This is a genomic window from Marinibactrum halimedae, assembly GCF_021234875.1.
Lineage (GTDB): Bacteria > Pseudomonadota > Gammaproteobacteria > Pseudomonadales > Cellvibrionaceae > Marinibactrum > Marinibactrum halimedae.
Window position 1 is genome coordinate 57,672 of record NZ_JAJQVM010000018.1, and the last position, 54,886, is coordinate 112,557.

Genomic DNA, 54,886 nt, shown 5'->3' on the forward strand with positions numbered 1-54,886 from the left:
CCGGGCGGCAATGGCGGCATCGTTAGAGATCACATCGGCCAGTTGGTCCAGGTTGGCTTCAGGGTCTTCTGCGACTTCTCGAACGCGCAACGCCACCTCCGGCAGGGTTGGTAAGACGAGTTCATCATTACGGATGGCGTTGAGAATGTCTTGGCGTACTTTATCAATGATTTGACTCATTCGTATCCCCGGTTGGGTTTATTCGACGGTTATAGTTCATACGTTGTTTATAGTATAGGGAAGAGATCCTAGTGTGAGCGGCGTATTTGGTAAGTCTTGCAGTGAAAATTGAACGTCATGTGTAGGTTGGTTCATTTTATGAACGCTATCTGAGTGAATGCTTGCCAATAAGTCGATGGAGCCATCGGGCAGAGAGGCGCTATTGATAACCACACCCACGTTTTTATTGTGCTGATCTTCGGTAGCGAAAACGGGGGTATTGACCGGAATGTGATTTGCGGGCGATGCTAAAGCCGCTGGGTATTCTGACAGTATGAATCGAAAGAGTCTCTTTTTTTGCTTGCCTTTGTAGTTCATTCTGGCAACCACCTCTTGTCCTGTATAGCAACCTTTGGTGAAACTAACGGCTTCGATGAGGTCAAAATTCAGCACTTCGGGTGTGAATAATCCAGAGGTCTCTTCTTCAACCTGTGCGTGCCCCTGTTGAATAAAAAAGCGTTGCCACTGTGAGGTCACACCCGGTAAAGCGCCAGCACCTTTCAGTGTGTTCCAAATTACCTCTGCGATATCTTCAGTCACCCAAACTTCAGCGGCACAGTCGTTCAGTGCCACAACCATTGCCTTTTCATGAGGGTGGTACACCGCCAAGGATTGCCATTGCTCAATCCCAAAAGCGGCTTTGACAAGATTGACGGTGTCTTTGCCAATAAGCCCAACCCCAATAAAACCGGAGTTTATGGAGGACTCTGCTTTTGAAAAAATCATGTATTTCTTAAGCGAAGACATCAGAAGCGACTGTGTACTGTGGTGCGTTCTTAACAGGATGCGTTGCTCAGTACTTTCGTTGGTTTGTTCGATGGCAAGAAAGTCACTGATAATTTTTCCTTGGTGTGTGCAATGGCAACCACGTAGGGCGCGATCCGGTGACAGGTTTTGTATATCGCAAGTCACTTGTCCTTGTAGAAATGTTTTCGTATCCGGCCCCTCTATGACAGAAAGTGTGAGATGTGTAAGGGGAATGAGATAAGTAAGGTGACTATCAGTGGCAGGTTTATTCACTGGCTGTGGCAGGCCGGCATAATCTATGGCCTCTTGGCCCGACCAGACGATTGACTCTTGCTCAGTAAGAAAGGATTTCCATTGGCTCATGGTGATTCTTTAGGGGTAGTGGTGGTATTAATATTAACGGATTGTTTTGTATTTACCGTTACGCCAAATGCGAAATGTGGGTATGTCTTTGGCGATATTCAACTGCAAATACCTAAATTTCGTTAACGTATGAGTGCATGACTTGATGAGATGATACGGCTGATTCGGTAGAGAAGGTTAAACAAAAAAACCTCCAGATCATGTGGAGGCTTTTTTGTTCTTCATAGCGATAAGGGCAAGCGATACGATATTAAGTATTAACCTTAAATCAACTGCTAGCCGGTTGAGCCTGATTAAGCCCTAAATCGTTTTTTTTAGACGTTTTTGTTTCAGATTCGCCTTTCTCGATAAGAGCCGATGCGGCTCGAATGGCTTCGGCGCGAGTGGGCTGACACTGCTCAGGCTTGAGACCATTGAGCACCCCCAGACCTGTCAGTACTTCTATGATCTCTTCGTTCATGCCGGAGAGAAAGACCGTGCGACCACTGGCGCTGGCGTCGTGGGCAATGGTTTCTACTGCTCGCGCGGCAGATACATCCACAAATGGAACACGCTCGAAGTTTAAAATGACCGCAGATGTACCATTTTTGACTTGCTCTCGTACATGATGACCAAGGTCCGCCGCTGCACCGAAACTTAAAGGTCCGCCAAAGTCAAATAGACGAACTCTTGGGCCTAAGTGATCCAATGTGGTTTTTTCTTCTTCGGAAAGGGGCAAGTCGGGCAGATTTTTGATGGCTTCCAACTGCAGAGTTGCTACTTGTTTTACATAGGCTAAAGCGGCAAGCACTACACCAATCGCCACTGCGGTAATCAGGTCAACGAATACGGTAAAACCGAGTACCAATGCCATGAGCGCTAAATCCCAGCGTGGGCCACGATGCGCTTTGGATAGGTAGTTCCAATCGACAATATCCAAACCCACTTTCACTAAGATACCTGCCAGCACGGCATGAGGAATCTGTGCGGCTAAGGGGCTCAAGCCCAAGACAACCGCTAAGAGTAACAATGCGTGAACCATGCCTGAAATACGCTCACGACCGCCGGAGCGAATGTTAACCACAGTACGCATGGTTGCGCCTGCACCAGCAATACCACCGATTAACCCCGAGACAGTATTACCAATGCCTTGACCGATTAATTCTCGGTTGCTGTCATGACGGGTGCGCGTCATGTTATCGGCCACTAACGAGGTTAACAGGCTATCAATGGAGCCTAATACAGCCAAGATGACGGCAGCTTCCAAAACCAACCAAATGGTTTCTTGATTAAACACTGGCATGTGCAAATCAGGTAAGCCAGTAGGAATTTCACCTAACTTGGGAAGCCCCTCCAGCGTTAAGCCCACCAGTGTTCCGATAATTAAAGCAGCTAAAGCACCTGGAACATATTTGCCAAGGTTGGATGGCCATTTGTATGCAATAACTAAAGTACCGATACCGAGAATTAACGCGGTGAAGTTGATGCTGGCCAATGCGGTAGGAAGGTAGCCTAAAGCGCCTAGAGTGCCACCGGGAGGTTCATGACCCAGTAGGCGTCCCAGTTGCAGGATGATAATGATGACCCCAATCCCTGTCATGAAACCGGATACCACTGGGTAAGGGACAAGGCGGATATACTGGCCAACACCCAACACACCAAAAGCAACCTGGATTAAGCCCGCCAATATTACTGCCGTGAAAACCAGTTCTGCACTTCCGGAGAGACTAGCGAATAAGCCGGCCAGTACCACGACCATCGGCCCGGTTGGACCAGATATTTGAGAGGGAGTACCGCCAAATAAAGCGGCAAAAAATCCTACTGCGATGGCCCCGTAAAGCCCAGCAATGGGGCCAAGACCAGAGGCAACGCCAAGGGCCAAAGCCAAGGGTAGGGCGACGACACCTGCGGTAATACCACCGGTGATGTCTCCACGAAGATTAGAGGTGTCCAATTTGAACATAATAGACCTTTTGAGGTGAAAAACGTCGGATAAATAAGCCCTGAAATCGACACCGAGGCGGTTGCGTAGAATAACCTCGGGGTTTTCTCAGCGCCGTGCTGGCCAATCTCAGACAAGAACCGCCGTTGTTTAGGCAATGATTTGGTTAATATGAATGATTTAAGTAATACACATCGCCCATTTTTCTGTCATTTGGCCAGCGGTGGAGCGCGATTTCTTTTGAATTGGCTGAGATCGATTTGCCAGCGTTACGACAGGTGAACAATTTGCCCAATGATGTTGGTGTGGATAAGTAAGAAATAACACATCAGGGCTTGGCCCGGTTCTTAATACCTTGAACGTTACTTGGGGCTGTGGAAGAGCTTCTCTTTGAAACTTGTCGACGTCTTGAGTGACGTTATCCATAACCAATCCTCGTAAATATCAAGTGGTTTATCAATGATTGAATGTTTTTATTGCACTTAGGAAAATCAATACTGATATAACCGGTACTTTTGAGTCTAATGATAGAAAATATAGAAAAACACACCAATTCCATATAGTTTTTATCTATCAGTTGCCTTTCTCTGTACACACCCTATACACTTACTGTTCGTGCGGGCAAAAATACCGGATAAATTGAATACAGACTCCATAAAGGTCAGCTTTAGCCATGACTCAGAAGCGCCCCTCTTTAAAGCAGTTGATGTATTTTGTGGAACTCGCCAATACCCTGAATTTTCGCAAAGCGGCTGAAAAGCTAGGTGTGAGCCAGCCCACGTTAACGGCGCAAATTTCGGCGTTGGAAGAAACCGTCTCATTGAGCTTGTTTGAGCGATCTCGTACGGGAACCTTTTTATCACCTCAAGGCCGAGCTGTATTGGCGTCCGCTAAACAGCTGGTGACGTCGATGAATCATTTTGAAGAGACAGCGAAAGCACTGGCTGAGGGGCCTGCAACCACCTTTCGAATGGGAGTTCCACCCACATTGGGGCCTTATTTATTGCCCTTTGTATTACCAGATATGCATGCGCGATACGAAAGCTTGAAGTTGTATGTGCGTGAAGAGGCGCCGAGGTCATTAAGCCAAAGCTTGTTGGCTGGTGAGTATGACTTGATCATTTCACCCCTTTCAGCAGATTCTCCTGAGTTATCATCCGTTCCTTTGTTTACAGAGCCCTTAAAGTTTGTCGTACCCACGGACCATCGTTTATCGGGTGAGGATTGGGTTTCCCCGCAAGATATTCGAGGTGAGTCGGTCCTGATCTTAGAAGAGCATCATCACTTTCATGGTCAAGTGCGGGATATCTGTGCGTCGTTAGGCGCGAACGTATTGAGAGATTTTGAAGGCACCAGTTTGGATACCTTACGGCAAATGGTCGTTATGGGTATCGGGGTGACTTTCTTGCCTGGGCTTTACATTCATTCAGAGTTGCACCGCCCAGAAGCGTTGCATGTGTGTGAATTGAAGGGGTTACCTATCATGCGACAACATTCATTAGTGTGGCGTCATGGTTCTCCAGCACGGGTACTGTTTCGAGAATTGGCCATGACCTTGAGGCAAATCATCAAACAACAATTAGGGGATGTGGTCTTGGTCAATTAGGGTGCCGAGACCACTTCATACTATCTATATACTATGCTATTAATTCCAAAAATTGATAATAAAAATGTTACTAAAAGCGTTTAATCGTATCGAATGTGATTGATTTTTATCGGAGCCATCTATTATCACAGGCTCCTTTTTGATTTGAAAACTATCACAACACTTAGTCGGCTTTTTAGTTTCTGTTAATTTCGTTTCTGTTGATGTGAAGACATTCAGTTCTTTTCATCGTCATTCGTATCTTTACGTATTTTCTCTCCCTGTTGCAATTGCTGAAGCAGCACTTGCGTTGGGTGGGGGAGTTGAACGTCGCTGAAGCGTTTCACTTGGCTTCGGCAAGAGTACCCACTGGCCATTAACGCTTGCCCGTGTTCGTCGTCGATGACTCCTTTCCAGCTAAGCTCGTAAATAGCTTTGGAGGTATCTTGATTTTGTGTTTCGTGTCCGTATGTGCCAGCCATACCACAGCAGCCCACAGCAATTTCTTCAAAGGTTTGTCCGAGGTCTTCAAATATCGATTTCCAATGCTTCATGGCCGGGGCTGCATTGGTCTTTTCTGTGCAGTGGCCCAGTAATTTGAAATGCCCTGGGGATAGTCGTGATGATTGTTGTGTTAGGTGGGATGAGTGTGTTGCGAGCCATTCTTGTAATAACGACACTTGTGGAATGGCTCTGTCTGGTAGGGCTTTCGTGTATTCAGATCGGTACGCCAAAGTCATAGAGGGTTCAAGGCCAACCAGTGGTACGCCAGTGGTTGCCAATTCACTTAGCATGTTAACGGTGTTATTGGCGACTTTACGAAATGCCTTTAAAAATCCATGTACGTGAAGAGGTTTTCCGTTGGGCACGTAAGGCGCTATGAGCGGCGTAAACCCGAGTTTTTTGAGTAATGTCAGTGTGTCGAGCACCAATTGAGTTTCGAAATAACTGGTGAAGGCGTCTTGAACAAGGATGACGGCTTTCTGCTTTTGCTCTGGGGTGAGTTTATGGATGTTCTCCGGCACGGCATATAGCACGCCAAGATCATCCAATGACTCTTCTAGAACCATCCCCGTTAAGAGTGGGCTGTCGGTGAGGCCGGTGTATCGAGCAAGCAGTTTTTGCGTCCATTTTGGCTTCATCAGGCCGTTATACAGCCAAGGTGCTTTCACTAAATGGGGCATTAAAAATTCTAAGCTGCCGACAAAGTAATCCTTTAATGGGCGTAGATAGCGACCGTAATACAATTCAAGGAACTTACTGCGAAATTCAGGGACGTCTACTTTGATTGGGCATTGTCCCACGCAGGACTTACAGGCGAGGCAGCCCATCATGGCTTCGTGGACTTCGTGGTTAAAATCATACTGCCCTCGACGTTTTTCTAGGGTATTTTTAATGCGTCTGGGCAAGGTTTTGAGAAAATAGCCCCGTTGCTGCTTCTCACTTTGCTCTATTGGGTCTACCCCTCGCTCTGATAATTGCTTCAGCCATTCGCGTATGAGAGATGCTCGGCCTTTAGGGGTATGGATACGTTGACGCGTGCCTTTCCAACTGGGGCACATGGCATCATTGGGGTTGTAGTTATGGCAGGCGCCGTTGCCATTACAGTACATACCTTCCTTGTAGCCTTCCCAGACGTGAACCGGGATTTTTCGATCTTGCTGCCCGCGAGTGGAAACTTCATCTATTTTGAGTAACGGTATATCTCCGCCTGGTGTGGCAATCTTACCCGGGTTGAGCTGGTTGCGAGGGTCAAAGTGCGCTTTGATGCGCTGTAGTTGAGGATAGAGGTCACCAAAAAATGTCGTGGCGTATTCAGAACGAACGCCTTTGCCATGCTCTCCCCACACTAAGCCGCCGTATTTTGCGGTTAATTGCACTACTTCATCGGTAATTGAGCGAATTAAGGTTTCTTGGTTTGGGTCTTTCATGTCGATGGCTGGCCGTACATGGAGAACGCCAGCATCTACATGTCCAAACATACCGTAAGAGAGTTTGTGAGAGTCCAACAGCGCACGAAATTCAGCAATATAATTGGCCAAGTGTTCCGGTGGAACCGCAGTGTCTTCTACAAATGGAATTGGGCGTGCTTCTCCTTTAGCATTGCCGAGCAAACCAACCGCTTTTTTTCTCATCGCCCAAATGGTTTGGACATCTTTACCCCAAGCCACCGTTTGGCTGTAACTGCGCGCCTCATTTTTTTCTCTTGCGGATGTCAAGGATTCAATCAGTTGGGCAATTTGTGCCTCTAGCTCGCCTTGGTCATCACCACAATATTCCACCAAGTTAATAGCCTCGAGTGCCCTGGTGGGGTCATCTGGGAAAAATTGGCCTACGGTATTCCAAATAATGTCGCTTTGCGCTAGCGCCATAACTTTAGAATCGACGGTTTCGATGGAGGTTGGGCCAGCTTTCATTAACTCGGTGGCATCACGTAAGGCGGCGTCGAAGCTGTCGTAGTTAAGATTAACCAAGGCTGTGTATTTGGGGATGCGTAATAGGTTAACTTTGGCGGTGGCGATAAAACCCAGAGTGCCTTCACTGCCACACAGTATGTTGTTTAGATTGAACCGACCTTGGTCGTCTCTGATATGGGCGAGGTCGTATCCGGTCAAGCAGCGGTTTAATTTTGGAAAAGTGTTCTCAATCGCGTCTTTGTGGTCTTGTTCAATGGCGGCAAGTGTACGATGAATACCACCAATACGACTGGGTTGTTGCGATACATCGTTGAGTTCTTCGTCTGATAAGGGTTTAGACGTCCATTCGGTGCCATCGAGTAAGACGGTGGTGAGTTCAAGAATATGATCTCGCGTTTTCCCGTACACACAGCTACCTTGGCCGGAGGCATCCGTATTGATCATGCCACCCAGTGTGGCGCGGTTACTGGTTGACAATTCAGGCGCAAAAAACAACCCAAAGGGTTTGACGGCGGCATTAAGCTGATCTTTGACGACGCCTGCTTCCACAATGGCCCAGCCTTCTTCTGCATTGATCTCAAGAATGCGGTTCATGTGCTTTGATAGGTCTACTACCAAGCCGTCCGTGAGCGATTGGCCATTGGTGCCGGTACCGCCACCCCGAGGGGAGAGAACGATATCGTGAAATTGTTTCATGCTGACCAGCTCGACCAAGCGAATGAGATCATCGATGCTTTTGGGGTAAATCACCCCTTGGGGTAACACCTGGTAAATAGAGTTGTCTGTGGCCAATACCGTACGATTGGCGTAGTCCGGATTCATGTCACCTTCAAACCCACATGCTTTTAGGGCTTCGATAAAAGCAAGGTAATGTTGTTGAACGGGAGAGGTATGACGAATACTCGGAATCATGGCGGTCTCTATAAAGCTGGATCGAAGAACGTGTATAGCAATCTTTAATACACATTTCGTCACAAAAGTTTGTCATGAACGATTGTTACAAAAATGTCACCGCATTGTACCCATAACGCTTATGAATACCACTGCTATGCTCTACTCCAAGCAACGGTCATTATGGGTGATAAGTATTGCAGTGGGTAACCGGAGTGTATACGTGAGCACGGAATCGGAAGATGTCTTTGATTTCGCCATTATTGGGGGAGGTATCTTGGGGGTATCAACCGCTTGGCAGTTTAAAAAACGTTACCCCAAGTCTCGTATTACCCTCATCGAAAAAGAACCTTCTTTGGCTTGTCACCAAACTGGTCACAATAGCGGCGTGATTCATGCGGGGGTGTACTACCAACCGGGGAGCTTCAAATCTCGCTTTTGCCTGGAGGGGAACCGCGCCACCCGAAACTTTTGCCAAACACAGCATCTGCCTTTTCGTGTGCCGGGTAAGTTGGTTGTGGCCACTGATGATGCCGAGGTGTTGCGCCTGAACCACCTTTTTCAAAACTGTCAGCGTAATGGCTTAGAAGTAGAGCGCTTGGGGGCTCGCGAGCTATCTGCGTTAGAGCCCAATATTCAAGGCGTGGGGGCCATACGAGTCTTTGACTCGGGCATTGCGGATTTCGTTGCTATCACAGGACGTTTGGCAGAATTGCTGCAAGCTATGGGCGGTCAAATTCGCCTTGGGCAACGGGTGGTGGAGGTCAGTGATTGCCTTTTTGGTGAGCACTGGGTGGGAAAACACTTGGTGTTGTGTGATGGGAAGAAGCGTTTTTCCCGGATTCAAGCCAAGTTTGTGGTGGTTTGTGGTGGTTTGGCGGCAGATCGGTTAGTGAAAATGGATGGTGCCAAACTCGATAATCTGAACGATGGTGTTGGCGTTACTTCCTTTCGCGTGGTGCCTTTCCGTGGTGAATATTTCATTTTGAGTGATCGCTGTTGCGAGTTGGTGAATCACTTAATTTACCCGGTGCCGAACCCCAAATTACCATTTCTTGGGGTGCATATTACCCCCCACGTTGATGGTTCGGTGTCGATTGGGCCAAATGCGGTTGTGGGTTGGAAGCGAGAAGGGTATGGCCGTTTTAATGTGAGTTTGCGAGACGCTTGGAGTTTACTGTCTTTTCCAGGTGCGTGGCGGTTGTTGAGTGCGTACCCACGTCCTGCTCTGGACGAATGGATGTCATCGTGGTTTAAGGATGTATTTTTAAGACGGGTGCGTCGCTATTGTCCTTCGCTAACCTTGTCTGATTTGGCGCGTCCACATGTTGGCGTTCGCGCTCAGGCCGTATTTTCCAATGGTCGAATCGTCAATGACTTCCTTTTTGCACGAACGGCTTCGTCTTTACATGTGTGTAATGCGCCATCGCCAGCCGCAACGGCAGCGATACCGATCGGCCAATATCTGGTTGAGGAGGCGGAGAAAATGCTGCGTGGGGTAATTGTGTAGTTGGATAATGGTGTAGTTGGATAATGGTGTGATGAGGTGATCGTGTCGTGGTGCGATTGTTAGCGTTGAGCCCCAATGATGAGCCTTAACATTGGGGTGTCGTGTTAAGGCTCATCTCATCGATTTATTAGGCGGGCTAGGGCGGCCCAGTATACAAAGGCTGTCGCCCTTGGTTGGCAGTTTAGTTGTCTTCAGACTCTTTTAAAAAGCCATTTTCTCTCAGTCGTTGATGCAGAAAGTCGCCTGCGGTGATGGGCTCATGTTTTGGGGGTTCTCCCTTCAAGCACTGAGGCAAGCTTACCAGCGAGGCACTGTTGTGGGGGTGTACAAAAAATGGCATGGAGTAACGAGCCTGTGACAAGTCTTTCGGATTGACTACCCGGTGTACCGTAGAAGGAAGTTGCTCGTTGGTGAGCCTTGCCATCATATCGCCGGTGTCCACGACGATTTCATCTGGAGCATTATTGATGGGTAACCATTCTCCGTTTTTATCCAATAGCTCTAAACCCTCAGAACTGGCACCGATGAGAAGGGTAATCAAGTTAATATCTGCATGGGGGGCGGCGCGCATGGCTCCAGTGGGGGCGCCATTTTCTACTGGAGGGTAGTGAATCAGGCGCATGACGGTATTGCCGTCGTGGGTAAGCTGTTTAAAAAAACCGTCTTCGACATTCAGTCCTTTGCCAATAGCGGCCAGTAAGATTTGAGAGACTCGATCCAATTCGGCATAAAGGGAAGACAGCGCAGGCTGAAAGCTGGGTAACGATGTTGGCCAAAAATTTTTCGGATATTCGTTCAAGTAGGGGCTGTCTTCTGAAAGCTCAGGACCAATATGCCAGTACTCTTTGAGGTCGCCAATGGGGTTGTCTTTGGCATGCTCGCGACCAAACGCGGTATAACCTCGTTGGCTGCTTTCAATGGAGTATTGGAGCTTTTCGGTTTCATCCAATTCGAATAAGGCTTTCGATTGTTGATAGGCCTTATCCAGCAAAGAGGGTTGAATGCCATGATTTTTAATGACCACAAAACCAAAGGTTTCAAGGCCTTTCATTAATGCTTGTATAAACGAAGATTGGCTTTCTGAACCCCATTGAGAAAGGTCAAGAGTAGGTACGCCGTAGGAGTCTGTCATGATGAAATTCAGCTTGCGGTAGTGTGTTAAGGGTTGTGTATTAAGGGTTTTTATCGATAACGCTCTGTAGTGGCGCTTTTCTGTCTGTTTTTAGCAGTGACTTTGTTTAAGAGCTTGTATTTAAGAGAGCGTATTTAAGGGATTATAGCGCTTGAATACGTCCGGGATGAGCTTACGGGTTTAAACCGCAGCCCTTCAAAATCACATGAACTAAACAATTGGTAATTCGCTCGATATCATCCCGCTCATATTCGGCACGATTCATCAAGGTCAATACTTGGGTCTCGAAGTCAGCGTAGTGTTGCGTCGTAGACCAAATCATAAAAATAAGATGTACAGGATCGATTGGGTCCATTTTTCCTGCGGCAATCCAGGCATCAAACACTTTCGTTTTGGAGCGAACCCATTGGCGCATGTCTGAGCGAATGTATTCGCGGATATGAGGCGCCCCTTGGATGATTTCCATGGCAAAGAGTTTGGATGAGCGTGGGTGCAAATACGAGAGCTCGACTTTTTTACGAATGACGTTACGCAGGACCTCAGCGGGATCATCGTCGGCAGTAATGTCTTCCAGAGAATCGTTCCAAAGATCAATGATGTTGGACAAGACAGCACTGTAGAGATTCGACTTATTTTTAAAATAATAGTGGATGTTCGCTTTAGGTAGCCCGGCGCGATCAGCAATGGCCTGTACGCTGGTGCCTTTAAATCCGTGTAACACAAATTCTTGTTCTGCAGCTTCTAAAATGAGCTCTTCATTGCGCTCGCGAATCTTTCCCGGTTTATATTTTTTTACGGCGACATTCATTGTGATATTTCATTGTCCTGTTTGAGTGTGGCCAGAAGTGAGGTTTCTGGCCTGCCAGCAATTCAATGGCTTTTTTATTGTCTCAGACTTCTTGTTTCAGATTCATTCAGTAAAAACAATGGTCTGATACACCCTGCATAGAAAAGGTGCGCTTGTCTGGCTCTGAATTTATTTCAGATCCAGCGCGTAGCGCAACACAAAGATTGCCGCTAATGCGTAAGTAATCGGCGTCACTTGTTTGTGCTTTCCTGTGCCTAGCATTATGCCTACGTAGACAATGAATCCCAAGGCGATGCCTTCAGAAATGCTAAAGGTTAGTGGCATTGCAATCAGTGCCACAACAGCGGTTGCCATGGAGGCAAGGTCGTCGAAGTCAATCTGGCGAATGGAATCCATCATTAAAATACCCACCATCACCAGTGCTGGGGTGGTAGCCATCATTGGGATGACTTTCATGAGTGGGGTTAGGAAAAGCGCTAACAAAAAGCACACGCCAGTAACTGCGGCGGTAAGGCCTGTGCGACCGCCAGCAGAAATACCTGCGGCAGATTCAACGTATGAGGTTACCGGAGAGGTTCCGAGTGCAGCACCAACGACACTGGCTCCTGCATCAGCAGTCATTGCACCGCCCATTTTCGGTAGCTTTCCTTCCTTATCCAGCAAGCCCGCGCGGCGAGATACTCCAATCAGAGTGCCAATGGTGTCGAACATATTCACAAATACCATGGCAAAGACGATATCCCACGTATCAGCAAAATGAGTAATGGGGTACATCAAATCCATGGCAAAAAGCGTATCGGAAATACCTTGTGGCAAGCCGATAATGGCATCGGGCGTAGGGGTCAGAGTGCCTTCACCATGAGGGATAAATAAGCCAATGAGCGTTAATGCAAGAACAGAGAAAACAATTGCCGCAGTGACTTTGCGAATGACTAAAATAATAGTGAGGATTATGCCAAATAAGGCGAGCAGCGCAGCGGGATTAGACAGGTCACCTAGTTGTACAAAGGTGGCAGGGTTATCGACCACAAGGCCGGCATTTTTCAGGCCGATAAACGCAATAAATAAACCAATCCCACATTGCACCCCGATTTTTAAGGCATGGGGAATGGCATTGGCAATTTTTGTTCGTACACCCGTAACGGACAACAATAAAAATAAGATGCCGTTCCAAAATACTAAGCCTAAGGCTCCTTGCCAGGGGACTTCACGGGTTAAACAGACGGTAAAGGCAAAGAACGCGTTTAATCCCATACCTGGTGCAAGAGCAATGGGATAGTTCGTAAATAAGGCCATCATGAGTGTGCCAAAGAACGCAGCGAGGGCAGTAACCGTTATGAGGCCGTCAATTGGCATCCCGCTGGCGGACAGAATTCCTGGGTTAACCACCAGGACGTACGACATGGCTGCAAAGGTGGTAAGACCGGCGATAATCTCCGTTTTAACATTGGTTGCGTGGGCATTCAGTTTAAACAGTCGTTCAAGCATAGGTGAATCTCAGTACTGTATTGGACATTTTATAGAAAGAAGTCAGCGGCTTATTTTCTATTCGGGTAGTAAGTGGCCCTATTGGTCAGCTATTAAACATCGCTTTTCTTTAGAGGCTCCTATCCCGAAATGATGCCGCCTCATTTACAAAGGGAGCAACAATAGCGCGATGAATTCAATGTTGCCAGTGATGGTTCAGTTGAAAACGTTACGTTTATAGTAGATAGTAAATTCTGACTATTTGGTTAACTATTTCTGCAAATACCTAGCCAAGTATAGTGAATTCACTAAAATTAGTTTGAATTTAAAAACTTGTCTACTTGGTCAGAAAGTTGCATTATTGGCACAGAATATAGCAACGCATAGACAGTTAATGTTGGCGTAACCAAGCTGCCACACGCTGTTGTTGAGGCGAGAATAACTGTGAATAACGCTGGAAGGTGAGATGTGATTCGTTTTAATTTAAACGGTGAGTGGCGAGAGATTGATGAAATTGAACCATCAATGACCATTTTGCGATATCTTCGCACTAAAGAGGGGCAAATGGGCACCAAGGAAGGGTGTGCCAGTGGTGACTGTGGTGCTTGTACAGTGGTGCTGGCTGAGCAAACCGAGTCTGGTACTTGGATTCATCGAACGGTGAACAGTTGTATTACGCTTCTGGCTTCAGCTCATGGCAAAGTGCTGTATACCAGCGAAGGTCTTCATGTGGGAGATCAGCTGCATCCTGTGCAAGAGGCGATGGTCAAGCATCATGGCTCACAGTGTGGCTTTTGTACGCCTGGTATTGTGATGTCATTGACTGCCGCTTATGAGAATAGGGGTGGGCAACCCCTGTCAGAACCCCAAGTGTTGGATGCCTTATCTGGTAACTTATGCCGTTGTACGGGTTACCGACCGATTGTGGATGCCGCTTTAAGTGCTCATCAACTTTGTTCAGAATCAACAACCTTATCTTTTTTACCCGAAGGCATCGAGCCTCCGGTAAGCGATGCTCTGTTAAGCACCCAGTCTCAAGTTTGTCTTTATCCGCGTACAGAAGCTCGCTTGAAAGAAGCACTGGAGCAGTATCCTGATGCGCGATTTGTCGCCGGTGGAACAGACCTTCTTTTAGAAAAAACCCAGCAAAATCGTGATTTGCCTCAGTTAATTGGCCTGTCTTCGGTGGCGGAGTTAAAACATGCCAAAGTTACCGCTGAGTTGGTCGAGATTGGCAGTGCTGTCACCTACAGCGATGCCGAAAAGTTACTAGAGGATGTGGTTCCGAGTTTTGTCAGTTTGATGCACCGTATTGGTTCGCGCCAAATAAGAAATCAAGGCACGATAGGGGGAAATATTGCCAATGCATCGCCGATTGGGGATACACCTCCGGTGCTGTTGGCGCTAGATGCCGAATTGAATCTTGCCAGTGCTGCTTCCGAGCGCCAAGTTTCCCTCAATGAGTTTTATTTCGATTACAAAAAGACGGTACTGCAATCGGGTGAGTATATTCGCTCGATTCAGTTTTCACCCCCTGAGGCAGATGAATTCTTCACGACTTATAAAGTGTCTAAGCGCTTTGAAGACGATATTTCAGCGGTGTTGGGAGTGATTCGTTGGCGAGTTAAAGAGGGCGTGTTTACGAATGTTCGCATTGCTTATGGCGGTATGGCGGCAGTGCCTCTGCGAATCACTGAGGCGGAAGCGGCTATGGAAGGTAAAAAAGCGGATATGACCACAATAGAGGAGGCGATGTTGGCCGTTGAGCATGCGCTGAGCCCAATGTCAGATGTTCGTGCCAGCAGTTTTTATCGTATGCAGGTGGCTAAAAATTTATTGAGCAAAGCGTGGCTCGAAGCCAGTGAACCACGCCATAGGGTGGGAGTCTGGAATCCCGCCGGTGAGAGACATGTTGAACAGCGTTACCCTAAAGTGGATCAGCAGGGTACCTCTTTAGACGTTGGAGGGGAGGTGTAATCATGCGTAACGTCAGACCTTATGACTCCGAGCAGCCAGCAAAGCTGCGTCGGCGCCCGAAAAAACAGCCTACTAAAAAGCCAGATTGTGGTGCGATTGGTGAAGCCGGGGCACACGAGAGCGCCATTAAACACGTAACGGGGACGGCGCTGTATGTAGATGATATGCCTGAGCCTCCAGGTACATTGCACATGGCAGCAGGTGGCAGTTTGCACGCTCGTGCCAAAATCATTTCGATGGATCTTTCAGCAGTGAAAGCGGCTTCGGGTGTGGTGGATGTTTTCACCCACGAAGATGTTCCGGGTGAGTTAGATGTGGGTCCGGTGTATGCGGGTGATCCTTTATTCGCGGTAAATCAAGTAGAGTTTGTTGGGCAAACGTTATTTACGGTTGTGGCAACCTCTTATGAACTGGCTCAAAAAGCGGTGGCATTGGCGGTGGTGGAGTACGATGTCGAAGCGCCGGTGGTGACGGTGAAAGACGCACTGCAAGCGCAGGAGTTTGTCCTACCGACTCATACCATGCAGAGAGGGAATGCCGCAGCTTCTGTTGCTGGCGCTGCTCATCGCTTGAGTGGTGAAGGCTATATGGCTGGGCAAGAGCACTTTTATTTAGAGGGGCAGATCAGCCTCGTCATTCCCACGGAAGATGGTGGAATGCATGTTCACACCAGCAGTCAGCACCCTACCGAGGTACAAAAATTAGTATCGGAAGTCTTGCACCTGCCGCTACATCAAGTGACGGCAGAGGTGCGTCGTATGGGGGGTGGTTTTGGCGGAAAAGAATCTCAAGCGGCAGCGGTGTCTTGTGCGGCGGCGGTGGCTGCTCATCATTTGCAGTGTCCGGTAAAATTCCGCTTACCTCGTCGTGAAGATATGGAGCGTACCGGTAAACGTCATGATTTTGCGTTCAATTATGATGTTGGCTTTGATGCACAAGGTTGCCTCGAAGGTATTCACATCGAGTTAGCTGGTTTGTGTGGTTACTCACCCGACCTTTCCGAAGGCATTGTCGATCGGGCTATGTTTCATGCCGATAACGGTTATTTCCTGAATCAAGCGAAAGTGACAGGTCATCGCTGTAAAACGAATACCGTGTCGAATACGGCGTTTCGTGGCTTTGGTGGCCCTAAAGGGATGGTGGCGATTGAGTGCGTAATGGACGACATTGCCCGTCACTTGGGCGAAGATCCCCTTACCATTCGTAAACGCAACCTCTATAAACCGGGGAAAGATACTACTCATTACGGTCAGACCATTGAGCAACATATTCTTCCTGATCTGATTGAGCAGTTAGAGCAGAGCAGTGAGTACTGGGAGCGTCGTCAGTCAATACAGGCGTTCAATCGCCAAAATCGTTACGTGAAAAAAGGCTTGGCATTAACCCCGGTGAAATTCGGTATTTCTTTTACCGCAAAGCATTTAAACCAAGCGGGTGCCTTGGTCCACATTTACACCGATGGTTCGATTCTCGTGAATCATGGCGGTACCGAAATGGGGCAAGGTTTATATACCAAAGTTGCTCAAGTGGTGGCCAATGAATTTGGTGTGGACGTGAGTCGTGTCCAAGTGACTTCCACTCGAACCGATAAGATTGGCAATACCTCTCCGACGGCCGCTTCATCTGGCACTGACTTAAATGGTTTGGCGGCTAAAAATGCGTGTGAAACCCTACGCCAAGGTTTGTTGGCATTCGCGTGTGAGCAGTATTCCGTTTCTGAGTCTCAAGTGGTCTTTGCCAACGGTGAAGTACAAGTCGGCCCAACAACCTTACCTTTCGGTGAATTTTGTCGTTTGGCTTATATGAACCGTGTACCACTGATGGCGCATGGTTTCTATAAAACACCGAAAATTCATTACGACCGAGAAAACGCTAACGGTCGACCTTTCTTCTATTTTGCAAATGGTGCGGCGGCGGCTGAGGTGGTTGTCGACTGTTTTACCGGCGAATATCGAGTAGAACGAGTGGATATTCTTCATGACGTGGGTAAATCCATTAATCCATCGTTGGATATTGGCCAAATTGAGGGAGGCTTTATTCAAGGTATGGGGTGGTTAACCACCGAAGAGTTATGTTGGGATGATAAAGGCCGAGTGATGTCGAACAGTCCGGCCAATTATAAGATTCCCACTGCCTTTGATGTGCCTCGCGATTTCCGAGTGGCCATTTATGAAGGTGCCAACAACGAAGATACCGTGTTCAATTCCAAGGCAGTGGGTGAGCCTCCGTTGATGCTGGCGATTGCTGTGTGGGCGGCTTTGCGTGATGCTTGCGCCAGTGTAGCAGACTACAAAATGAGCCCACGTCTTGATCCCCCTGCAACGCCAGAAAGAGTGTTTATGGCGATGCAGGCTGCTCAGCAGTTTGTAGCGTCGACAAAGCTGGCATCGGAAAATCAAGAGAGTGAAGCAATTTATGAAAAGTGAGCTTCAAATGTCCCCTCTGAATTGGCATCAAGCGATTGCCCATTATGCTGAGGCTGGTGCGGGTTATGTGATTGCTACAGTGATGGGGGCAGCAGGTTCTACCCCTCGTGAGCCGGGTACCAAAATGGTGATTACGGCAGATCACACCCATGACACTATTGGTGGAGGGCAGCTTGAATTTTTAGTGATTCAGCATGCTCGGCAACTGTTATCGGATGGCAAAAACACGGTCGCGATGGAAGCATTTCCGCTGGCTGCACAGGCCCAGCAGTGCTGCGGTGGTCATATGAGTGTGATGTTGGAATGCTTTGCGCCGTGTCAATGGCAATTGGCTGTGTTTGGGGCGGGGCACGTTGCTCAGCGTTTAATTCCTATTTTGGCAGAACTGCCTGTACAGGTGTATTGGTGTGATGAGCGCGTTGAGTTATTTCCGGCTTCTCTGCCGGCCAATGTGTCTGCGAAAACCTATCAAGACCCTTTAAAGGCAGTCAGGTCGTTGCCCACTGCTTCCGATATTTTAATCCTTACCCACGATCACGCTTTGGATTATGCCTTAACCCAAGCGGCATTGGCTCGCAGCGAATTAGGTTTTGTGGGGTTAATTGGCTCGAATACGAAGGCTCAGCGTTTTCGTAAACGTTTGGCACACGCAGGGCTTGCTCAGGAGATTATTGATCACCTCCAAAGCCCGGTTGGCTTGTCAGAAATCCCTGGTAAACGCCCAATGGAAGTGGCCGTATCCATTGCCGGGCAGTTGATTGCGCACTATCACGCCAACAGTGAGGCAAAAGTAACCAAGCGAGGCTTAGGGTGGAAAGAAATGAAGTCTGCATTACAGCATGCCACAGTGACTGTGCATGATTAAGTTACCCTATTGATGAGTTTTTCATTTGTTAAATGCATTGGCTTTAATTTAGACGTCATTTTTAGGTTTGATTTTTAGAAACTTGACTCTTTAAAAATAGGTTTCCGTTATGAGAAGTGCCGATTATGAGAAATATCGATTATGAGTAGCACCGATTTGAGCGAGGTTTGTCTCCAGCAGCTCAATACTTTACCGCAGTCAGTTGTTGCGGATTTTTTTGCCAATATTTGTCATTGCCAACGTTGGGCTGAAGAGATGGCGGCTTCACGCCCTTATGATTCGGTGGAGTCAGTACTGCAAAAAGCACGAGAAGCTTGGCACGATGCAACAGAAGCGGAGGTTTTGGAGGCCTTTCAGGGACATGCTCGTATTGGCGATATGAACGCGCTAAAACAAAAATACAGTGCGGCAAGCAAAGAGCAGGGGCAGGTGGCAGAGGCTGATGATAACGTGATACAAGCGTTGTTTGATGAAAATGAAGCTTATTTTGACAAAAATGGTTTTATTTTTATTGTCTGTGCGACCGGAAAAAGCGCTGAAGAAATGCTCGTGCTTTTGCGTCAGCGATTACCTAACCCTCGTGCTTTAGAAGTGGCCAATGGTGCAATGGAACAGGCAAAAATCACCGAAATTCGAATTCATCAGCGGGTCACGCTGGATTAGCCGTTTTAGATAGCTGGGTCTTGCGATTAGTTAACGTCTTGCGTCAGCCAACTATTACGTCAATCAACTATATGTCAATCAACTTATTACAATTATCCGATCTTACTACAGCGAATAAGTGAGTCACTTATGGCACAAGCTCCTAATGCGTCCCGTGCGCCGATTACTACCCATATTCTCGACACCGAACAAGGCAAGCCAGCAGGTCATGTTTTGGTATCGCTGTCGGTGTTTGAAGAGAATCAATGGAAACTCGTGAGTACCGGGCGTACCAATGATGATGGTCGTGTGGAACAGTGGGATACCTCGTTTACAGCGGCGATTGGTTTGTACCAATTACGCTTTGAAACCAGTGACTACTTTGATCGTCGCGGCGTCAAAAGTTTTTACCCGGAGGTGGTGATTTCTTTTCATGTCGCGACAACACAAGAGCATTTTCACGTTCCTCTTTTATTGAGTGCGCACGGTTATTCGACCTATCGAGGCAGTTAATTAATGACCCCCACTGAAGGAATCGGCTCCCTTGCCGCGCAGGCGTTTCGCGCCAGTATCTTAGATTTTACGAGTGCCCCCACTGTTGAGGGTTCCGGGCTTCGTTTTTATGAGGATGGGATTTTAGTCTTAGATCAGTCGGGAAACGTTATTGCCTTGGATCATGCCGAGGTGTTGCTGCCGTCATTGTCGCAGGTCAAAACAGCGCATTTTCCCGGTAAAGTGATCATGCCGGGTTTTATTGATTCTCATATTCATTTTCCTCAAACCGATGTGATTGCATCCTATGGTGAGCAGCTATTGGACTGGTTGAATAATTACACCTTTCCTGCGGAGCAACGGTTTGCCGATTACGATTATGCTTCTAATGTGGCTGAGTTTTTTCTCGATGAATTGATGCGTTGTGGCACAACCACGGCCATGGTTTATTGCACCGTTCATCCACAATCGGTGGATGCGTTTTTCTCGGCGTCTGAGCGCCGTGGTAGTCGTATGATCGCCGGTAAAGTCTTGATGGATCGACATGCACCTGATGCATTAACCGATACAGCCGAGTCCGGTGTGCAAGAGAGTGCCGATTTGATTGACCGTTGGCACAGCAATGGGCGGCAGCTTTATTGCCTAACCCCGCGTTTTGCGCCTACTTCAACGGAGCTTCAATTGACGCTATCTGGGGAATTACTTGCCAGTTCTCCGGGCGTGTATATGCAGACGCACCTATCTGAAAACCACGGCGAAATTGCCTGGGTGAAAGCGCTATTTCCAGAGCGTAAACACTACTTGGATGTTTATGATCATTATGGGTTATTGGGGCCGACCAGTGTGTTTGCTCACGGTATTCACCTTAGTGATGATGAATTGCAGCGCCTGTCTGATACGGGTTCAAGTATTGCCTTTTGCCCCACTTCAAACCTCTTTTTAGGCAGTGGTTTGTTTGATCTTGAGCGTACGCGCTCGTTCAACGTGGGGGCCAGTATTGCGACGGATGTCGGTGCGGGCACATCGTTTAGCCAGCTGCATACCCTCAACGAAGCTTACAAAGTCTTGCAATTGCAGGGTCTATCTTTGCACCCCTTCGAGGCTTTTTACTGGTTGACTTTGGGTAATGCCAAAACATTGAGGCTGGATGACAAAATTGGGAATTTTGAAACTGGCAAAGAAGCGGATTTTATTGTTATGAATCCGCAGTCGACGCCCTTGATGGCGTATCGTTACGAGCAGTGTTCATCTTTGGCTGAAAAGTTGTTCTTGTTCATGACCCTAGGTGATGACCGCTTGATACAAGCAACGTACCTTCAAGGGAGGCAAGTGTACCAAGCGGCTGACGTGTAGGGTGTGAATATGCCGCATTGAGACTCATATCTCCCCCTTTTTCAGTTTTTAATCACAATTCGTTTTTAATCACAATTAGAGTAGTTATGTTAACGTCTTACATTCTTGATTGGTTAAGCCTTGGTTTTCGATGGCTTCATGTCTTAGCCGCCATTGCTTGGATTGGCTCCTCCTTTAAATACGTGTGGGTTGATAACAACCTGCGTAAACCCCCTAAATGGAAAGAAGACAAAGGCATCAAAGGCGATGTCTGGGTGATTCATGGTGGCGGTATTTATGAATTTCAAAAATACAACGTTGCCCCGGAGCGCATGCCCGATGTATTGCATTGGGTGAAGTGGGAATCCTATACAACGTGGCTGACCGGCTTCATGTTGGTCAGTGTGATTTATTACGGCCAAGCAGCCACTTATATGTTGGCGGCAGAGGGTTTAATCACTAGCCCCATGATTTCTGTGTTGGCAGGCCTTGGTTTTCTATTAGGCACTTTGGGGATTTATGAATGCTTGATTCGAACACCTTTGGTACGCAAGGGCCCTGTCTTTGCCGTCACTATGGGCTCTGTTCTTTTGGGGCTGAGCTACCTTGCCTTTGAACTCTTTGCTCCTCGTGCGGCGGCCCTGCATGTGGGTGCTGCCATTGGCACCTTGATGACCGGTAACGTCTTTTTTGGCATCGTCCCGTCACAAAAAGCGTTCGTAAAAGCCATTGAAGAAGGTCGAGAGCCAGATGTGAACCGAGCGGCTTTTGCCAAGTTACGTTCGACGCACAATAACTACTTCACTTTGCCGGTGATCATGTTGATGATCTCCAATCACTACCCGATCATTTACAGTCATGCCCATGGCTGGTTGTTGATTGTGGCTATTGGAGCAATTAGTGCGTACGCACGCCACTTCTTTAATTTACGCAATCAGGGCGTGCTTAAGCCGCATATTTTGGCGATTGCGGCCGTAGCGATGGTGGCGGTGGCATATGCGATTCGTCCTATACCAGTGGCGTTAACTCAGGCCGATACAGAGGTTGAGACTCAAACGCATTCATTGCCTCCTGTGACCGATTTGGAAGGGTTAAGCTTAATACAAACCCATTGCTCAAATTGTCATTCAACGACACCAACTCAGCCTGGGTTTGTGGCACCGCCCGCCGGTATTGTGTTTGAGAGTGCAGATCAAATTAAAGCCTTGGCGCCTAAAGTGCGGTCGGTAGCGGTTGACTCTCAGTATATGCCTTTGGGTAATTTCACTAATATGACCACTGAGGAACGTTTGCGATTGGGGCGTTGGTTAGACGGGTTGTCTCAATAATCACTTGTTAAGCTGGCGAGATAGAAAAAGTATCTACGATAGTTACTCGCTATAAATAGAGGAGGTGTAATACCTCCTTTTTTGTTGGTTTACGGTTTTTCGATCGATCTTTTGTGTTGTTAAGCTCATGTAGTTAAAAACAATTAACAGCAAGACTTGTTAAATTCCAACTTCAAACTGCTATTCTTCCTTTGTTCTTTTTCTGAAACAAAGTCGCCTAACTCTCTATTTTTATTATAAAAAAAGTTTTATATACCTAATATTTATGACACATTTATCATAAATAATTAACATTATTTATCAATCTTCTCCCAGAAATGTGCTACCGCCTTTGGTGAGTTGCCCGTTTTTCATGGCCTATTTGGTTCATAATTTAACGTGAGAGAAGGCATCGTTCTAAATAACTGTATTTTGGGTGTGTCTAACTATGCAATTTCAGAGAAGTACCGAGAAGAAGCTGACCACAGCAGTGATTGCAGCATTAATTGTTATTATTGGTACTAATTTAATCGCCATTTCGTTATTAGTAGATCGTGCTGAGCGTCTTAATCTCTTACTGGAGGTAGATGTTGCTGTCAGTCGTAGTGTTCAACAGCTGAATTTTGACTTTAAAGTGCAAGTACAGGAGTGGAAGAATACGTTGTTGAGAGGGCATGAAACGGACAATCGTGAAAAGTATTGGGGTCGTTTCAATGACTGGCAGGATACTTTACAAAAAGAGTCCAGTGAGTTGGCGAACACTGTCAAAGATGAGGATGCACGTCGTATGTTGTTGCGGTTTGTGAGTGTTCATCAGCAGTTAGGTGTTCAATATCGACGAGGCTTTAATGAATACGTCGCCAGTGATTTTGACCCCAGAGTGGGTGATATCGCCGTGCGAGGCATTGATCGTGAACCCAGTAAGTTGTTGGCAGAAGTGGCGGAGCGCTTGGAGAGGTTAACCCAAACGCGCTCAATAGAGGTGCAGGCGGATGTGCAGAAGGTCAATCGCTTTGTGATTACCTTAACGCTGGTGATCGCGATCTTAGTGATTGTTTTCTTAACTTGGGTATTACGAAGCCGTCTGTTTAATCCTCTTAATCAAGCCATTCATTTTTTGCAGATATTCAGTACGGGTGAGTTAAATCGGCTTTCTCCTTTGGGAAGCTATCGTAATGATGAGCTTGGGCAATTGCTCCACAATTTAGACACGGTAAGGGGCAACACCATCAGTAATGTGAACGCAATTAACGTGTTATCGCTGGATGTGAACGGGGCTTCAGAGAGTATGAGGCAATCCGCTACTGAGACCAGTGCTAGCACCCGTCGTGCCTTGGAAAACGGAGATCAAGCAGTCGCGGCCCTAGAGCAATTGGCTACAGCCATTCAAGATATTGCCAGAAATGCCAGTATCGCCAGTGATGCGGCCACTTCTGCCGATAAAGGTGCTCATGAGGGTTTGGAGTTGATGTCCAAGGCGCTGGCTTCGGTTGAGGCGTTATCTGGGTACAATGCGGAAGTCTCTGAATCCATGAGCAGTCTTGAGCAGGATGTGAATCGTGTGGGTGAGGTGTTGGATGTCATCAAGGGCGTATCAGAGCAAACGAATTTATTGGCATTAAATGCGGCGATTGAAGCCGCTCGTGCGGGAGAGCAAGGGCGCGGGTTTGCTGTGGTTGCCGAGGAGGTGCGAAATTTGGCAAAGCGCACTCAGGAGTCTACGGCAGAAATTCAGAGCATCATTGAAAGTGTTCAATCTGGCACTGAACGCAGTGCTAGAGCTATGCGGCGAAGCGATGCGCAGACGCTGGCTACGATTGAAACCGCATCGCAAGCCAGTGATTCTCTCAAAGACATTGCTGGCGGTGTTGAAGAAATTCTTGGCTTAAATACTCAAATTGCCGCTGCGACGGAAGAGCAGAGTTACGCGATGGAGCATGTTCGTACGAATATCACGGCATTGGCTGATGTGATTCGTCAAGCGAATAACGACAGTGAAGTGGCGGTTGGGTTGTCTCAACAGTTGCATGGTATGGCAGATCAATTAAAGAATATTTCCAGCCGATATCGTGTCTCGTAAGTATTTTTTGTAACTATGCCTCGTAACCGTGCCCGGTCATTCTGTATCTGTTGTGGATTTGGTTTTTGAGTGAATAGAGTGGGTTTCCAGGCACAATTTACATGCTTGGAATTACATGCCTGGAAGAACCCGTTTGTTTACTTCTCGCTTTTGGCTAATGCAGCCTTAATTTTATTGGCAATGGACTCGACTTTGGCTTTGAGTGCGAGTTCATCAATGGTCAGTACTTCTTTGTTTTCCATCAGAACCTTTCCGGCAACCACCGTGGTGTCAACGTCTGTGCTGTCGATGGCGTACACTAAGTGGGAAATGACGTCGTATACGGGCGCAAGGCGGGTGTCATCGTAATCGACTAACACAAAATCCGCTGAAAACCCTTCTGAAATCTGGCCAATATGTTCTATTTTTACGGCTTTTGCACCGTCGCGTGTGGCCATCGCTAAGGCGGATCGTGCAGGAACGGCGGTCGGGTTTTGAGAGGCACCTTTGTGAATGAGGGCCGCTAAGCGAATTTCTTCCCACATATCGAGATCATTGTTGCTCGCGGCCCCGTCGGTTCCAAGGCCGACGGCAATGCCTTTGTTCTGCATGGCCATCACAGGAGAAAACCCGGAACCCAGCTTTAGGTTTGAAGTTGGGTTATGAATCGGGCCAGCCATAGACTGGCTCAGTAAATCGATATCGCTATCGGTAGGGTGAACCATGTGTGCGGCGATCACCGTTGTCTTCTCGTCGAACTGTGCCAAGGTGTGTGCAACAGGGGTATTTTGATAGCGCTCTTGAATGATGCCGTGCTCAGCTTGGGTCTCTGCCAAATGAATACTAATGGGGGCATTCAGCTTTGCTGCGATATCGCCTACGGCTTTTAAGTGCTCTTTTGAAACAGTATAGGGGGCGTGTGGTGCCAGAGCAGGGGTAATTCTGGGGTGTTTTCCTTGCCATTGGCGTACAAAAGTTTGTCCGGCGGCAAAGCTGTCGTCCCAACCGGTAAAACCGGGGCTGGGGAAATCAATCATGGGGGCGGCAATAATGGCCCTTAATCCACATTGATCGGTGACTTCTGCGATGACCTCTGGGTAAAAGTACATATCCACAAAGGTGGTTGTGCCTCCGCGAATCATTTCATAACACGCTAATTCCGTGCCGATGGAAACGAATTCTGGGCTCACAAACTGGCCTTCCATGGGAAAAATATAGTTATTGAGCCATGTCATTAACTCCAGGTCATCGGCCATGCCGCGAAAAAGTGTCATGGCGGTGTGAGTATGGCCATTCACCAGCCCAGGAAGAAGAATGTTTTTTTCGCCATTGAGGGTCGTTTGAGCATGATAGGTGGATTCAATGGTGTTGCGATCGGATATCGCGATGATTTTTCCATCTCGCACAGCAATGGCACCGTCTTGAATGATGGTGTTGTTATCATCCATGGTGACGACGTAATCAGCGGTGGCGATCAATTCCACGGGTTCAAGGTTGGCGGAATTTTGTGTATCCAGTGTAGCGCAACCAGAAAGTGTAAGGGCCGCTAGTGCAGAGGCGGCCGAAAGTAGGCGGTTAAGTGGAAAACTCATAGCAAGTCCAATTGGTAGAGAGTGGTGGGGAAACAAGTGATGTTATACCTAAATGCAATAAGGGCCAATGTCGTTAATGGGTTATGTCTTCGTCACTTGGTGCCTCAGCCGATGCGTTTTTCAGTGGCTCTTTCGCTTCGTGGTTTTGTTTGTGTGGGTCGTGGGGGTGAGCTGGGTTATTAGTGCTTCATGTTCTGGAAATTGCGCAATCAATACACTTCTATCGCCAATGGACATATCAGCAAAATCAAACCCAGGCGCGACTGCTTCACTGATGAGTCCGTATTCACCTTGCGGTAGATAAGACGCTTTCCAGGTGCCGCCTGGTACTGCGAGTTGCAATCGGTGTCCTTGGCTTGGGTCGGGGCCTAATACGGCTGTGGTCAATGTGCCGTCGGGGTGGATTAGGTAATACGTAATGGGATCACCCAGATGGAAGAAGTGCAAAATATCGGACTGGTTCAAATGCCAGCGCCCAATGGGGGAGGCCTCGGTAAGCAAATAATAAATGGAAGTGAGAGTATATCGATCTCCATTTTCCGTAGAAATGGGATCTCGGTGATCTGCTTGAAAGGTTCGTCGGTAGTATCCGCCTTCAACATGGGATTGCAGTTTTAAATGGCGGATCAGCTCGTCAGTGGAAACCTTTTCATCTTTGGTGATTGTTTTGTCGTTAGTTACCAGTGCTTTCTCTTCTTGTGAAGGGATGTGGTCGCAGCCGAGGGATCCCAATAGCGTTAGACCAAGCCCCCAAAAACACCCCAAGCGCTTTATGTTTCCCATAATATTTCTCGTTATTTTGTGTTGGGCGGGAAGTGTTGATGCCAATGTTCAGCAATATCAATACGTCTGCATACCCAAACATCTGTATGGGATTGCACGTAGTCTAAGAAGCGTTTAAGCGCCATGGCTCGTCCTGGTCGACCTACCAATCGGCAATGTAAGCCAATACTGAGCATTTTCGGTGCGGTTTCACCTTCTTCGTAGAGGAAGTCGAAGCTATCCTTCAGATAGGTGAAAAACTGATCCCCACTGTTAAAACCCTGTGGTGTTGCAAAACGCATGTCGTTGCTGTCGAGAGTGTAGGGAATCGTTAACAGCGGCTCGTCAAAGTCATGACACCAGTAGGGAAGGTCGTCTGAGTAGGAATCAGAGTGGTAGGAAAAACCGCCGTTCTCGGCCACCAATTGTCGGGTGTTGGGGCTATCGCGTCCGGTATACCAACCAAGAGGTGCAGAGCCTGTCACGTTGGTATGGATATCAATGGCCTCTTCCATCATGGAGCGTTCTTGTTCGATGCCCATGTCTTGGTAGTGAATCCATTTTAGGCCGTGGCTGGCGATCTCCCAGTTGGCGTCGAGCATGGCGGCCACAGCATCTGGATTACGCTCTAAGGCTTTGGCAACACCGTACACGGTGACGGGCATATTACGTTCGGTAAATAACCGATGAAGTCGCCAAAACCCGGCGCGGCTGCCGTATTCATAAATCGACTCCATGCTCATATGACGTTGGCCTGTGAAGGCTTCTGCCCCTACGATTTCAGATAAAAACTTTTCAGAGGCGACATCGCCGTCCAATACACAGTTTTCGCCGCCTTCTTCGTAGTTGATGACAAACTGCACTGCAATGCGTGCGTTATTCGGCCATTTCGGGTGTGGGGGGTGGGCACCGTAGCCTATAAAATCTCGAGTATTCTGACTCATAGTGCTTTTTTCTCGCTGTCGCTTTTATCGATGCTCACCAGTGTATCAGTGAAGATTTTCAGTGCTTTTTTCGCATTGGTTTTCATGCACACGTCTACTTTGGGGCCACTTTTGGCTCTGCTTAATATGGCGGCGGTAGACTCGTCAATATGACGGCGCGGCTTACCATCCCAGCGTTTAGCGGGCATTGAGGTGTCGGTGGTCTTCGTGTAAACAGGCTTTTCCACATAATCGACAGCGACATTAATGGGTGTTTTTTCAGCCACGCATAACTCTGGGTTGGTGACGACTAAGGCAGCGAGCACATCCCAAAAATAATATTCACCTGAGGCAATAAACCAATCGTTTTTGTCGTAGACCTGATCAACGAATTTCGCTGTCGGGTTATTAACCAGTTTTTTGAAGTTGGCGACGTATTCTGCGGTGACTTTGACTTTATTGGTGACATCTAAGCCGACCATTTCAATAGGAAGGCCGCTTTTGAAGACAAACTCGGTTGCTACTGGATCAACAAATAAGTTCCACTCGGCTTTCTTGTTGGGGTGGCCTTTGGTGAATAGTGGGACTTCAATGTTGCCTTTGGCATCCAACGAGCCCCCCATAATGACCAAACGTCCAAGCTTGGGCTTATCTTGTGGGTAGCGTTCCAGCCATTGGTGTACGTTAGTGAGTGGGCCTACGGCAATCAACGTGACAGGTTCTTTGCTGGCGTTGACAATATCGTGAATTACGTCTGCGGCATGTTTGTTTGAGGGTTTATAGCTCGGTTTATCAATGGGGACACCAGATAAGGTATCGGAGTCGTCACGCCACTCTACGGGAAAAACAAAGTAACCGTCTAAGGGATACGCATCACCATGGGCAACAGGGATGGGTTGAGTATTATCGGCCAGTTCAAGGAGCGATATCACATTCTCTACACCCGGTTTACAACGGGTTTCACCGCTGCAAGAGACGGTGACGGCTTTTATGTCTACTTCTGGATGCTTTGCCAAATACAGCAATGCAGTCCAGTCGTCAATGGCCATGTCCGTATCATAAATAACGGGCTCGGCGGCGAGAGAAGAAAGAGCAAGTAGTGGGCTTAAGAAAGTTGCAGTGAGAAAAGATCGAAACGCCTTCATTGAATTAACCTTACTAGAATTAAATGCTATAGAAGCAGACAGAGACTACTAACTATAACCATCAAATAGGAAGAAGAAACACACTTTATTGATTTTTTGTAATGGCACTATTTATTCAGCTCATATGGGTATTGTTATGAAAATTTATGCACTTTTATGGAAGTTTAGGCGCCAATTATTTAGTTGGATATGAGCAGTATTGTGGTTTATTGATTTTGCTTGATAAACCAGGGCTCTGTAACTGAATGCTAAGGTGAAAATACCATGCTAATGAAAACCGTAAAAAGTTGACATAATGGTTAAAAATTTGCCTGAAGTGAAACTTATCCCATTCACGCCGTATGTGCAATGTGTTCGATTGAACACTGATTAGGAGCTGTTTTTAGAAAATTTCATATAGTTGAGTGAGGGAAGCCCCATTTTTGAACTGATTTTATTGGTGCGCCATTTATTTTTTATGCATTTTATTGGTGCGCTGTGGTGTTTGTTTTGAAATATGAGTTACAGTCCTTATCAGTTTGATACCTAAGTCACGCAACGGTGTATCTCGTGACTGCAATTTTTTGACTTTTCAGACAGGTATTGGCATTCCCTGTGCTAAAGCAAGGTTGGCACAGCATAACAATTAAACGTCAAAACAATATCTTTGACTTCAGTCAGCTTTATAAGGTCGGGCGGTTTTGCCCAAATAAATGAGAGGAAAACCATGCAGTACCAGAAGAGTTTTAAACGATCAGCATTGGCCATGGCACTGGGTGCGTCTGTCTCAACAATCTATGCTCCGGCGGCGTTTGCTCAGCTTGAGGAAGTGATTGTTACAGCTCAGAAGAGAGAGCAGAACACGCAGGATGTACCTATCTCTGTTGCGACTATGGTGGGGGAACGTTTTGATTCCATGTTTTCAGGTGGTGAAGATATATTAGCGTTGTCTTCCAGAGTCCCTGGTCTTTATGCTGAGTCATCTAATGGACGTGCTGCTCCTCGGTTTTACATTCGAGGTCTTGGCAATGTCGATTTCGATCTTGCTGCGTCACAACCGGTATCGGTCGTTTTTGATAATGTCGTACAAGAAAACGTTGTGCTTAAAAGCTTTCCTATTTTTGATGTTGAATCAATGGAAGTCATTCGTGGCCCTCAAGGAACGTTGTTTGGTCGAAACACCACGGCAGGCATTATTAAATTTGACACACGTAAGCCTACAGAAGACTTGGAAGGGTATGTTAAAACCGCCATTGGCCAATTAGGTACGTTGAACTTAGAAGGCGCGGTGGGTGGTGCAATTATTGAAGATACACTGTCTGCTCGAGTTTCGGTGTTATCGCAAAAGCGAGAAGACTGGATCGACAATACTTATACTGGCGAAAGAGAGGCCATGGGGGGGCACAATGAAGTAGCAGGCCGGGTACAACTGCTATATACCCCAACAGATGAGCTATCAGCGCTATTCAACTACCATACTCGCAGCCTAGATGGAACGGCTTCTGTATTTAGAGCAAACGTTTTTACTACCGGCAGTAATTCTTTAAATGAGAATTATGATCGAGATAAAGTGTATTTCAATGAAGGGCGAAATAATCCTCAGGAATACGATTCCGACGGCATGTCTTTAAAAGTGGATTATGACTTTGATTCAATCCTGTTGACCTCAATTACGGCCTATGAAAGCGCTGACGGTTCCAGCCTGGGAGACATTGATGGTGGTGCATCTATCGATGATGATAACCCTGGCCCAGGTTTTATTCCTTTTGATGCAGTCACGGAGGATCAGGCAGACGTTGAGCAATTTACGCAAGAATTTCGTATTTCCAGTAATAGCGCAGCGCCTTTTCAGTGGCAAGCTGGGGCATTTTTCTTTGATTCGGAGCTCGATGTTACTTCCATTGATGGATTCTTTGGAGCAACATCGGTGACCCATGAGAACACCACATGGGCAGTGTTTGGACAAGGTTCTTATGATTTTACAGACGCTCTAACTCTTACAGTTGGGCTTCGATACACCGATGATGAAAAAGACTTAACTGTGGGTGAGCAGAACGTTGATGGTTTTGCTTTGGTTATTGGTGCGGCCAGCATTCAAGACTATGAGCCTGTGAGTGTATCGGATGATCAGGTGAGCGGTGAAATCAGCTTGAATTACCGAGTGAATGATGATTTGAGTGTCTATACGCGTTATGCGAATGGTTTCAGAGCGCAATCCATCCAGGCTCGTGATGTGGCTTTTGAAGGCAACCCGTCTGTAGCCGATTCAGAAACCATTGATTCTATTGAGTTTGGTGTGAAAGCCGATTTGTTTGATCAGCTGCGTGTGAATGCAGGCGTGTTTTATTACGTTATCAATGATATTCAATTATCGGCCATTGGTGGCGCCAATAATGGTAATAGTTTGCTGAATGCTGAAGAGGGTATTGGGCAGGGTTTTGATGTGGACCTTGAGTGGGTTCCTCATGATAATGTCATCTTAACAGCTGGCTTCGGTTACGCTGACACGGAATTAAACGATTCAGATTTAGTCACTGCACCTTGTGGCTCAGATCGATGTACCGTTCGTGACCCCCTAGATGCTAACGGCAATGCAATTCTTGATGGTAATCCATTCCAAGGTGTGCCAGAAACCACCTTCAATTTAACCGGTAGGTTTAGCGTTCCGGTTGGTAATGGTGAAATTTACGCCTTTACCGACTATGCCAGACAAGGACAAACCAGCTTAACTTTGTATGATGCGGTTGAGTTGCAAACCAACGGTCAGTATGAAATTGGCTTACGCATAGGATATGTCAATGTAGAGCAGGACTACGAAATTGCCTTATTCGGCCGTAATATTACGGACGAGGACAATGTAAAAGGCCAAATTGACTTCAATAACAACACAGGCTTTGTAAATGACCCTCGTATCTGGGGAGCTGAGTTTAAAATGAACTTCTAAAAAGCATTCTGTAGCTTACTTTCTATGCCCTGCGTTATGCGGGGCTTTTTCGTTCTTATTCATTCTCTTTTTTGTTTGAATCGCAACTTCACCTTAATTTACGTTCAAATAACTGGTTAAATAGCGGCCCTTGTTGGTTTGGGGTGTTGGTTAATTTACAAACTTGGCATTAGAAGAGAGTCAATAACAAACTCTGATATACGATTTAGGAGCGAACATTGAAAATTGTATTAAAAACTTTGGGTGTGCTGTGTATTGCCACCGCTGTTGCTATTTTGTCTGCCTGTGGGGCGTCGAAAGAAGCGCCCTCAACGAGTATCGCGGTCGATAAAAGCGATAAAATTGAAGTTAAAGTTGTGGTTGTCACCATGTTTGAATTGGGTGAAGACGAAGGTGATACCGCTGGTGAGTTTCAATTGTGGAAAGAGCGTGCCGGCTTAGACAAGCGCTTTGCTTTTCCGCAATCGCATCATGACCTATTCATGAATGAGCAGACTGGTGTCTTGGGTATGGTAACCGGTATGGGCACGGCTAAATCTTCATCGGCCATTATGGCATTAGGGTTAGACCCACGTTTTGATTTAACCAAAGCCTATTGGTTGGTCGCCGGGATTTCTGGTTTTGATCCAAATGATGCCTCCATTGGTTCTGCTGCCTGGGCCGAATACTTAGTGGATGGCGATTTAGGCCATGAAATTGACCCCAGAGAAATGCCAGACGATTGGGAATTTGGATTTTTCCCATTATTTACCAAAGGCCCATTCCCGAAAGAGAAGCCGATTAACCAAGGCGAAATGTTCCAAACAAACGTGAAATTACGTGATTGGGCGTTTGAGTTAACCAAAGAATTAGACATGCCTGACGACGCGCATATTGCGCAAGAGCGTGCGAAGTACACCCAATACCCCAATGCTCAGAAGGCGCCGTTTGTTATGAAAGGTGATCAATTGGCCGCCATGACTTTCTGGCATGGTGAGGTATTGAATCAGTGGGCGAATCGTTGGGTCGACTACTGGTCAGATGGTAAGGGTGAGTTTGTCTCTTCGGCAATGGAAGATACTGGAACTGCGCAATCACTGACGTATTTAGATCGTGCCGGTAAAGTGGATTACGATCGCTTTATGGTATTGCGTACCGCCAGTAACTTTACTGTGCCTGGCCCAGGTTTAACTCCTGCTGAAAACTTGGCCGCCGAAGGCGAGGATTACGCTGGCTTGACCTTGGCGTTAGAATCGGCCTATTTGGTGGGTGGTACAGTGGTGAATACCATCGTGAATAATTGGGACCGCTACGCGACTCAATTGCCGTATGAGGCAGCGGAGAAATAACTTGTCTCGTTAGTCAGTTGACTAAAGAAAAAGGCGGCATTTATGCCGCCTTTTTTGTCTTTATTCTCTTTATATCGATGTTATATTTTGTTCGATTACCTGAGAATTGCCTATCTTGATTTATTCTGTAAGCGACCTGTCGGTTCTGTAAGTCAGTCCGTGTTAAAAATAAGCCCGTGTAAATTTGCCTGTTGGAATTTTTTATGAGTGTCCTAGAACAACTAATTACTAAACTGCCTAAAACTGAACTCCACCTACATATTGAGGGCACTTTAGAGCCAGAGATGGTGATGGCATTAGCGGCCCGAAATGGTATTTCGATGCCCTATGCGACGTCACAAGAGTTGGCGGCTAAGTATGAATTTGGAAATCTACAAGAGTTTTTAGACTTATATTATCAAGCCACGGCGGTGCTAGTGGTAGAGCAAGATTTTTATGACCTGACGTGGGCGTATTTGTTGCGTTGTCAGGAAGACAATGTGGTGCATACCGAGATTTTCTTTGATCCACAAAGTCATACCGATCGGGGCGTATCTTTTGAAACCGTCGTTAAAGGCATTACACGCGCATTAGAAGATGCCCGCGAAAAATTAAACATCGAATCCAAGCTCATCATGTGCTTTTTGCGGCATTTGCCTGAATCGTCGGCATTGGCAACGTGGGAAGAAGCCCAGCCTTGGCTGTCCCTGATTGATGGTGTGGGTCTGGATTCTTCTGAGCGTGATTTCCCTCCATCATTATTTGAACGTGTCTTCGCTAAAGCGCGAGAAAAAGGGCTCAAGGTCGTGGCGCATGCAGGGGAAGAGGGGCCTTCAGATTACATTGTTCAAGCGCTGGATTTACTCCAAGTGGATCGTATTGATCACGGTGTTCGCATTACGGAAGACGACGCGTTAATGGATCGAGTAGCGCAAGAGAAAGTGGCATTAACGGTTTGCCCTTTATCCAATACGAAGTTGTGTGTCTATGACGATATGGCGAAACATCCGATTTTTACACTGTTGGATCGAGGTTTGCGAGTAATGGTGAATTCTGATGATCCCGCTTATTTTGGTGGGTATGTGAATGAAAATTATCGCGCGTTGGTCACCTCATTAAATCCTTCTAGTGAACAAATTATTCAGTTGGTGCGTAACAGCATTTTGGCAAGCTTTATGAGTGATGAGCTGAAAGCGCATTGGCTTGAGGAAGTCAGCAAGACGGCAGAACAGGTTTTGGGTGAATAATTTGAATGAATGAAGCGTATCATGGATCAAAAAGTTGACCAGATGGACAGGTTGGCATAAGGTAGACCTAGCAAAATCAGGGTTTTTCGTGGTGTTCATCATCGAACACCACAACAAATTCATACCCGTTAGCAGCAAGGCGTCTTTTTGTCTTTGCTTGCACACTACGCAACTGTCAGTTCGCATAAATGCAATGCTTAATATATCGCTGGTCTGGTTGCAATCACGTTCAGTTGTTACGGTTTAAGTAGCCATTACTTTCATCGTCACTGCATAAGTAATAACGCACTAAGGTACCCTTTATGGCTGCTCAGGCTCCCGAATTCACCTATGTTTGCCCTCCTGATGGTCAAGTTTCAACGGGCGAGGGGCCATTGTCCGGTCTTCGTCTAGCGGTGAAAGATTTATTTCACATTGCGGGTATTCCTACTGGTGCGGGTAATCCAGATTGGTTGAAATCGCACTCGGTTCCAGAACAAACCTCATCGGCGGTGGAGGCCTTACTGGCCGCAGGGGCCACTTTGGTGGGCAAGACCCTGACAGATGAGTTGGCCTATAGTCTTAATGGTATCAATGCGCATTATGGTACCCCACTTAATGTTGTGGCTCCCAGTCGAATTCCTGGTGGTTCTACGAGTGGTTCAGCCGTAGCAGTGGCTAACCTCAGTGCCGATATTGGTTTGGGTACCGATACCGGGGGGTCGATTCGTGTGCCTGCCAGCTACAACGGTTTGTATGGTTTGCGTCCCAGCCACGATGTTATCCCTACTGATGACATGGTCGCTCTGGCGCCTCGGTTTGATACTGTTGGCTGGTTGTGTCGCGATTTGGAGACGTTGGTGAAAGTTGCCAATGTTTATGCTAGGACCTTTTCGTTTGAGGAGAGGTGTGCTGGTGAAGACACAGTGTCTCTTCGTCACGTAACGGTATGCAGTATTGTGGATTCAACGGTGTGGGATGAAGCGCTTCAATCTTGGGCACCGTTATTGGAAGAACAGTTCGAATCCGTATCCCATTGTAAAGTGGATTCCGATGAGCTCACCCGAGCGAGTGCGGCGTTTCGTGTATTGCAAGGTCGGGAAATCTGGCGACAGCACGGTGACTGGATACTCAAAACTCAACCCGTATTTGCACCGGATATTCAAGAGCGAATGTTGTGGTGCCGAGGGTTAGACGAAAATGAAGAGGCGGCGGCCCAAATTCAAGCCGATCATTTTCTGCAATATTGGCGTACTCATGTTCTACCCACACCCAATCATGTGGCATTAATGCCCACGGCTCCTGGCGCTGCGCCGCTGCTTGATATGAAACCGGATGATCTTGCCCGTTATCGTTCGCAATTGATGGGACTGACTGCACCGGCAGGGCTAAGCCGGGCTCCGCAATTGAGTCTGCCTTGGTTACAGGAGTCGTCGGCGCCGTGGGGTGTTTCCTTAACCGCTACACGGGGACAAGATCGGTCATTATTGCAACTGGCAAGTTCACTAGAGGCCAAGATGGCGACGCTTGGTCTGTCATAAAATAAAAATCCGTTAATCGATCTTTTTAGATGTTCCTATTTTTGTTGTTCCTATAAAGCACGCCATAGAGCTGCCAATAACGACAAAAAGATTCTCAGAATCACCACGATCGCCATTAACGTCAAAATAGTAATGTTTGCACTATACGTAACATTTGGATCACCCATTAAGAGATTATTTGGAGCCTGCTATGGCCACAGTTGCTTTTACAGCACCTCATTTTAAAGCGTCTGAAGTGGCGCTTGAGATATTAAAAGAAGGCGGTAACGCCGTGGATGCCATGGTCGCTGCGGCGGCCACCATTGCTGTGGTGTATCCACACATGAACAGCTTTGGGGGTGATGGCTTTTGGGTTATTCAAAAGCCGGGTGAAGCACCGGTGGCTATTGATGCGAGCGGGAAAGCCGCTCGACAAGCGGATATCCAGTGGTATCGCAGTCGTGGACACAGTGCGATACCCAATCGCGGGCCTTTGGCATCGTTGACTATGGCGGGGACGGTATCAGGTTGGCAGAAGGCCCGTGACTATGCCGAATCCCTCGACGGCGTTGCTCAACCTCTTCCCTTATCTCGTCTTTTGGGGCCGGCAGCGGCCTTGGCTCGTGAAGGCATCACCGTGACACAAAGCTTACAGGCTGCATCGGTGAAAACGTTTGAAGAACTGTCTTCCAATGAAGAATTTGCCAAGTTATATCTTAATCAGGGTGAAACCCTAAAAGCCGGAGAACAACTGACCAACCCCGCGTTAGCCGACTTGTTGGATGGCTTAGCCGAACGTGGTTTGGATGATTTTTATCGTGGCGATATCGCTAAAGTCTTGGCGTCGTCATTGGAAAAGGCCGGCTCTCCCATCACTTTGGAAGACTTTGAAAGCTATCATGCGGAAATGCTGGAGCCTCTGACCACCACGACAGGCAAAGGTCAGTTATTCAATATGGTCGCCCCAACACAAGGCGTTGCCTCGCTGATTATTTTGGCCCTCTACGACCGTATTTATCAGGACAGCTGGAATGAGACTGAGCGTGTACATCACCTTGTGGAGTGCATAAAGCAAGCCTTCATCATCCGTGATACCTATGTCACTGATCGTAGTCGCTTGAAGGCGGAGTGGAGTACGCTGCTGGATGATGCCTTTTTGGATGATTTGGCCAAAAAAATCGATTCTGAAAAAGCCTTACCGTGGCCCCATGTGGCAAAGCCGGGCGATACCATTTGGATGGGTGCTTTGGATAAAGACGGCATGATGGTGTCGTTTATTCAGAGTGGCTATTGGGAGTTTGGCTCAGGTCAGGTGATTCCTGAGTACGGTTTAGTGTGGAATAACCGTGGATTGAGCTTCTCTTTGGATATTACTCATCACAACCATTTAGCGGGCGGTATGAAGCCATTTCATACGCTTAACCCGGCGTTTGCTCTACTTGAGGATGGTCGTCGCTTCAGCTACGGCACCATGGGTGGCGAGGGCCAGCCGCAAACTCAGGCTGCACTCTTTACACGTCATATCTACGATGAGCTGCCACTAACAGAAGCCATTGCCAAAGACCGTTGGTTGCTCGGGCGAACTTGGGGTGATGTCAGTAATAACCTGAAGTTGGAGCAAGGCTTGTATCAATCTATGGGGGCGGCTTTATCCGAATTGGGTCATGATGTTGCCGAAGTCCCTGGGTTGAATGAAATGATGGGCCATGCCGGTGGCATTATTCTTTCGCCTGACGGTAGTGTTCAAGCCGCTACAGATCCTCGCAGTGACGGTGCTGCTTTAACGGCAGAAGTGTAGTCGCCTAAGGACTTACTGCAATTTACATTGCGAACAATTTATTAGATTACGAATAATCAAAGAAAATGGGCGATTCATGCCGGCGGCTATTTCAGTCGCCATTTTTCTGAACGCCATAGGTATTTAGTCTGTTTGGAGAGCACGTAGTGCCAGAATTATCTCAATTATTGCCGGTTCTAGCGGCGTTGGTGGCCACCGGGATTTTTGCCGGTATCTTGGCCGGTTTACTCGGTGTTGGTGGCGGTATTGTTATCGTACCGGTGCTGTACTTTGTTTTTCAGGGCTTGGGAGTGGATGCTTCCAGTGCAATGGTGATTGCGACCGGCACCTCGTTGGCCACAATTATTCCGACGTCCATTTCTTCTATTAGAGCGCATCATAAAAAGGGCAATGTGGATTGGGCTCTTTTGAAAAGCTGGGCACCTTTTATGATCGCTGGGGTTGTGGTTGGCAGTTACCTCGTGACGCTGCTTGATGGCACGTTGTTTACGATTCTATTTGGTGTAATGGCCTGTTTAGTTTCTTTAAATATGCTTTTCCGAGCCAATGCGCCAGCTCTAGTGAAACAGTTACCCAGTATGGCTGGTCAAGGTATCTTGGCGAGTTTGATTGGGTTTTTCTCTGTGATGGTGGGTATCGGTGGAGGTACTTTAGGAGTACCAACCCTAACCGCCTTTAACGTGGCGGCTCATCGCGCAGTGGGTACTGCAGCGGCCTTCGGTTTGCTGATTGCCTTGCCTGGCGCGTTGGTGATGTTAACGACAGGGGTTACTCCTACTGATGCCCCTTGGTCCACGTTTGGTTTTGTAAATTTACCCGGTTTTGCGGCCATTGTGCCCTTAACGGTGTTGTTTGCACCGGTTGGTGCCGCTTTAGGCGCGAAGTTAAACGGCGCCATGCTTAAAAAAGTATTTGCGGTGGTACTGGGTTTCACCGGTGTACGTATGCTGATTCAGGTTTTCGGAGGTATGTAATGAGTTTCGATATTAATAATCATAAACAAGTCAATCCACCACCGCGTTTACTCATGGGCCCTGGCCCTATTAATGCTGACCCTCGTGTACTTCGAGCCATGTCGGCCCAGCTGGTGGGGCAATATGACCCCTCCATGACCGATTACATGACCGAGACCATGGCGTTGTATCGTCAAGTCTTCAAGACGGAAAATCGCTGGACATTATTGATTGACGGGACTTCTCGTGCGGCCATCGAAGCTTGTTTGGTGTCGGCATTGGCCCCGGGCGATAAAGTATTGGTGCCGGTCTTCGGTCGTTTCGGACATTTGTTGACGGAGATTGCGGGTCGTTGTGGTGCTGAAGTTCACACCATTGAAAAAGAGTGGGGTGATGTCTTCTCTCCAGATGAAATCGAAGACGCTATTAAACGCGTGCAGCCGAAAATGCTGGCCGTTGTGCAAGGTGATACGTCTACGACAATGCTTCAACCGTTGGAAAATCTAGGGGAAATTTGTCAGCGTTATGGTGTGTTGTTTTACACCGATGTTACTGCGTCAATTGGCGGTAACCCCCTTGAAGCCGATACTTGGCAATTGGATGCGATTTCTGGCGGCTTACAAAAATGTTTGGCTGGCCCTTCTGGCAGCGGCCCAATTACTTTGAGCGATCGATTCGTGACAGAAGTACGCAAGCGCCATCATGTGGAAGCGGGTATTCGAGCGGATCATCATGTGGATGGCGCTGGTGAGCGTATCCGTTCCAATTACTTTGATTTACCGATGATCATGGATTACTGGGGTGAGGAGCGTTTAAATCACCACACCGAGGCAACCTCCATGCTCTATTGTGCCCGTGAATGTGCTCGAATCTTGTTACAAGAGGGGCTCGATAACGCTATTGCTCGCCATCAGTTGCATGGCAATGCTATGGCACGAGGGGCTGAGCAATTAAACCTCAAACTGTTCGGTAATCAATCTCACAAAATGAACAATGTGGTGGGTGTCTACATTCCAGAAAATGTGGATGGTGAAGCGGTTCGTTCGGCAATGCTCAACGACTTCGGCATCGAAATTGGTACTTCTTTTGGGCCGCTGCATGGGAAAATTTGGCGCATTGGCACCATGGGGTACAACGCTCGAAAAGACGCTGTGTTGGTTACCTTATCTGCGTTAGAAAATGTTCTTCGCCGAGCTGGACACAAATTGCCTGCTGGTGGCGCCATTGATGCGGCCATGGATGTTTATGCAAACGCACGTTTGCAAGAGGGGCAGTAATGACGGCGGATCAACTCACTCGACCCTCAGACGCGTTCGCCTCTGCTGCCGAACGCTTGTTGCATCGATGCGATGTATTGGGTGGTTTTTCTGCTTTATCCGATGGCATTTTACGAGCTTATCTTACCCCTGAGCATGCCAAGGCCAATGCTCAGGTGGCGGAGTGGATGGAAGAAGCGGGCATGAGCACTTGGCAGGATGCCGTCGGCAATCAGTGGGGCCGCTATGAAGGTATCGAAGCCGACGCTAAAACATTGGTTTTGGGGTCGCATCTGGATACCGTGCCTTATGCAGGGAGATACGATGGAATTTTAGGTGTATTGGCCGCCGTTGAGCTGGTGGCCGACCTTCACGGCCGGGGTGAGCGACTTCCCTTTGCCATTGAAATTGTTGGCTTTTGTGATGAAGAAGGTACCCGTTTTGGTGCCACGCTGATTGGCTCAAAAGCATTGGCAGGTCAATGGAATGATGATTGGATGCAGCTTCAGGATGATGATGGCATCTCTATGTGGTCGGCCTTGCAAGCCTTTGGGCTAGATCCTCATAACGTTCGTGATGCGGCACTGAACCCAGACCAATTGCTGGGCTTTTGGGAAATCCACATTGAACAAGGCCCGGTGCTGGAATCTTTAGATTTGCCGGTGGGTGTGGTTACCGGCATTGCAGGGGCTCGTCGTGCCAATATTCGTCTTACTGGTCAGGCAGGTCATGCGGGTACCACGCCTATGCACTTGCGTCGAGATGCGTTAGTGGGAGCGGCAGAAGTGGCGTTGGCGGTAGAGGAAATTGCCAAGCGTGCAGGCGGTGATATTGTTGCAACGGTGGGGCAGCTGTTTGCCCGTCCGGGTGCGGTTAATGTGATTGCCGGTGGCGCGATGTTGAGCTTAGATGTGCGCTCACAAAGTGATGATGAGCGTGATCGGGTTTTGGAAGAAATCAACGATGCCACAGAAACCATTGCCGCCCGTCGAAATCTCGACATGATGTGGGAGTGGCAACATTCGGCAGGTGCGGTTTTATGCGATGATGGCTTTCAAGCGGTATTTGCTCAGGCCATTGCCGATGAAGATATTATTGCGCAACACTTACCCTCGGGTGCCGGGCATGATGCGATGGCGGTCGCTGAAATTACGCCCATGGCCATGTTGTTTTTGCGTAGCCCGCGAGGTTTAAGTCATCATCCTGATGAAGCCGTTATTGAAGACGATGTTGCAATCACTTTATCGGTAATGGCGCGCGCACTGAAGGCCTTGGCATCGACCTAGGCTTTCTCGCTCTATTTTTCATAGATAGGACGAGTTCCAGAGATAAACGAATTTCAGAGATAAGCTAGAACAATGAAAGTAACCACTATTTATGCAGATGCCGAGGGTGAGAGCCATTTTGGTGAGAAGGACTTTCCTCTAACAGAATCCAGTCCGCTGGGTATGATGTCCGTTTTGCAGCCGGCCACGGGTGTCATTTTTCGTGAGACGGGAGCCGATTACAACTACGAGTTTCATACGGCTCCAAGAGAACAATTTATGGTTATATTGGAAGGCGGTGTGGACTTTACCGTTTCGTCTGGCGAAACGCGTCGATTTGGTCCAGGAGGGATTGTGTTATTGCAAGATACCGTCGGCAAAGGTCATCGCAGTGAAGCCGTTGAGGGCAAACCAAGGAAATCGATTTTTATTCCCGTTGTTAACGAAAAATAGGCCGTTAATGGCCTATTTTTTCTTGGGTACACTCTTTTCTTTTTAACCATACAAGGCTTTTAATTTTTCGTCATACCCAGTACTGAGCGCCACGAGTGCTTTGGTTCAAAGCCTAATATTTTCTTCGCTTTTGTATTTTTGGCTAAGCTTTCGTCATCGTTGGTGCCTTCACACAATACACCTTCTGGGTATATTACATCCAATTTTTTGCGATCAGTTCGCCGCATAATGGTGTTATTAGCGGCCATGATAAAATCTTCCGAGCCCGTAATATTGCCTTTTAGCGCTAATACAGCAGCGTGCGCGGCATTGTGTGCATCAGTGTAGGCCCAAGGATTGGATTTACGAGTTGTAGTAGCCGATGAGCAGTAATTAGGAGTGGCATGAAAGCCAATAAAATCAATGCCATAAAGTGTATGCATTTGCTCCGCTAAATTTTCATATACCCTTTTAGATAGGTCATAGCCATTTTGTGCACTGGCGTTTGAAAGATACTTGGGTGTCTGCTGGTCAATCCGAATCGTCGGTACCTTCTCACTGGATACCCACACTACTTTACGAATATTCAAGGCAGCGGCAGCATTAAAAACATTAAAACAGCCGAGTGTGTGAATACGAAAGGGATCAGAAACATCGTCAAAATTAATATCTGGCTCAGGATTGGTAGCTAAATGAATAATGGCATCGCAATCTTCTAAAGCATCAAATACTTGGTGGTAATCGGTAATATCGACTTTACGGTAGGGGCAGAGGTGTGATGCAGGCTCGGAACTATCCAGGTTAACAGCGTCAATGTTACTTTCCAGAAGTGCATTAATGACAAACTGACCGGCACTACCGCTGCCGCCGGTAACCGCAACGTGTTTAAATGTTGGCATCAAAACCTTCTTTTTTCTCGAATAGATTACAAATTTTACACAGATTAGTGTAGCGATGACAGATATCAGTGTAAACGTTTACATTGTGGACAAGTCAGCGATTTTATGTCTTTTTTGGCCACTATTTCTTAGATAGCGCTTTATAAGCGTATAGTACGATTCTAATAGGCAGGGCGTTTACAAATGAATTGATGGAGCACTTATTGTTTAGTATTTAAATAGACAGTCTTTAAAAAGAACGAGACGGATTCAGTGAAAGGGTAAAGTCGTCGGCATCCATCCAAGTGGGAAATTTATCCCTAAACGTATCTAGATCATTTCGAGAAAATAGCGTCGTTTCAAGGAAGGGAGTATTTTCAGGGTAGTCGATGACAGTACGGCCGAAGTAATCCACCGCTAACGAGTCGCCACTGTAATGCCAATCACGACCATCTTTACCAATACGGTTAACGCCCACTACATAAGATTGATTTTCAATGGCTCTGGCGGTCAGTAGTGTTCTCCAGGGCAGTCTCCGGGCAGAAGGCCAATTGGCTACGCAGACCATCACGTCGTATTCATTTTGTCGGTTGCGACAAAAAACGGGGAAGCGCAAGTCGTAGCAGATGGTTAATAAAAGCTTCCAGCCCCGATATTCAACAATGCAGCGCTCGTTTCCGGCTTGGTAGCGTTCGTTCTCCCCGCCCATCCGAAATAAATGAACCTTATCATAGTGGTGTACGCTTTGTTCGGGGGTCACAAACCACAAGCGATTGGTGAACCCGTTGCCTGACTGAAAAACAGTGCTTCCGCATAGTGCGGCATTGAGTTGTTTTGCCTGTTCTGTCATCCAGTTTAAAGTGGGGGAACCTATTTCTAAGTGGCTGACGGTATCCGGTTCAATGGTGAACCCAGAGGTGAACATTTCAGGTAATACGATAAGATCTGTTTGGCCTTTGAGTGTGGCGAGTTTTTGGGACAGTTGAGTACGATTTTCAGCTGGGGCGTGCCATAGAAGGTCGGTTTGCAAAATGGATACTCGTATTTCACTAAGTTGTGCCTTCTTGCCCATTGCGTTCTCCTATTTTTTAACTGTTCCTACTTTCTAACCATTCCTACTTTCTAACCATTCTTACTTTTTAGCGATTCCTGATCTCTAGCCCCAATGCTCTAACTTCCCAGAAATTGAATGTCGTACTCGTTGATTGTCTAATAATTTGGAGTAAACAATCTGATTTAAGAGGGGCTAGGGATGTCGTACCGATCTAATAGTTCTTGAATGAAAGGTTTATTACTGGCAATTTCCTGGTCACTCAAACCATCCAACTCATAGGGTAACACGAGCCAGTCTTTTGTCGTATTTACGTAGAAATCAGGCTCTCTGCCGGTTTGGTTATTGGAGGGCTTATACCAAGGTGCGGCGATACGGACCTCTTGCGGCATATTGCGTCGTGTTTTTGCAGCCAGTCGCTGAATAACCGCAGCAACATTCCGACCGCTGCTGTACACATCATCAACAATTAATAGCCGATGTTCGGATTCCAATGTGTCGAAAAGGTATTGTGTGCCATGAACGCGGATATTCTCCGGTTGCTCCACCATTGAATCATAACTGCTTAAACCTCGATACGACGTGCGGATGGAGATGTGGTCTGTGTTCACGCCGAGATAATCCAAACAATCTTGGACAGCAATGCCGACGGGGCTGCCTCCGCGCCATAAACCGACAATAAAATCGGGACGAAAACCGCTTTCAAAAATCTGAGCGGCTAAACGGTAAGAATCTAAAAGAATGGATTCGGCGCTGATAAACTGTTTTTTCATAGTGGCTAGTGCGTTGTGGTTAAATCGTGGTCAGTATATAGAGGCTTTAGTGCGTAAAATCTACAAGATTTTGTGCCTGTTGAATGTGGATACGAACCTATATGAGTGTGTCTGGCCTATAGTTGACCTTAGATCAAAATCATTGGCTTTGAAAAATATTCGCGGAGTATATAATACTTGACTACCAAGACAAGAAATTAACGTAAAGGATGCAAGGCGTTCAAGAAATGCTCATTTGGTTTGGCGTGTTTTTTAATCGATGATTAATTTGATGTACGGCTCTGTAAGGCCAACCAATAGCGTTAATATAAATGTGAATGGCTTATGTCAACCCCTATTTTTACTACATTATTATTTTCATAAAACCACTATGACTGAAAAACATTACATCAGCTCAGAACAACTCTTACGAGATTCTTTCGAGCTGGGAGCGAAAGTATTAGCCAGTGGGTTTCGCCCAAAAATCATCATTGCATTATGGCGTGGCGGCACGCCAACAGGTATTGCTGTGCAGGAATTCGTCGATTATTACGGCGATTGCCAATCGGATCATATTGCAATTCGTACATCTTCCTATCAGGGTATTGGAGAGCGATCAGATAACATTCAAATTCATGGGTTGAACTATTTACTGAAAAACATTAATTATGACGACGACTTATTGATTGTTGATGACGTTTTTGACACTGGACGAACGATTGATGCAGTTATTAACGAGTTACAGAAAAAAGCGCGTAAAAATTGCCCAAAAGATATCCGTGTTGCTGTTCCTTACTTCAAGCCAACTTCCAATCAGACAGATCGTGTGCCGGATTATTATATTCACACTACCGATCAATGGTTGAAGTTTCCGTTCTCGCTTGAGGGGTTGACTATGGAAGAAATACGACAAAATCGACCAGCTATTTTTGAAATTATTGGCCATTTGTTGCCCGAGAAACAATAAAAAATGATCTTGGGTAGTGTGCTTTAAAAGTAAATTTGATTGTTAAGCATTCGTCTTATTTTTGTCATAGTGAGAAAAATAGTGGCGAAAATTAGTTTTATGTGTGTTCGATACTTGGACGTTTGTGCCAAAATCGTTCAAACTCTGCACTTCGTTAAGGTGACATTTTAGAATCACCAAAGTGAGAGAACTGTTGTTAGCGGTATAAGGTAGTGATTGTTTTCTTAGGCTAATTGTTTTGGCTGTGTTGTTTTAGAAAGTAACGTTACCCTGCTAGTAACCACCGATTCACCGAGTACAACTGTGGGTTCCACACGCAGTTAACCTAAGTTTTACAGTCCGTCTCAAAGATAGTCTGTCTCAAAGATAGAAGGGGGTTATTAATGAATGAGCAAGCGGTTATTTCTGAACAAGACCAACTCAAAGAAAACATTCGATTATTGGGTCGTGTACTGGGTCAAACGATCAGCAGTGCTCACGGTGATGAAGTATTAGAGCAGGTAGAAGCGATTCGAAAAATTGCGCATGACTCTAGTAATAATGACGAAAAAGCCAGAAGTGAGTTGACTTCACTATTATCGTCTCTTAGTAATGAACAGATGTTAATTGTTGCACGTGCATTTAACCAATTTTTAAATTTGGCCAATATTGCAGAACAATATCAGTCCATTGCACCGGGCCAAGAAAATACACACAGTGGTGAACGAGTACTGGTCGAGTTTATTCGGCGCAGTAAAGACAGTGTCAGTGCAAAAGACTTGCAAAAAGCATTGGAAGAATTATCAATCGAGCTGGTTTTTACGGCACACCCGACGGAAGTCTCTCGTCGTACCCTTATTCAGAAACATCAACTTCTTAATGATTGCTTAGAGGCGTTAGACAAAAGTACAGAAGTTGAGCAGCAAGACGATATTCATGGTCGTATCGCTGAGTTAATTGCCCAAGCGTGGCACTCTGACGAAATTCGTGAACAGCGCCCCACACCGGTGGATGAAGCCAAATGGGGTTTTGGGGTGATTGAGCAATCACTCTGGTTTGCTGTGCCTAAGTTTATGCGCAGAATTCATAAATTCTTGAACGATGAAACCGATATTACAATGCCAACCGACTGGATGCCCATGTCGTTTGTTTCTTGGATGGGCGGTGATCGTGATGGGAACCCCTTTGTTACCCACAAAGTCTCTGATGAAGTGTTGGCGTCGAGTCGTTGGATGGCCATGGACTTGTATCTGCACGACGTTGAGCAGCTATGTGCAGAAATTTCCGTTGTGGTCTGTAATGACACATTGCGTGCTCGAGTCGGAGATGCCACTGAACCATACCGTGTTTTACTTCGCCAATTGCGCGATGATATCCATGAGACTCGCAGTTATCTGTCGGCAAAGTTAACCGGCGAATCCACGGACGCAAAAGACGTTATTCAGCACACAGAGCAACTTCGAGAGCCCTTGCAGTTGTGTTACGACTCTTTGGTAGACAGTGGTTTAGAGTTAATTGCAAATGGTTTGCTTCGTGATACCTTGTGGCGTGTTCATGCGTTTGGTGCGCCTTTAGTCAAGCTGGATATTCGTCAAGACAGCGAACGTCATACCGAAGTACTGTCTGAGTTGACCCGTTATTTGGGCATCGGTGATTATGAGCAATGGAGTGAATCGGATAAGCAAAATTTCTTGCTGTCTGAATTGGCTTCCAAACGCCCATTAATTCCTGCCGATTGGCAACCTTCCGACAATGTACAGGAAGTCCTAAATACCTTCCGACTTATCGCAAAAACCGACCCTAATGCGCTGGGCATTTACATCATTTCTATGGCGCGACAAGCCTCCGATGTATTGGCTGTGCAGTTATTGCTCAGTGAGTGTGGTTGCACCTACAGAATGCCGGTTGCGCCATTATTCGAAACGTTGGATGACCTCAATCGCTCTGAGCATGTCATACGTAAATTGCTGGAAAATGACGCCTACCGGGGTTATTTGCATGGCAAGCAATACATTATGATCGGTTACTCTGATTCAGCGAAAGATGCCGGTTTCTTTGCCGCTGGATGGGCACAATACCGTGCTCAAGAGGCTTTGGTGAATGTGGCCAAAGAATACGACCTACAGTTAATTTTATTCCATGGACGAGGTGGAACCGTTGGACGCGGTGGGGCACCGGCTCATCAAGCTTTGCTTTCTCAGCCTCCTGGTAGCCTTCAAGGTGGATTGAGAGTTACTGAGCAGGGCGAAATGATTCGCTTCAAATACGGGTTAACAGATCTGGCAGTACAGTCTATTTCACGCTTTGCGGCAGCGGTATTGGAAGGAAATCTCCTGCCACCTCCAGAGCCTAAGCAAGAATGGCGTGACATCATGGACCAGTTATCTGATACCAGTTGTGAAGTTTACCGTGGTATGGTTCGTGAAAATCCAGAGTTTGTTCCGTATTTCCGTGCCGCCACGCCAGAATTGGAGTTAGGTAAATTGCCGTTAGGCTCTCGCCCAACAAAGCGTAAGCCCGGTGGTGGAGTAGAAACGTTACGTGCTATTCCTTGGATTTTTGCTTGGTCACAAAACCGTATGTTGTTACCTGCCTGGTTAGGGACGGGTGAGGCACTTGAAAAAGTGCGTCAAGACGGCGGTGAACAAGAATTAATCACCATGTTTGAGCAATGGCCTTTCTTTAATACACGCTTGTCCATGTTAGAAATGGTTTTCACCAAAACCGATCCATGGTTGGCGCGTTTGTACGACGAAAAACTGGTTCCTAAAGATCAGCGACACCTAGGCGAAGATTTAAGGTCGAAGTTGGAAAATTCCGTCCAACAGGTGCTGGATTTGATTCCTACTCATAGCTTAATGGATGCAGACCCTCAAATTCATGCCTCGATTAATATTCGTAATCCGTATATTGACCCTCTTAATATTTTGCAAGTCGAATTGTTACTCCGCTCTAGGGAGCAGGGGGAGCAAAGCAAAGAGACCGTATTAGAAAAAGCACTCATGGTGACAATCGCAGGTGTGGCGGCAGGGTTGAGAAATACCGGTTAATCTTTTTTCTTATTCCCTAAATAAAAAACCCACTACTCGATGAGTAGTGGGTTTTTTTGTGCGTCAATTTTTAGTGTGCCAATCCGGATTTCGGTGTGCCAATCCGGATTTCGTTGGCCAGAAATCCCGCTGCTTACGACGAAGTGGTTTATTTGACCCCACTTTTTTATTTACCTTCACAATTATTATCAATTTGCTATACAGCTACTGGTGGGTTTGTGCGCAGACATAGGTTTGTCGTGTATAAATTCATGAAATAACCAGGCGTAGGCATAAGTGTCATAAAAATAAAAATTTCCTGGAGATGAGCATGATTTCGATAATAGTGAATAATAAAAAATATGAAGTAGATGTGGAACCGGAGAAGCCTTTGTTGTGGGTGCTAAGAGAAGAGCTGGAATTATTGGGAACGAAGTTCGGTTGTGGCTTTGGTATTTGTGGAGCGTGCACAGTTCATATTGATGGTGAGCCACAACAATGTTGTGTCATAACAATAGGTGAAGTGGTTGGTAGGCGTATTACAACCATCGAAGGTTTGAATGATAGAGTGGGGCAATGTTTAAAGAATCAATGGGTTGAAAACTCTGTTCCTCAGTGCGGCTATTGTCAACCCGGTTTCATTATGAGTGCGGCGGCGTTAATTTATCGTGGGTTTGTCAATGAAGAGTCTATTCGAGAACTGCCTAATATTTGTCGATGTGGAACCTATCAGCGTGTAAAAAAAGCTATTTATACGACTGCGGATCAGGTAGGGGTTTGGGAGGGCAGTCATGAATAATCCTATACTCGGAGAACGTTTTTTGAGTCGAGCGGAAGTTGCAAAGCTTAGCAATTGTGTAAATAACCGTGAGCTTGATGGCAGCGCATATCATATAAGAAGACGTGAGTTTATTAAACACTCTACTGGCGTTATAGCGGGGTTAACATTGGGTTTTAATATTGGTATCGATCGTGTTCAGGCGGCTGCAATTGATGCTAGCCCTGTCATCAATCCGTTCAATGCTTGGTTGGTCATTACACCCGATAACCGAATTGCCATTAACGTATCGAAAACAGAAATGGGTCAAAAAGTGGGAACCTCTTTTGCGGTGATTATTGCTGAAGAGCTGGAGGCGGATTGGGAAAAAGTAGATATCAATTTCAAGCCAGAAATGCCGCCATTTATTCATCGTAATACCCAATTGCAACGTCTCACCTATGGTAGTACGTCAGTCTCTACTTGGTATGCATATTGTCGAGAATTAGGGGCAACGGCTAAGTCGCTATTGATGACCGCAGCAGCCAATCGTTGGCAGGTGAGTGAAAGTTCGCTCATTGTTTATCAGTCTCATATTTATCATTTACCTTCGTGGCGCTGTATTTCATTTGGCGCTTTAGTGGAAGACGCCTCTCAGTTACCGCTTCCTGCATCAGTCTCTTTGAAAAAATCCAATTCTTTTCGCTATCTTGGTAAATCGGTACCTCATAAAGATGTGCGGCGAAAAGTATTGGGTGAAGAGATTTACGGTATTGATATGCGTTTACCCAATTTACGGTTTGCGGCAGTAAAACAATGCCCGTTTGTAGATGGAAGGGTGGTTAATTTTGACGCGCTTCTGTCTTATGTGCCAGAAGGACAAACCTTAGTGAGTATTCCTAATGGTGTTATTGTTACCGCCAGCAGTTGGTGGTCAGCGCAGAAAACGCTGGATGAATTACCGATAGAATATGATGTAGATGATGACGCAGCTTCTTTTAACAGTAATTTGGTGTCTCAAATTCTTGCGCAAGGCTTAAATGAAGAGGGGCAACAATTATTTAATAAAGGCGATGTGACGGCGGCATTCAATAACGCAGATACGACCCTAGAAGCCATTTATGAGGTGCCTTTTCTGGCTCATGCTCCGCTTGAGCCAATGAGTTGTACCGCCCATGTTACTGACTCTAAATGTCGGGTGTGGATGGCTCAACAAGGGCCAGAGGAGGCAGCTTTAGCGTTATCTCATGAGTTGGGTATGGCTATCGAGCAAATAGAAATTAACATGCTCTCTTGTGGTGGCAGTTTTGGGCGGCGAGTAGAAACGGATTTTGTTATTCAGGCCGCATTAGCATCAAAAGCAACAGGGCACCCGGTGAATTTATTGTGGAGTCGCCCCCAAGATACTCAGCAAGATTGGTTTCGCCCAGCATTTGCCGCTAAAATGCGAGCGGGAATAACCAGTGGTTTGCTGGAGGCTTTAACCGGTATTAATTGCGGCCAAAATCTCCTCCAGACTCGTGGCAATCCAGTGCCCTTTGATATTCTTGCTAGTGAAGGGTTTGCGAATTTACCTTATAACATTCCAAATCAAAATATACGCAATAATTCAGTTCAGTTGCCCGTTACGATAGGCTTTTGGCGATCAGTTGGTCACTCTCATAATGCATTTTTTGTCGAAAGTTTTATGGATGAAATTGCTCATCAAGCGAATTACGACCCTTATGAATATCGCCGTTATTTATTAGCGAGCAAACCACGTGAGCTTGCAGTTCTCGATAAAGTGGCAAAGATGGCGTGTTGGAAGCGTTACCATCGTCCTGGATACGGTTTGGGTATGGCGTTTATGGAAGGGTTTGGCTCTATCGTAGCAACGGTGGCAGAAGTGAGTGTGGACTCTGAATCGGTACAAGTACACCAATTATGGTGTGCAGTGGATTGTGGTCAAGTTATTCATCAAGACGGTGCTACGGCGCAAATTGAAGGGGCGTTAATTTTTGGGTTATCTGCTTGTCTGTTTGGTGAAATTACTTTTAGGGAAGGGCAGGTAGAACAGTCTACGTATAAAGATTATCCTGTCATCACGTTAAAAAACATGCCCACGCTTCACATTCAATTTATGAAAAATACTCATGCGCCGGGAGGCTTGGGAGAAGCGGGCACACCAGGGGTTGCCCCCGCTGTGGTGAATGCCATTTTTTCTGTAACCGGCCAGCGAATTCGAAAGCTGCCTTTATCTCGGTATCTCACGGTTAATAAGGAGTAGGACTCTCAATAAAGCGTCGACGATTGTGCCCGATAAGTCATCTTTTTATATCAAGTTGGGTTATGTTTGTTCAGGCTCTTCGACTACTTTGCCCGGTCATAATCGCCGAACCAATTAAATGTGCCAGACGAAGAGCTTCTGGCACATTGCCTTGATCGGTAAGTGCTAAAAGTGCTTGTGCGGTAGTTTCTGGGGTGCTTCCGCACACTTGATAAATAAACCCTTTTTGTTGGTAAATCTCTCCGGCTTTCATTATTAAATCAAATTTTTTATCGCCATCATCAAGATTTTTTAATGCCTTTTTAATGGCATTTAAATCGGGTAGGTGCCGCATGACAGAGACGCAAGGTCTGTTAATATTCTGGCTGAGTGATTTGAGATCAATAACGTTAAACCCGCCGACGGCAATACCATCAATAATAATAAGGTGCACTTGAGGGTGGAACTTGCTGTTTAGAATCATGCGTGTGATTACCTCTGTGGCATCACTCCCATCTTGTTGTACTTCTCCCCATAGCATCCCCTCAAAGCGGGTGTTGGAGCAGACAATGCCGGAAATATTTACTGGGGAGAAAGGTTTTCTTTTAAAGGGGGCGTCGTCAAACCCTATGGTTCGAATGGCTTTGCCTGATTTTAATGCTGTTTCTAAAGAGGGCATAACATTATTTTACCTGCTACGAGTTTGATGTTCTTTTGCAGTAGTTGTGCGATAACTTTACCATTGCGGGTGAGTGGACAATATGGTTCATTGCTAGAAAAATTTTTTACTCAAAAATATCAGCTCTATTTTATTCCTTTGGTATAAAGAGTATTAGGGTTTGTGAATAGTTGAATAGAGATAGTCTTCATTTGAGTATTCAACTGGTTGATACGAGTATTGTTGTCGCTTTCATTGGTGATATTGCGAATGTAGATTGCTTGTATTTGGCGAGGGTAACGTGCTTGTATATTGGCATAAACTTCTGGGTCTTGCTCTCCACTATCACCAACTAAAATAAATTTTCGATTCGGAAATTGTTCTAAAATTTCGCTGATTTGCGCAGGTTTGGTTTCTAGCCCAGTTTTAAATAAATTAGTGAGTGTTTTATCTCTAAAGCGAACGGACTTTAAAGAAAAGCTCGCCCAAGGAAAATCATTCTCTTCACAAAGAGAGAGTAGTGGGGAATACAATTGCCATGGGCTGGAAGAGACAAAATGGAGGGTTGTCCCTAGATTCTTTGCCATGTATTGGTACCAGCTATTCATTCCATCAATAGCCTGAAAAGGCTGCAAGAAAGTGGCAGAAAGTAAAGAAGTTTTGTTAGTCACGCCGGTCATTTTAATGGTGTCATCAATGTCACTAATAATGGAAAGCCCCTCGGGTTCTATTAGGCGGACGCGTCCTGAAAACTGACGTGAGTCTGATGTGGGCATAATGACGTTAAAATCGATAAAACCCTTATGAGAATAGGTTTGAATGATGTTGGCGTCGATGGTGATAGCGCCTTTAAAATGCCCATTAGGCAACGATTTTGGTAACGTGTAGCGCTGGCCGGCCAATTCAATGGTAATACGTTTTCCCCGTTCGTTGTCGGCGATGAGTAAGTTAACGCGTTCATGAAAGAATGGCCTATTCTCTTCCGTTATTGGTAAATCAAATTTTTCTTCTAAGATTGACTCAAATAACCCGGCTCGTAATCGGCTGCGTTCAGGTTCGTATACCCAACCGTGTATGGGAATAACCCATTGTTGTGTCTGAGAGTCGAGGTATCCGTCTGTGTGAAAAAACACCAGATTTTCATCGCGTTTAAGATTAGAAAAAGTATGCGGTGCTGACATGGTGGGTGGCAATGGAGTGTTACTTGTCATGAGGCACCCTTGTAAAATAAGTGGTATGAGGATTAGAAGTGTGAATTCGCAAAGTATGCGCATAATATCATCATTCTTGTATTATTCAGGGTAGACTCAGAAAGCCGTTAATTCAGAAATTATTGACACTGTTTCATATGATCCCATTGTAATATACTGATTAATTAAGTTTGTCGTTAGTATACTCAAAAAGGAATCCCCTGTGAGCAAACAGAGTTGCCCCTCATCTTTAAACTTCTGCACTTTTTCTTCTCTCTTAGATTTGTTGAAAAAAATGCTTCTCGTTTTTTTGGCTACTGGAATGGTAATTGGCCTGACGGCTTGTGGTGGTCAAAAGAAGCCGCCTCCCGTTGTGAATGAAGTAACGCCCATCAATACGGGCAAGCCACTAATTCGTAGCTTGATGGACTTAGGCAGTTTTGATCTTCCGCTGGGTAACGGGGTGCCTAAACATTTTACAGATAAGCGCTTCACCCCAGGTGAGTGGGTGATGATTAAAGGAAAGAATTTGGGTGTTCAACAGATCACCATTGATGGACGGGATATTCCAGTCCGTAAATATTTTGACTCGAATCCCTTATTTCGTATCCCGACCGGTTTATCACCCATGAAGACCCATACATTGGTGGTGTCCAATGAATACGATAAAACGTCTACACAATTTGATACTCACCATTATTTGGTCGCGACAGATACGGATGGAAAAGTTACCCATTTAATTAATACAGATCGTGACGAGAAAGGCGGTATTAATGAAGAGTGGGTCGAATTGGATTCTGATGCCAAGCGGCCAATGTTTAACTTGATGTCTAATGACAGTGCATTTTTATTTCATATGGATGTGCTGAAGCGATCTGACGTTCGTTTGCAGGACGGCGCGGTCACCTATCCGGTTGAAATTCATACCTACCATATGGGAGCGCCGAATGAGCCTGCAAAAGTGGCTTCTTTTAAAGTGTTAGTGGCGTCGACACCTATTGATGCTATTTTGAGCAAAAATAATATCTTATTGCTTTTGGGTAAGCAGAGTGTAACTCTGGTGGATGTATCTGACCCCGTACATCTGAAATTTATTAGTCATACCCCCTTGCCGGAAAATGAGAATACCAAAACTACCTATGTGGATGCGGCGTTCTTGGATGGCGATCGTAAGATTGCCTTGCTTGAAACCTACAGCAATCAAGTGGTTCTTTTAGATGCTTCAAACCCACAGCAACTGAAAGCATTGGATACTTTATCTTTATTGCCTGAGAAAAGTATTCCACTGTCTATTGATTTAGAAGTCGACCCAAATGACGACACCCAATTTTGGGTATTAGAAGGAGCTAATTTTCGTTTAATGGGTACACAGCTGTCCGCGATGTATAAAAAGTACATCAAGAAAGAGAGGGTTGAAGAGAATAAACAGGTTGTTTATCAGCTGCAGCCATTGTCTGTAAATACTAATAAGGGCACCTCTAAAAATAGCCCAACTTTGATATAATCTCACTGTTCAAAAATTTCAAGAGTTTCCTTCTATGTCTCAGCCCGGCTTTTTTGATTTAGATGACAGGTATCGCAAGTTAGATGAAAAAGATCCATTAGTTCATCTCAACAAACTGATATTTTGGGAAGCCTTTCGTCCGACCTTAAAGGAAATACGAAAGTCAAACCGAAAAAGCAATGCGGGTCGTAAAGCCTATGACGAGCTTCTGATGTTCAAAGTACTCGTACTTCAGCACTTATACAATGTATCCGATGATCAGATAGAGTACCAAATACGGGACCGCTATTCTTTTTGCCGGTTTTTAGGTCTGACTCCATCGGACAAGGTGCCTGATGCCAAGACAGTGTGGCTGTTTAGAGAAAACCTAGTCAAAGCTGGTTTAATGAAGCGTTTGTTTTTTACTTTTGATGTTCAATTAGAGGAACACGGTTTTCAAGCAAGAAAAGGTCAAATAGTGGATGCGAGTTTTGTCGATGTTCCCAGGCAGCGCAATAAAAAGGAAGAAAACAAACAGATAAAACGCGGTGAAACGCCTGATCGTTTTGAAAAGAATCCGAACGTTGGCGCTCAAAAAGATACGGATGCCCGCTGGGCGAAGAAGAACCAAGAGA

43 protein-coding genes (1 of these 43 running past the window's edge) are annotated in these 54,886 nt (G+C 46.4%); 26 read left to right on the forward strand and 17 right to left on the reverse strand.

Going from position 1 to position 54,886, the window contains the following annotated elements; genetic code table 11:
- Both LU351_RS11645 and ygfZ read right to left on the reverse strand, forming a co-directional pair.
- Positions 1 to 180 carry the start of an HDOD domain-containing protein gene (locus LU351_RS11645; protein WP_232594246.1) on the reverse strand. The gene continues 660 nt to the left of window position 1, outside the view, so only the first 180 of its 840 coding nucleotides appear in the window; it begins with the start codon at positions 178 to 180; its stop codon lies off the left edge, out of view.
- A 36-nt stretch (positions 181 to 216) separates the two neighbouring features.
- Complete coding sequence (gene ygfZ / locus LU351_RS11650) at positions 217 to 1,329, reverse strand: CAF17-like 4Fe-4S cluster assembly/insertion protein YgfZ (protein ID WP_232594247.1); 1,113 nt, start codon at positions 1,327 to 1,329, stop codon at positions 217 to 219.
- On the opposite strand from ygfZ, the gene LU351_RS20745 reads away from it, so the two are divergent.
- Positions 1,321 to 1,455 (forward strand): hypothetical protein, encoded by a 135-nt coding sequence (locus tag LU351_RS20745; RefSeq protein ID WP_269783439.1) that lies wholly within the window; start codon positions 1,321 to 1,323, stop codon positions 1,453 to 1,455. The two genes, ygfZ and LU351_RS20745, sit on opposite strands and share 9 nt — an antisense overlap.
- Positions 1,456 to 1,597: 142 nt before the next feature.
- On the opposite strand, the gene LU351_RS11655 is transcribed toward LU351_RS20745, so the two are convergent.
- Together LU351_RS11655 and LU351_RS11660 are read right to left on the reverse strand one after the other, a co-directional pair.
- Entirely contained in the window at positions 1,598 to 3,271 is a 1,674-nt protein-coding gene (locus LU351_RS11655; protein ID WP_232594248.1) for a SulP family inorganic anion transporter, read from the reverse strand.
- Positions 3,272 to 3,430: 159 nt separating this feature from the next.
- Positions 3,431 to 3,676 (reverse strand): hypothetical protein, encoded by a 246-nt coding sequence (locus LU351_RS11660; protein WP_232594249.1) that lies wholly within the window; start codon positions 3,674 to 3,676, stop codon positions 3,431 to 3,433.
- Between the two features lie 247 nt (positions 3,677 to 3,923).
- On the opposite strand from LU351_RS11660, the gene LU351_RS11665 reads away from it, so the two are divergent.
- Positions 3,924 to 4,856 carry a hydrogen peroxide-inducible genes activator gene (locus LU351_RS11665; protein WP_232594250.1) on the forward strand — a complete coding sequence of 311 codons (933 nt, stop codon included), beginning with the start codon at positions 3,924 to 3,926 and terminating at the stop codon, positions 4,854 to 4,856.
- Between the two features lie 215 nt (positions 4,857 to 5,071).
- Here LU351_RS11665 and ydiJ read toward each other — a convergent pair whose 3' ends face one another.
- Positions 5,072 to 8,164, reverse strand: coding sequence for a D-2-hydroxyglutarate dehydrogenase YdiJ (ydiJ, locus tag LU351_RS11670; RefSeq protein ID WP_232594251.1), 3,093 nt, complete (start codon positions 8,162 to 8,164; stop codon positions 5,072 to 5,074).
- A gap of 202 nt (positions 8,165 to 8,366) precedes the next feature.
- Here ydiJ and lhgO point away from each other — a divergent pair, with 202 nt between their 5' ends.
- A complete protein-coding gene (gene lhgO, locus LU351_RS11675; RefSeq protein ID WP_232594252.1) occupies positions 8,367 to 9,653 on the forward strand; it encodes an L-2-hydroxyglutarate oxidase in 1,287 nt (428 codons plus the stop codon).
- A 181-nt stretch (positions 9,654 to 9,834) separates the two neighbouring features.
- On the opposite strand, the gene LU351_RS11680 is transcribed toward lhgO, so the two are convergent.
- The 3 genes from LU351_RS11680 to LU351_RS11690 all read right to left on the reverse strand — a co-directional run bounded on the left by LU351_RS11680 (position 9,835) and on the right by LU351_RS11690 (position 13,081).
- Positions 9,835 to 10,785 carry an isopenicillin N synthase family dioxygenase gene (locus LU351_RS11680; RefSeq protein ID WP_232594253.1) on the reverse strand — a complete coding sequence of 317 codons (951 nt, stop codon included), beginning with the start codon at positions 10,783 to 10,785 and terminating at the stop codon, positions 9,835 to 9,837.
- Between the two features lie 172 nt (positions 10,786 to 10,957).
- Positions 10,958 to 11,593 carry a TetR/AcrR family transcriptional regulator gene (locus LU351_RS11685; protein WP_232594254.1) on the reverse strand — a complete coding sequence of 212 codons (636 nt, stop codon included), beginning with the start codon at positions 11,591 to 11,593 and terminating at the stop codon, positions 10,958 to 10,960.
- A 168-nt stretch (positions 11,594 to 11,761) separates the two neighbouring features.
- Positions 11,762 to 13,081 carry an NCS2 family permease gene (locus LU351_RS11690; protein WP_232594255.1) on the reverse strand — a complete coding sequence of 440 codons (1,320 nt, stop codon included), beginning with the start codon at positions 13,079 to 13,081 and terminating at the stop codon, positions 11,762 to 11,764.
- 447 nt (positions 13,082 to 13,528) lie between these two features.
- On the opposite strand from LU351_RS11690, the gene xdhA reads away from it, so the two are divergent.
- The 8 genes from xdhA to LU351_RS11730 all read left to right on the forward strand — a co-directional run bounded on the left by xdhA (position 13,529) and on the right by LU351_RS11730 (position 24,181).
- Complete coding sequence (gene xdhA / locus LU351_RS11695) at positions 13,529 to 15,037, forward strand: xanthine dehydrogenase small subunit (protein WP_232594256.1); 1,509 nt, start codon at positions 13,529 to 13,531, stop codon at positions 15,035 to 15,037.
- A 2-nt stretch (positions 15,038 to 15,039) separates the two neighbouring features.
- Positions 15,040 to 17,463, forward strand: coding sequence for a xanthine dehydrogenase molybdopterin binding subunit (gene xdhB / locus LU351_RS11700; RefSeq protein ID WP_232594257.1), 2,424 nt, complete (start codon positions 15,040 to 15,042; stop codon positions 17,461 to 17,463).
- 7 nt (positions 17,464 to 17,470) lie between these two features.
- On the forward strand, positions 17,471 to 18,328 hold the full coding sequence (xdhC, locus tag LU351_RS11705) for a xanthine dehydrogenase accessory protein XdhC (protein ID WP_232594258.1): 858 nt from the start codon (positions 17,471 to 17,473) through the stop codon (positions 18,326 to 18,328).
- A gap of 141 nt (positions 18,329 to 18,469) precedes the next feature.
- Complete coding sequence (gene uraD / locus LU351_RS11710; RefSeq protein ID WP_232594259.1) at positions 18,470 to 18,991, forward strand: 2-oxo-4-hydroxy-4-carboxy-5-ureidoimidazoline decarboxylase; 522 nt, start codon at positions 18,470 to 18,472, stop codon at positions 18,989 to 18,991.
- Between the two features lie 129 nt (positions 18,992 to 19,120).
- Complete coding sequence (gene uraH, locus LU351_RS11715) at positions 19,121 to 19,483, forward strand: hydroxyisourate hydrolase (RefSeq protein WP_232594260.1); 363 nt, start codon at positions 19,121 to 19,123, stop codon at positions 19,481 to 19,483.
- A 3-nt stretch (positions 19,484 to 19,486) separates the two neighbouring features.
- A complete protein-coding gene (gene guaD, locus LU351_RS11720; RefSeq protein WP_232594261.1) occupies positions 19,487 to 20,815 on the forward strand; it encodes a guanine deaminase in 1,329 nt (442 codons plus the stop codon).
- Between the two features lie 86 nt (positions 20,816 to 20,901).
- On the forward strand, positions 20,902 to 22,122 hold the full coding sequence (locus tag LU351_RS11725; RefSeq protein ID WP_232594262.1) for a urate hydroxylase PuuD: 1,221 nt from the start codon (positions 20,902 to 20,904) through the stop codon (positions 22,120 to 22,122).
- A gap of 427 nt (positions 22,123 to 22,549) precedes the next feature.
- Complete coding sequence (locus tag LU351_RS11730; protein WP_232594263.1) at positions 22,550 to 24,181, forward strand: methyl-accepting chemotaxis protein; 1,632 nt, start codon at positions 22,550 to 22,552, stop codon at positions 24,179 to 24,181.
- A gap of 137 nt (positions 24,182 to 24,318) precedes the next feature.
- Here LU351_RS11730 and LU351_RS11735 read toward each other — a convergent pair whose 3' ends face one another.
- The 4 genes from LU351_RS11735 to LU351_RS11750 all read right to left on the reverse strand — a co-directional run bounded on the left by LU351_RS11735 (position 24,319) and on the right by LU351_RS11750 (position 28,582).
- Positions 24,319 to 25,752 (reverse strand): amidohydrolase, encoded by a 1,434-nt coding sequence (locus tag LU351_RS11735; RefSeq protein ID WP_232594264.1) that lies wholly within the window; start codon positions 25,750 to 25,752, stop codon positions 24,319 to 24,321.
- 120 nt (positions 25,753 to 25,872) lie between these two features.
- On the reverse strand, positions 25,873 to 26,535 hold the full coding sequence (locus tag LU351_RS11740; protein ID WP_232594265.1) for a cupin domain-containing protein: 663 nt from the start codon (positions 26,533 to 26,535) through the stop codon (positions 25,873 to 25,875).
- An 11-nt stretch (positions 26,536 to 26,546) separates the two neighbouring features.
- The gene (gene puuE / locus LU351_RS11745; RefSeq protein WP_232594266.1) at positions 26,547 to 27,458 is read right to left on the reverse strand and encodes an allantoinase PuuE; all 912 of its coding nucleotides are present in this window, start codon (positions 27,456 to 27,458) and stop codon (positions 26,547 to 26,549) included.
- Positions 27,455 to 28,582 carry a nucleoside hydrolase gene (locus LU351_RS11750; RefSeq protein WP_232594267.1) on the reverse strand — a complete coding sequence of 376 codons (1,128 nt, stop codon included), beginning with the start codon at positions 28,580 to 28,582 and terminating at the stop codon, positions 27,455 to 27,457. The genes puuE and LU351_RS11750 overlap by 4 nt, the downstream gene beginning before the upstream one ends.
- Before the next feature lie 706 nt (positions 28,583 to 29,288).
- On the opposite strand from LU351_RS11750, the gene LU351_RS11755 reads away from it, so the two are divergent.
- The 9 genes from LU351_RS11755 (at position 29,289) to LU351_RS11795 (ending at position 41,283) form a co-directional block, all read left to right on the forward strand.
- The gene (locus tag LU351_RS11755; protein WP_232594268.1) at positions 29,289 to 31,505 is read left to right on the forward strand and encodes a TonB-dependent receptor; all 2,217 of its coding nucleotides are present in this window, start codon (positions 29,289 to 29,291) and stop codon (positions 31,503 to 31,505) included.
- 218 nt (positions 31,506 to 31,723) lie between these two features.
- Positions 31,724 to 32,833 (forward strand): purine nucleoside permease, encoded by a 1,110-nt coding sequence (locus LU351_RS11760; protein WP_232594269.1) that lies wholly within the window; start codon positions 31,724 to 31,726, stop codon positions 32,831 to 32,833.
- Positions 32,834 to 33,036: 203 nt separating this feature from the next.
- Positions 33,037 to 34,059, forward strand: a complete 1,023-nt coding sequence (locus LU351_RS11765) for an adenosine deaminase (protein ID WP_232594270.1) — start codon at positions 33,037 to 33,039, stop codon at positions 34,057 to 34,059.
- Between the two features lie 302 nt (positions 34,060 to 34,361).
- Positions 34,362 to 35,579, forward strand: coding sequence for an amidase (locus tag LU351_RS11770; RefSeq protein ID WP_232594271.1), 1,218 nt, complete (start codon positions 34,362 to 34,364; stop codon positions 35,577 to 35,579).
- Between the two features lie 190 nt (positions 35,580 to 35,769).
- The gene (locus tag LU351_RS11775) at positions 35,770 to 37,356 is read left to right on the forward strand and encodes a gamma-glutamyltransferase family protein (protein WP_232594272.1); all 1,587 of its coding nucleotides are present in this window, start codon (positions 35,770 to 35,772) and stop codon (positions 37,354 to 37,356) included.
- Between the two features lie 146 nt (positions 37,357 to 37,502).
- The gene (locus LU351_RS11780) at positions 37,503 to 38,330 is read left to right on the forward strand and encodes a sulfite exporter TauE/SafE family protein (protein WP_232594273.1); all 828 of its coding nucleotides are present in this window, start codon (positions 37,503 to 37,505) and stop codon (positions 38,328 to 38,330) included.
- On the forward strand, positions 38,330 to 39,586 hold the full coding sequence (locus LU351_RS11785; RefSeq protein ID WP_232594274.1) for a pyridoxal-phosphate-dependent aminotransferase family protein: 1,257 nt from the start codon (positions 38,330 to 38,332) through the stop codon (positions 39,584 to 39,586). The genes LU351_RS11780 and LU351_RS11785 overlap by 1 nt, the downstream gene beginning before the upstream one ends.
- On the forward strand, positions 39,586 to 40,851 hold the full coding sequence (locus tag LU351_RS11790) for an allantoate amidohydrolase (protein WP_232594275.1): 1,266 nt from the start codon (positions 39,586 to 39,588) through the stop codon (positions 40,849 to 40,851). Before LU351_RS11785 ends, LU351_RS11790 begins: the two co-directional genes overlap by 1 nt.
- A gap of 72 nt (positions 40,852 to 40,923) precedes the next feature.
- Positions 40,924 to 41,283 (forward strand): cupin domain-containing protein, encoded by a 360-nt coding sequence (locus LU351_RS11795; protein ID WP_232594276.1) that lies wholly within the window; start codon positions 40,924 to 40,926, stop codon positions 41,281 to 41,283.
- A gap of 59 nt (positions 41,284 to 41,342) precedes the next feature.
- Here the strand turns inward: LU351_RS11795 and LU351_RS11800 are convergent, their stop codons facing one another.
- From LU351_RS11800 to LU351_RS11810, 3 genes are all read right to left on the reverse strand, one after another.
- On the reverse strand, positions 41,343 to 42,161 hold the full coding sequence (locus LU351_RS11800) for an NAD-dependent epimerase/dehydratase family protein (RefSeq protein WP_232594277.1): 819 nt from the start codon (positions 42,159 to 42,161) through the stop codon (positions 41,343 to 41,345).
- Positions 42,162 to 42,390: 229 nt separating this feature from the next.
- Positions 42,391 to 43,212, reverse strand: a complete 822-nt coding sequence (locus LU351_RS11805; RefSeq protein ID WP_232594278.1) for an amidohydrolase — start codon at positions 43,210 to 43,212, stop codon at positions 42,391 to 42,393.
- A 164-nt stretch (positions 43,213 to 43,376) separates the two neighbouring features.
- Positions 43,377 to 43,964, reverse strand: a complete 588-nt coding sequence (locus LU351_RS11810) for a phosphoribosyltransferase (protein ID WP_232594279.1) — start codon at positions 43,962 to 43,964, stop codon at positions 43,377 to 43,379.
- Between the two features lie 370 nt (positions 43,965 to 44,334).
- On the opposite strand from LU351_RS11810, the gene LU351_RS11815 reads away from it, so the two are divergent.
- From LU351_RS11815 to LU351_RS11830, 4 genes are all read left to right on the forward strand, one after another.
- Positions 44,335 to 44,910, forward strand: coding sequence for a phosphoribosyltransferase (locus tag LU351_RS11815; RefSeq protein ID WP_232594280.1), 576 nt, complete (start codon positions 44,335 to 44,337; stop codon positions 44,908 to 44,910).
- 383 nt (positions 44,911 to 45,293) lie between these two features.
- On the forward strand, positions 45,294 to 47,939 hold the full coding sequence (ppc, locus tag LU351_RS11820) for a phosphoenolpyruvate carboxylase (protein ID WP_232594281.1): 2,646 nt from the start codon (positions 45,294 to 45,296) through the stop codon (positions 47,937 to 47,939).
- 310 nt (positions 47,940 to 48,249) lie between these two features.
- On the forward strand, positions 48,250 to 48,717 hold the full coding sequence (locus LU351_RS11825) for a (2Fe-2S)-binding protein (protein WP_232594282.1): 468 nt from the start codon (positions 48,250 to 48,252) through the stop codon (positions 48,715 to 48,717).
- Complete coding sequence (locus tag LU351_RS11830) at positions 48,710 to 50,941, forward strand: xanthine dehydrogenase family protein molybdopterin-binding subunit (protein ID WP_232594283.1); 2,232 nt, start codon at positions 48,710 to 48,712, stop codon at positions 50,939 to 50,941. Before LU351_RS11825 ends, LU351_RS11830 begins: the two co-directional genes overlap by 8 nt.
- Before the next feature lie 70 nt (positions 50,942 to 51,011).
- Here LU351_RS11830 and LU351_RS11835 read toward each other — a convergent pair whose 3' ends face one another.
- Together LU351_RS11835 and LU351_RS11840 are read right to left on the reverse strand one after the other, a co-directional pair.
- Complete coding sequence (locus tag LU351_RS11835; protein WP_232594284.1) at positions 51,012 to 51,599, reverse strand: endonuclease dU; 588 nt, start codon at positions 51,597 to 51,599, stop codon at positions 51,012 to 51,014.
- Between the two features lie 125 nt (positions 51,600 to 51,724).
- Positions 51,725 to 52,789, reverse strand: coding sequence for a phosphatidate phosphatase App1 family protein (locus LU351_RS11840; RefSeq protein WP_232594285.1), 1,065 nt, complete (start codon positions 52,787 to 52,789; stop codon positions 51,725 to 51,727).
- 301 nt (positions 52,790 to 53,090) lie between these two features.
- Here LU351_RS11840 and LU351_RS11845 point away from each other — a divergent pair, with 301 nt between their 5' ends.
- Together LU351_RS11845 and LU351_RS11850 are read left to right on the forward strand one after the other, a co-directional pair.
- A complete protein-coding gene (locus tag LU351_RS11845; protein WP_232594286.1) occupies positions 53,091 to 54,272 on the forward strand; it encodes an LVIVD repeat-containing protein in 1,182 nt (393 codons plus the stop codon).
- A 34-nt stretch (positions 54,273 to 54,306) separates the two neighbouring features.
- On the forward strand, positions 54,307 to 54,886 hold a 580-nt coding region (locus LU351_RS11850; RefSeq protein ID WP_232592392.1), incomplete at its 3' end, for a transposase.

Excerpts from the sequence above, each read along its gene's own strand:
- ygfZ (WP_232594247.1), bottom strand. The coding sequence starts at position 1,329 with ATGAGCCAATGGAAATCCTTTCTTACTGAGCAAGAGTCAATCGTCTGG.
- LU351_RS11655 (WP_232594248.1), bottom strand. The coding sequence starts at position 3,271 with ATGTTCAAATTGGACACCTCTAATCTTCGTGGAGACATCACCGGTGGT.
- LU351_RS11660 (WP_232594249.1), bottom strand. The coding sequence starts at position 3,676 with ATGGATAACGTCACTCAAGACGTCGACAAGTTTCAAAGAGAAGCTCTT.
- LU351_RS11665 (WP_232594250.1), top strand. The coding sequence starts at position 3,924 with ATGACTCAGAAGCGCCCCTCTTTAAAGCAGTTGATGTATTTTGTGGAA.
- ydiJ (WP_232594251.1), bottom strand. The coding sequence starts at position 8,164 with ATGATTCCGAGTATTCGTCATACCTCTCCCGTTCAACAACATTACCTT.
- LU351_RS11680 (WP_232594253.1), bottom strand. The coding sequence starts at position 10,785 with ATGACAGACTCCTACGGCGTACCTACTCTTGACCTTTCTCAATGGGGT.
- LU351_RS11685 (WP_232594254.1), bottom strand. The coding sequence starts at position 11,593 with ATGAATGTCGCCGTAAAAAAATATAAACCGGGAAAGATTCGCGAGCGC.
- LU351_RS11690 (WP_232594255.1), bottom strand. The coding sequence starts at position 13,081 with ATGCTTGAACGACTGTTTAAACTGAATGCCCACGCAACCAATGTTAAA.
- xdhB (WP_232594257.1), top strand. The coding sequence starts at position 15,040 with ATGCGTAACGTCAGACCTTATGACTCCGAGCAGCCAGCAAAGCTGCGT.
- xdhC (WP_232594258.1), top strand. The coding sequence starts at position 17,471 with ATGTCCCCTCTGAATTGGCATCAAGCGATTGCCCATTATGCTGAGGCT.
- uraD (WP_232594259.1), top strand. The coding sequence starts at position 18,470 with ATGAGTAGCACCGATTTGAGCGAGGTTTGTCTCCAGCAGCTCAATACT.
- uraH (WP_232594260.1), top strand. The coding sequence starts at position 19,121 with ATGGCACAAGCTCCTAATGCGTCCCGTGCGCCGATTACTACCCATATT.
- guaD (WP_232594261.1), top strand. The coding sequence starts at position 19,487 with ATGACCCCCACTGAAGGAATCGGCTCCCTTGCCGCGCAGGCGTTTCGC.
- LU351_RS11725 (WP_232594262.1), top strand. The coding sequence starts at position 20,902 with ATGTTAACGTCTTACATTCTTGATTGGTTAAGCCTTGGTTTTCGATGG.
- LU351_RS11730 (WP_232594263.1), top strand. The coding sequence starts at position 22,550 with ATGCAATTTCAGAGAAGTACCGAGAAGAAGCTGACCACAGCAGTGATT.
- LU351_RS11735 (WP_232594264.1), bottom strand. The coding sequence starts at position 25,752 with ATGAGTTTTCCACTTAACCGCCTACTTTCGGCCGCCTCTGCACTAGCG.
- LU351_RS11740 (WP_232594265.1), bottom strand. The coding sequence starts at position 26,535 with ATGGGAAACATAAAGCGCTTGGGGTGTTTTTGGGGGCTTGGTCTAACG.
- puuE (WP_232594266.1), bottom strand. The coding sequence starts at position 27,458 with ATGAGTCAGAATACTCGAGATTTTATAGGCTACGGTGCCCACCCCCCA.
- LU351_RS11750 (WP_232594267.1), bottom strand. The coding sequence starts at position 28,582 with ATGAAGGCGTTTCGATCTTTTCTCACTGCAACTTTCTTAAGCCCACTA.
- LU351_RS11755 (WP_232594268.1), top strand. The coding sequence starts at position 29,289 with ATGCAGTACCAGAAGAGTTTTAAACGATCAGCATTGGCCATGGCACTG.
- LU351_RS11765 (WP_232594270.1), top strand. The coding sequence starts at position 33,037 with ATGAGTGTCCTAGAACAACTAATTACTAAACTGCCTAAAACTGAACTC.
- LU351_RS11770 (WP_232594271.1), top strand. The coding sequence starts at position 34,362 with ATGGCTGCTCAGGCTCCCGAATTCACCTATGTTTGCCCTCCTGATGGT.
- LU351_RS11775 (WP_232594272.1), top strand. The coding sequence starts at position 35,770 with ATGGCCACAGTTGCTTTTACAGCACCTCATTTTAAAGCGTCTGAAGTG.
- LU351_RS11785 (WP_232594274.1), top strand. The coding sequence starts at position 38,330 with ATGAGTTTCGATATTAATAATCATAAACAAGTCAATCCACCACCGCGT.
- LU351_RS11790 (WP_232594275.1), top strand. The coding sequence starts at position 39,586 with ATGACGGCGGATCAACTCACTCGACCCTCAGACGCGTTCGCCTCTGCT.
- LU351_RS11795 (WP_232594276.1), top strand. The coding sequence starts at position 40,924 with ATGAAAGTAACCACTATTTATGCAGATGCCGAGGGTGAGAGCCATTTT.
- LU351_RS11800 (WP_232594277.1), bottom strand. The coding sequence starts at position 42,161 with ATGCCAACATTTAAACACGTTGCGGTTACCGGCGGCAGCGGTAGTGCC.
- LU351_RS11805 (WP_232594278.1), bottom strand. The coding sequence starts at position 43,212 with ATGGGCAAGAAGGCACAACTTAGTGAAATACGAGTATCCATTTTGCAA.
- LU351_RS11810 (WP_232594279.1), bottom strand. The coding sequence starts at position 43,964 with ATGAAAAAACAGTTTATCAGCGCCGAATCCATTCTTTTAGATTCTTAC.
- LU351_RS11815 (WP_232594280.1), top strand. The coding sequence starts at position 44,335 with ATGACTGAAAAACATTACATCAGCTCAGAACAACTCTTACGAGATTCT.
- ppc (WP_232594281.1), top strand. The coding sequence starts at position 45,294 with ATGAATGAGCAAGCGGTTATTTCTGAACAAGACCAACTCAAAGAAAAC.
- LU351_RS11825 (WP_232594282.1), top strand. The coding sequence starts at position 48,250 with ATGATTTCGATAATAGTGAATAATAAAAAATATGAAGTAGATGTGGAA.
- LU351_RS11830 (WP_232594283.1), top strand. The coding sequence starts at position 48,710 with ATGAATAATCCTATACTCGGAGAACGTTTTTTGAGTCGAGCGGAAGTT.
- LU351_RS11835 (WP_232594284.1), bottom strand. The coding sequence starts at position 51,599 with ATGCCCTCTTTAGAAACAGCATTAAAATCAGGCAAAGCCATTCGAACC.
- LU351_RS11840 (WP_232594285.1), bottom strand. The coding sequence starts at position 52,789 with ATGACAAGTAACACTCCATTGCCACCCACCATGTCAGCACCGCATACT.
- LU351_RS11845 (WP_232594286.1), top strand. The coding sequence starts at position 53,091 with ATGGTAATTGGCCTGACGGCTTGTGGTGGTCAAAAGAAGCCGCCTCCC.